We start from the raw sequence: 57,671 nt of genomic DNA, 5'->3' as shown, positions 1-57,671 counted from the left end.
AATGCTGCAGCAGACGCATTCTTCAAATCATGACGGGCGATGAATTCCAGCACATTTCCATTGTTATCAGTAAAGTAAATGGCATGTGCATTCCATGACTGGTAATCTGCTATCTTGCTATTTTCAGTGACCGATAGCAACTCCACTTTGCCATGAGCCCAATTAATGGCATCCTGGATCTGGTTCTCCGGGATATTAAAAGCAAAATGATAAGTAGGATTTACACCTGAGTTACTCTGCTGAAAAGTCAGGATAGAGTTGCCTGCCGGAAAACTAACCGATTGATCCGTCTCTTTCAGAAGGTTCATCCTGATCACCTGGTTATAAAACACCCTGGTTGTGCAAAGGCTATTCGTGTGAATGATGATTTCCTGAATGTCCATCAGCTGATGATTAAAGGATGTTTATTTAAGAAGGTAAGCAAACAATTTGATAAAACAAGATTGCATTTTTTTTAACCATCTCCAAGGCTTTTTAATCAACTCCCAAGACTTATTAATCAACTCCGAAAACTAATAATTTAAGATTTCATCTTTACATTTGGAATAGGTGGTGGAAAATGTATATAATCTTTATCATCAGCAGGAATCAATGGAAAGGCTTCATGATCCTGGTTTATCCAATCATTTTTAGCCTTTTCTAAAAGCGCTTTTTCTGAGGAAACAAAATTCCACATGATAAATCTTTCTTCAAGAAAAGGCTCCCCACCAAAAATATACACAATGGAGTTTTCCGCTATTTCAAACTGACAAAGTGTGCTGTCCTTCGCAATGAGTATTTGTTTTGGTCCGAAAGTATTGCCCTCACTACTTATACTTCCCTCTAAAATGTAGAGTCCACTTTCTCCATAAAGATGCTCACCGATATTAACAGTTTCGGCTTTAGTACTCTTTATTTCCAGGAAATATAATGGACTATAAACCGGCACTCCGGATTTTCGTCCAAAAGCTTCACCTGCAACAAGTTTTATGTTTAGGTTGCCTTGTTTCCATTGTGGTATTTCATCAGCACCGATATGTACAAAGTTAGGCTCCATTTCTTCCAAATCTTTTGGCAGCGCTACCCATATCTGAAGTCCGTGCAAAATAGTATCCGGATTGGTTTCACGGATGTGTTCCGGCATTCTTTCCGAATGTACAACCCCTTTACCAGCGGTCATCCAATTAACAGCGCCCGGCGTAATCTCCGCAACAGAGCCGATGCTATCCCGGTGTACGATAGCCCCCTCAAACAAATAGGTCAGGGTAGCAAGGCCGATATGCGGATGGGGCTCGATATCCAGATCTTCATGTTCCCTTAAAGAAATTGGGCCCATGTGATCAATAAAAACAAACGGACCTACGGCTCTTTTTTGCCGGAAAGGCAACAATCTGCCCACCATAAACGCGCCTATACTGGCAGCGCGCTCCTCTATTATCATATTGATATTTGACATAGCCTATTTTTTAAGGAATATTATAAATGTCCGAATTTCCCCTGATTAAATTCATCAAAAGCTTCGATGAGTTCTTCCTTCGTATTCATCACAAAAGGTCCATGATGTGCAATCGGTTCATTGATAGGTTCACCTGATAGAATTAACACAATGGCGTCTGTTTTAGTTTCTATGGTAAAATCTTCACCTTCATTTTGCATCAATGCCAAATGATCAGCGGGAACAAGCTCATTCTCGTTGACCGTAATTTCTCCTTCGATCACCAATGCGATGGTATTATAGGCTGCCGGGAACGAAAAAGCTGTTTTAGCGCCTGCCTTTGCTTTCAAATTGTACATATGAACAGGTGTAAAAGTGGAGGCCGAACCTTTTATACCTTGATAGTCACCTGCGATCACCTCAATTTCTCCCTGATTATTTTCCAGGTAAAAACGATGAATAGCCGTGTTTTTAATGGCCTGATACTTAGGTGAAGATTTTTTGTCTTTAGCAGGAAGGTTTACCCAGAGTTGTACCATCTGGAATTCACCACCTGTTTTACTCCATTCCGTTTCATGAAACTCTTTATGCAGAATTCCTGAAGCAGCGGTCATCCATTGCACATCTCCTTCGCCGATGATGCCTCCGCCCCCACTGCTATCTCCGTGCTCCACTAATCCTTTATAGGCGATGGTAACTGTTTCAAAACCTTTATGCGGGTGTACACCTACTCCTTTAGGAATTTGTGATGGCGGGAATGTATATTTAGAGTTATAATCCAGCATGATGAATGGATCCATGCTTTTCATGTCCATTCTATATCCACTTGGAATGAAGTTATGTACCCGAAAACCATCACCTACAAAGTGAGGTGTTCTTGGGCTTGCTACGTAAGCTACTTTTTTTGTACTCATCATTAATTGATTTAACGGTGATGAAACAATCAGATTTACAATGGTTTCATCTTCCTATAACTTAATGATGTAAAGTTATTGCATTACAACCACAGGAAGATTGATGTAGGTTAAGAAAGGGAACTGTACCTTAATTTACTTCAGACGATAAGTTACACCAACACGCCACATGCGGGAATAGGCTTCCACAGTCATTCCATCCAGACCAGCGCGATAGTTTCTTACGCCATGCGCATAACCAGCATACACACCCATTTTACCAAAGTCTGTAGACAATTGGATACGTGCCCTTAAGTCCCGGTTAAGGGATTTACGGTCCCTTGAAGTTTCGATGTGAAATGCAGCATTGTCAGTTGACTTGGCATCACCGTTTTCTCTTGCCTTGAGTACATGGCCGATATCCAGGCCAGCTACCAAATCAAAAGCCTGCTGGCTCATATTAAAACGTCTGCCCAGAAATGGGAAAAGGTTGATAAAAGAGGTATTGAGATAAGTTCTGCCTTCAAAATCAGAAGCAATATCACCGATAACATCCGAGTAATCCAATTTGACTTTACTCCGAAGCATTTCATATCCTAAATCAGCCCCAAAAATGAAATTACTTTTGGTGACCTTTCTGATATTTAACGACAATCCATAACTAAGGCCGCCTCTTGAGCCATATGGATTATTCGTGTGACTGGTACCATTGATGCGGGAAACCGATACAGCGCCATTCCCGCTGTATGAATAAAAACCAGAATTCAGACTACCACGAACTTCTAATTGTTGGGCCTTCAATGCTATGGGAGTCGACAATATGAATAGGATTAAGGCTGAAAAAATTGCACTTCCAGTTTTGTCAAAACACCAATAAAAAGCAGGTTGCTGTAGGGAGAATGTATTCGTCATAGTTGGTCTGAATTAATACGGATGTTTAATGCGCTATTAAACACAATTCTAAGTTAGAATATTTTCTAGTGACTACAAATATGATTGTACAGTGTAAATTTATCTTTTACTGAAAAAATAAGTAACGAAACAAATTGGGGATCAATGCCAAAGTTGACAAGAAAAATGGCTCCTCAGTAAAACAAAGAAGGGCAAACAAGAATCTCTTCTGTTTGCCCTTAATGGCTCCCGAGACTGGGCTCGAACCAGTGACCCTCTGATTAACAGTCAGATGCTCTAACCAGCTGAGCTACTCGGGAAACTGGCTATGCCAAATTAAACTTTGCTTTTGGAAAAAGCTCGCTTCGTTTTGGGATTGCAATATTAGGACTTTAATTCTATTAATGCAATAGCGCTCTGAAATTATTTTAAAAAATTTTAGACAAGACCGTGTGACGTTTGGGTGAGTCCACAGTGAGTGCACCATGAGTCCACGTTTTGCCGAACAAACCGTGGACTCACCCTGCACTTACTGCGCACGGAGTGCGGACACAATATAAGGTGATAGTAACCACGCTATCAACCTACATAAGGAGATGAATTCAAATTATCCTGCCTTTTTAAACAACCCTATTTCTGCCAGTGCCGGGTTTAACCTCGAACCAGTAATCCTTAACCGCACTTCCGAAGCCGTCACCGCCGGAAAGCGCAGCAAACGCTTATAGCCTATCGTGGTACCCTCAGCAGCTACCTTCCATTCGTTACCTTGCTTATACTCAAATACAAATTGCTCGACTCTCTGGCCAATTTTGATATTTTCCTGAAGTGAAAGCACATCAAAATTCTGGGCCTTGTTCATCTTGAATTCAATGGTCAGTGTGGTATCCTTAGCCTTTGTGGGGAAGTAGGTATCCAGCTTACTATCGAGCATATGTGTCAACACTTTTGATTTATGCCCTTTAATCGCTGCATTTTTCAACAGATTATCTTTGAAAGTCTGGTCCAGCAGTGCTTTAAAACCCTTTAACGAAGCTTCGTCATGAGCGTTGATTAAGCCGCTTTTATCCGGCGGGATGTTTAACAGCAACACCCCGTTTCTGCCGACAGAGCTATAATAGATGTCCATTAATTTTTCAGGCGTTTTCACTTTGTTATCTTCCTCAGGATGGTAAAACCATCCCGGTCTGATCGACACATCAGTTTCTGCGGGATACCAAACCAGGTTTTTCGCTTTTGAAATAATCGCCCTGCCGCCTAAATCTTTAGCCCTTAAATCTTTTGGTGCAAATTCTACTACCTTTTGGGAGTTAGCCGCAATAGTTTCTGTTTTAAGTTGATCGCCGGGAACAACACTCCACTCCATTTCTCTGCCATAGCCTGTTTCTGTTCCAACCCACCTCACATCTGGCCCCGAAACGGCGATGGTGGCTTTAGGTTGCAGTTTACGGATCAGCTGGTACCAGCGGTTGTATTCATAAACCTGTTTTTTACCCGTTGGGCCCTCACCGTTCGCGCCATCAAACCATACTTCGTCAACCTGGCCGTAATTGGTCAACAATTCGGTAAGCTGATTGATAAAGTAATCGTTATAGGCTGCACTGCCAAAATATTCAGAGTTGCGATCCCATGGCGAAAGATAAATACCGAAACCGATGCCGAATTCCTTACAGGCCTCAGCGGTTTCTTTCACGATATCCCCTGTTCCATTTTTATAAGGACTATTTTTCAGGGTGTATTCCGTAAATTTACTTGGCCATAAACAAAAGCCATCATGGTGTTTCGCCGTAAGGATCACTTGTTTAAAACCAGCTTCCTTCAGCACTTTTACCCATTGCCGGGCATCCAGTTTATCCGGGTTAAAAATTTTCGGATCTTCTGTTCCATCGCCCCATTCTTTATTGGTAAAGGTATTGACTCCAAAGTGGATAAAAGCCGTTAATTCCAGCTGCTGCCAATTCAGCTGCCTGGCTGACGGCACTACGTTGGCCGCTTTCCTGATGATGTCCTGCTGTGAGTCATTTGCATCGATGGTAACAAAGTTTTTGTCAGTAAAAATCTGCGCTGATGCCGGGGTAGTAAGCAATGGTAATCCTGCGATACCGAGGGACCAGGCTAAAAATTTAAAGTGTTTAGTCATTATATCATTATTTTAGTTAATAAATTTCAGTTGATCATCACCAACCCGGATTTTGAGTGAGTTTAGTATTCAGGGTAAGCTGATCAAGTGGCATTGGATATAAATACATCCGGTCGTTCCATGTCCAGTTATTGATATTAGGGTACACCCTGATATAGCCATGAGCATCCAAAGGCAAGTTGGCTACCTGCGATGCGGGATATAAAGCTTTATAAGCTGGTGTCAATTTCATCCCCGTAATAGTAGCCGGATTTTCCAATAACTTTCCTGCTTTCCAACGCAGCAAGTCATTGAAACGAAAGCCATCACCTGCTAATTCTACTCTTCGTTCCCTTCTGATCTCCTGTAACGGAAGGCTTAAGGTAGGAAAAATAGCATTCGGATCTGCCACAAGATTAGCGAGGACCAGGTTTGGCATCCCTACCCTGGCTCGTATTTTATTGATTGTCTGGTCAATAACAGCCTGATCTAATTGTCCAAGTTCTGCTTTGGCCTCCGCTAAGTTCAATAAAACTTCTGCATAACGAAAAATAAACCGGTCTATATTGTCCTGGTTGGCATTAAATAAGGCAGGATCTGATGAGCGGCCTTTGATGGGCTGATAGCCTGTGGAAGTGGATGATGTACCAATATTCGGCTGTTCAATAATCAGTTTGCTTCCATCTGGATTTTGTGTATAAACATATCCCGGTGTAGCAATAGTTTGGGCGTACCTTGGATCGCGGTTTTCTACTTCAGCAGCTGGTGTATCTTCACCTTTATACAAAGGCGATAAAGCATAGGGCAAACCGTCTTTACAGAGGTAAGAACGTACAAAATCTTTGGTAAAACCTGATCCCGACCCACTTACAGTCCTGGTGAACCCCGTAGTAGCAATATTGGTAATATAAATACTGGCTAAAATTGCTTCTTTATTCTTGGTCAGATCATCCTGGATAAACAGATTTCTGTAATCCTCATTTGGCTTGCCTGTAGAATAGATATCATACAAACCAGATTTAATAACTGCTTCTGAAGCCGTTGCCGCAGCGGCCAAATAAACTTCTGCGTCCCCTAACCCGTGGTATTTTCTAAAAGTACCCTCCCACAAGGCAATCCTTGACTTTAGTGCATGAGCCGCATATTTATGAACACGGTTCTCACTGCTTGGCTCTCCTAAATTCATTATGGCGTAATCCAGGTCCTTCAATACGAAATCCATTACTTCTTTATGGGGATTTTTGGCTGCATACAGTTCTGGCGACACCTCGTCTAAATCTGTTTCCAGGATGGGCACATCGCCGAATCTCACCACCTTTTGCCAGTAAAAAAAGGCCCTGAAAAATCTGATTTCTGCATTGTATTTTTGCTTAACTGCCTCAGGAACCTCAGCCGTAGCCGTTCTTTTTAGAAAAAAGTTACAAGCGCGGATATTTTCCCAATCCCAGCCGCCGCCATTTGCCGGCACCACATAGGTACCCGCTAAAAATGCGTTTCTGTTATTTGGGGCCATATTATCTGAAGCATTATCATTGGTAGAAAATTCTACAGGTAAGGCACCATAAAACTGATTTGCATATAGTTTTAAATCAGTTTCGCTTTTAAAATAAGTCTGGTCATTAAATTTGTCTTTCGGAAAGCGGTCCAGAAAATCTTCCCGCTTACAGGATGTAAATCCGATAGCAATGGTTAATGCCGCAATGATGGTATATTTGATGTGAATTGATTTCATGTTTAAAAAATTTGATTGTTGATTAAAGCCCTAACTGTACACCAAAAGAAACTGACTTATTTATTGGATACGCAAAACGGTCAAATTGCTCAGGATCAAAGTTTTCATGCATTTTCGTAAACTCAAATAAGTTTTGTCCTGTTACATAAACCCTTAGCCTGTTAATTTTTACCCTGCTCAATAAGTTTTGAGGCACTGCAAACCCTAAAGTCAATTGCTTAACTCTCAAATAGGAAGCATCCTGCAAAAATTTAGATTGTGTCTGAAAGTTACCACCTCCACCAAATCTTGCTCTTGGAAAATAGGCATCAGGCGTTTCCGGCGTCCAGTAATTGCCCACATGTGCTTCGGTTGGCACACTCCATTGGTTTGTATAACCCCAGAAATAGTTACCCCCCAGCGCTGCATTTCTGTCACCCACTCCCTGTAAAAAAGCAGTAAAGTCAAACCCTTTAAACTGTACACTTGCATTGATGCTATACTGATACCTTGGTGTGCTGTTCCCGATCACCTTTAAGTCGCCTGAATCTTCTAATGTCTGGTTACCGCGCGTAATTTTCCCATCACCGTTGAGATCTTTATATTTAACATCACCTGCTAACCAAGTACCTCCCCAGATGGCAGAATTATCCACTAATGCTGCTTCTTCATCTGTCTGATAAAAACCATCGGTTTCAAAGCCCCAAATTTCCCCAAAATTCTGGCCTACATAATAGTTATTGAGCAAACCATTGGGGTTATTATATTTTGTAATGGTAGCCTTATTATCAGAAAGGGCAAGTACAATATTATAAGACCAGTTTTCACCGATCTTATCCTGCCAGCCCATGCTTAACTCAAAACCTTTGGTTCTTAAATCAGCAGCGTTCTGGTTCGGCACCGCAGCACCCAATACCGAAGGCACAGGTGAACCGGCAACGACCATATCTTTGGTATCCCTGATGTAGTAATCGAAACTACCGCTCAAACGATTATTCAGGAGCGCAAAGTCAACACCAATGTTCCTGGAGTCTACCTTTTCCCAGGTAAAGTAGGCACTCACTAACCCAGGTGCAAAAACAGCCGTTTGCTGCTGGTTGCCGAAGATATAACCGCCTATTGCTGAATTCATATTGGCGATATAAGGATAGCTGCTGGCTAACTGCTGATTGCCTAGGGAACCATAAGAACCACGGATTTTAAACTCATTGATCATCGTTTTTAAAGGTTGAAAAAATCCCTCCTGCGAGATCCTCCATCCTGCAGAAACTGAAGGCTGGAAAGAATAGCGTTGTCCGCGTGCAAAACGGGAGGTGCCATCATACCTGCCGTTTGCCTCAATCAGGTATTTATTGTCGAAAGCATAATTTAACCTGAAGAAAGTGCCAGATACAGCCCAATCATCGATTACGCCGCCAACATTAGGCTTGGCATCACTATTTAAGTTGATCGCCGGAATGTCCTGATTGATCAGGTTTTTCACATTGGCATTGAAGGCCTTCACTTCTTTTACCTCTTGGTTATAACCTACCATCGCCTTCAGGTAATGCTTGTTGAAGAAAGTATTTTCGTATTGGGCATAAGTGTTTAAAGCCACATAGCGGTCATTGGTATTACTTTCAAACACCCTTGGTGTTGCCGTCCAGGGATATAAACCCAGCAACGTTCCATTTGCACCATACTCATAAAATGATTTGTTATTGGCCGTAATATTGGAGGCGTAGGAATTCCAGGTATAGTCACCTATCACTTTAACATTTTTAAGCGGGTTGATCTCCCATCCACCTGTTAACCATAAATCGTTTGATTTGGTAATGGACCGACCATTGTTTTCCAGCACGGCAAATGGATTGGTAAAATTGCCCTGTCCGGAGTAATTTCCATTCGGGTGTTTAACCGGCATCATCGGTCTCAGATCCTGAGAAAGTCTTTCCAAACTCCCGATATCTGTGGAAGCAGGACTATCGTCGTCGACGCGGTTTAACAACATCCTGAAGTTGAGGGAAAGCCACGAATTAATCTCCGTATTCACTCTCATATTGGCATTGTACCGGTTGTAATCCTGTTCTGCTGCTTTCAGCAAACCTTTTTGATTGAAATAACCAAAAGAACCGATGTAGGTAGTTTTAGCATCTCCGCCACTTAAGGAAATGTTATGCTGCTGCTGCGGTACGCTACCCGGATACAGCATCTCTGCCCAATCAGTATTGCCTACATAGCGGTACATCCTTGGGTTTCCAGGATCAACATATACCGCATTTTCCGGCGTCGGATTACTTAAATATGCCTGTGCTTTTTGTAAATCCAGGTCTGTAAACGGGTTTGCAGCTGTTTCTCCTCCAGATATGGAACCGGTCTTGTTGGCTTCTAAAAATGAATTAATATAATCTACAGAATTCATGGTTTTAGGCAGTTTGGTCGGTCGAGTCAAAGTATAATCGTATGCATAGTTCACCTGCATCGGACTATTCTTTTTACCTTTTTTGGTCGTGATCAATACCACGCCAAAGGCGGCTCTAACACCATAAATCGCAGCGGCGGAAGCATCTTTCAATACTGTCACGTTCTCTACATCATTCGGATTAATTAAATTGGGATCCATTTGTACCCCATCCACCAATACCAACGGACTGCCGCCATTAATAGAGGTAATTCCACGGATATTGAATCCGGCACCACTACCGGGTTTACCACTGCCCACAGTAATATTTAAGTTGGGTACCAAACCTTGCAAACCCTGCCCTAAATTAGTAAGGGGCCTGCTTTCTAAGGTTTTACTATCTACACTGGCAATTGCCCCGGTTAGATTGACCTTTTTTTGAACACCATAGCCTACTACAACTAATTCGTCCAACTGTGCATTGGCCGAATTTAGGGTGATGACCATCGATTGACCTGTGGTTACTTTCGCTTCAGTAACTTGATAGCCGATGTAAGAAACCACCAAAACCGACGCCTCATTGGGTGCATTGATGGTGAATTTTCCATCGGAGTTCGTAATTGTGCTTTCAGTTGAGCCTTTTACTTTAACAGATGCGCCAGGTAATGGCAATCCGCCCTGATCCACCACTTTGCCCTGGATTATTATCTTTTGGGCGTTAGTGAAGCTTTTTAAGCTGGCTGCAGGGGCTTGAAGCAAGCCGAAGATTACCTGAAAAATGATAAACAGGATTATTATTAATTTTTTTTGATTTGGCCACGCCAAATGAATAGCTTTAGGGAAAGCATTTAATTGCATACTTTTGTAAGGTTTGGGTTAATAGTTAAATTGTTGCCAACATTTTATTTATCCCATATCGGGAAGGGTTAACTCAGCTTATTGCCATATCCCGATTGCCGTCGGGGTATGGTTTTTCTTAGTCACCACGCTTTGCTCATTCCTGCTGTAATTTTTTCTTCATGTGGTTAAGTTTTAGGTTGTAGTTGATTGATAATGGGTATACTATTAAATGGTATTATTTTAATTTAACTTGTAAAGGCGATTTCAAGGCTGTTTTAAAATCCGACAGGTAATTGATCCATTCCTGGGCTGAGGTAATTTTCCCTGCCCTGTTCCAGGCAGCACCTGTATAATAGATATAGGGTTGTGAAGTTTTTGCATGGGCTTGGGATAATAAATGTCCTTTATCAACAGTCATCTGGCTCGTTTCACCGATAAAGACACTGCCTAATCCGGCAACACCATTTTTAGCAGTTTCAGGCTCCCAATAAGCCATGATGCCATCTTTTTCATTAAGCATTACCGCTGCACCCGGTGCATCTCTTTTCACGATACCAACCACTAACGGCAGCTGTGTGTCACCCTTATAATCAAATATTGCTTCAATTTTGTTCAGCTGTGAGCCTGCATCCAGGGAGATAATTTTAGTTACGGTAACCGGAAGATCCGCGGCATTCCGTGTAGGGTAACTCAGTTGAAAAGTACTTCGCAGTGGTCCGTTATCCAATACTTTCCAGGTTTTATAGTTATGGGTAAAATAGATCGAATCATTCACAAAAGGGGCAATATCTCCGCCACCCAAAGTACGCCCGACACTGTAATAATCCATGCCTTCCCCATGGTCGGTATGGTAATCGCCGCTTTTATACCATTTGTCGATCACTAGTCCCGCGGTACGTTTTGCCCAGACATCCATGCCGAAAGCATTATCCTTACGTCCATCCAGTGCAGCACCATATAACCTGAATGCCACCTTATCATTTTCCCATGCAAAGTCATCATACCTTTCCGGCACAAAGCGTGCAAAGGTCTTTGTGGCAACAAGGCCTGGTTTTCCTGCTTTAACATTAATCTTCAAGGTTGATTTTGGCGCTATGGTAACCGCAATTAATAAAGCAACCGGCTCCTTATTTCCTTTATAAACCAATTGGTAGGTAAGCTCAGCTTTCGTTGCAGCGTCAGTCAGCTGGAAAGTTTTGCCTTTTGTCCAGGGAAATTCTTTCTGAAAATCAGCATAAGGTATCTCAACAAGCTCGCTTCTTTTTTGAGGCAATGCATTGGTGACTTCAATATACGTAGCAGCAGAAACAGTCATACCGCAGCAGAGAAAAATCAAGACCAGGAAAGTTTTATAGCCTGTAAGATTAAGTTTAAATAGTTTCATTAATTGATGGTTTTGAAAGGTTTAGCGCCAACGGATGTTAGCCGTATCCAAAATATAAAAAAAAAGCAATTGACAGGCAGGCATTAGGATGTTATAAATTCTTTCTGGTAATTCAAGGGGCTCTTTCCGGTGATGTCTTTAAAACATTTATAAAAACTCGCAAAGTTATTGAAGCCACTTTCGCAACAAACCTGCTTAATATTGAGCCTGTTATCAATCAAAAGCTTACAAGCCTGGCCTACTTTCACCTCAGTTAGGAATTGAGAATAGGTTTTCTTGGTAAAAGCCTTAAAATAACGACAAAAGGAATTGGGACTAATGCCGGCTATTTCGGCTATTTCATCTAAATTGATCTTCTTCCGGTAATTAGCAAAGGTATAGTCATAAATGGCCTTGATCCTGTTTTCGTGATTGTCTTCATTAACATGCGTAAAACCCACTGACGATAAGATCTCTAAATCTTCACTTTTTATAATTTCAACCAAGGCTAACATGAGGTAAATGATGCGGTCAGGCCCTTGTGCTTCCTGCAGCTGATTTAGCTGTTCGGCGATCCTTTCCTTGTTTTTTCCATTTACCTTAATTCCACGTTTTGCCTTTTCCAATAAGTCTTTGATGGCCCGGTTTTCCGGAAGGTTCAGGAAATGTTCTCCCAAAAAACTTTCAGAAAAATGTGCTACCTGAACTTCGCCGTATTGACCATTGTCTATATTACTGCTGTTTTTTTCAAATCTCCAATAGTGAGGCAAGTTTGAACCCAGTAATATTAAATCACCTGATTTAAATTCTGTAATGCTGTCACCAATAAACTGTGCCCCCCCTCCTTTTATAAAATGAATGAGTTCTACCTCCGGGTGGTAATGGAATTTATTGTCCATAGTTGGTTTCAAGTCATGACGCACACTAAATGATTGAACCGGACTTTGGGAAATTTTCAGCAGTTGTGGTTTCATACGCAAGACTAGGTTTATAATGGTTATTTAAAGTTGTTAAATAGTTTCAGTAAAGAGTTGTATATTCTGCCCAATAATATGTACAAAACAAACATCAGGATGAGCTTAAGAATCAGTGAACAGAAAAAAATAGATCCGGCAGATGTACAACAAAACTTTACTGACCTGAGTATCAAATTGTTTTGTTGTCGTTATTGGATCCTAGAGGAATGGGAGTTTATAGACCTTAAAGTGCCTTTTTGGAGAATATACCATAACTCGGTACCGGGCTCCAGTATTCATTATAAAGATAAAATCATCCATTTAAATCAGGATAGCATCATCATTATTCCCCCTAACACTTCTTTTTCATCCCAACTTAAAATCCATCATCCAAGAGGAAATGAATCTATCAAAGGAAGAAGCTTTCAGAAATCTGATGACGTTGATACCTTCAGCCGTACAGGGAAGGTAGATCATCTGTTTATGCATTTTTCATTAGGGTATCCGCTTGACTTTGTGAACAACGATATTTATGAGATCAAATTTCATGCTGGTAAACAGCAGCTCCTGGATGCAATTAAGAAAGCGTGTATCCAGCAAACGATCACAGGCATTCGGGAGAGCTTGTTAGCAAAACAGTTAATCCTAGATTGTTTGTTTCAGCTTCCGGAGGAAATCTGGACCTCGGAGAATGTGGATTTTAGGATATTGCAGTCTATAAAATTTATTGAATCAAATTATAGGCTCAAAATTACCAACCAGCAACTTGCTGACTCGGCAAACATGGCTACTAATTCTTTTGCCCGCTTGTTCAAATTAAGTACCGGAGTAACCACGCAACAATACATTCTTAAATTAAAAGTACAGGCTGCCAGCAACCTGATGCACCATAGCCATAAATCCCTTGATGAAATTGCTTTTGAATGCGGATTTTCAGACCGTCATCATTTCTCCAAGATTTTCAAGAAAATACTGCGGGTTAATCCTTCGGCTTACAAGAAACGTTTAAAAACGAATGGTTATCTTTTATCCTGATCCGGCACCTGCAGAAACAAGGTTAAACTCCTGGGGCCATGTGCGCCAATGACTAAACTTTGCTCTATATCGGCGGTTTTGGAGGGGCCTGCGATAAAGGCACCGAAACCTGTGGTGGCAACATCGATCTGCTGGTAGGCATGATGCATGGTAGCAATAATCTGATCTGCACGCAATACAAGTACCAGGTGCTGACAAATAAAAGGCAGTACCCTGTTGATCATCGCTTTTTCATCTACCCAGACTGCCCCATTTTCTGCTACACCCAGGGCGCCCCTTACATAAGCGGTATGTACATTTTCAAGTTCAAAAGACCGCAGTGCAGCCAGCTGCATGCGTTGCTCCCCACTGGCATCGAGCGTATTGATCACCACCTCATCGGGAGCATGCAATTGTATGTGTGCCTGTAGGGTTTCAATAGCACTGAACCTGATCACGTTTCCGCCAATTTTCGTTAACATGGCCTCAAACTGTGCAACCACATCTTCATAAGTCAGCAAAGCCGCCCAATCAACAGTAGGCAAGGCAACCAGTGCCGGCTGATTTTCAAGGGTTGCTTTTAATATTTTTTCTCTTGGCGTCATTTTTTCCTGTTCTTTTTATACCATTCACTAAAGCTTTGTGCAGGTACTTCCGGCATTTCACGTTGTTTATACCAGGCGTTTAAACGGTTATTGACCATAAAAGGCATGGTTTTCATCGCCCATCGCCCCATTTTACCCGATAAAGCATAAATAGAGGGCTTTGAAAGCACAAAAGTCATCCCCTTCATCCCCATTGCTTTGCTTTTGGTTACATAGCCTTCAGCTACAATGACCTGTCGCCATTTCCACAACTGCTCATGAATATCAATTTTAACCGGACAAACATTGCTGCAGGAGCCACAAAGTGTGGATGCAAAAGGAAGGTCGGCATGGGCTTTCATATCCAGGTTAGGACTTAAAATAGAGCCTATCGGCCCTGCTACAGCGGTATGGTAACTGTGGCCGCCACTTCTTCTGTAAACCGGACAGGTGTTAAAGCAAGCTGCACAACGGATGCATTTCAATGAATTTCTGAAATCTGCCCTGCCCAGCTGTCGGGTCCTGCCGTTGTCTACAATAACGATGTGCATTTGTTGTCCTGCTCTTGGCCGATGGTAATGACTGGAATAGGTGGTAATCGGTTGCCCGGTTGCGCTCCTGGTCAGCAGTCGTAAAAATACCCCAAGATGCTCCGCTTTAGGGATTATTTTTTCTATGCCCATACAGGCGATGTGGATGTTTGCCGTATGGGCGCCCATATCTGCATTGCCTTCATTGGTGCAGACCACAAAGCCGCCAGTTTCTGCAATAGCGAAATTCACCCCGGTAATGGCCAGATCCGAAGCAATGAAGTTAGCCCTCAGGTGCTGACGGGCAGCTTCCGTTAAATATTGAGGATCGTAATTGCCTTTTTCTGTATGCAGAAATTCATGGAAAGTATCACTCACATCCTGCTTCTTTAAGTGGATAGCAGGTAGTACAATATGACTGGGTGGTTCTTTACGTAACTGCACAATCCGCTCGCCAAGATCGGTATCCACCGTTTCTATCCCTTGTTGAATAAGGTATTCGTTGAGGTGGCATTCTTCGGTGAGCATGCTTTTGCTCTTAACAATTTTAGATACTTGGTTATCTTTTATAATCTGGTGGACAATCTGGTTATGTGCTGCTGCATCTGCTGCCCAATGCACCTTAATGCCATTAGCCATGGCATTTTCTTCAAATTCAATGAGGTAATTACTTAAATTAGAAAGGGTGTGGTTTTTTATCTGGGAGCCCCATTCCCTAAGCTTTTCCCATTCAGGGATGCCGTGGGCGGCCAGATCTCTCTTTTCGCGCACATACCATAAGGTTTCATCATGCCAGTCTGTTCTGGCTTCATCTTTTATAAATGCCTCCGCAGCATCAGCATGGGTTTTCATGAATTGTGGTTTAAAATTTCTGCGATGTGAATCACCTTTACCGTACTCCCCTGGCGCTTTAAAATGCCTTCCATATGCATCAGACAGGAAAGATCTGCCGCGGTGATGTATTCCGCACCATTTCTCAGGTGATCGGCAACCCTGTCTTTGCCCATCTTTACAGATACAGCTTCTTCCGTTACACAGAAAGTGCCCCCAAATCCACAGCACTCATCCTTCCTGTCAAGCGGTACAATCTCTATCCCTTCAACCATGGATAACAGCTGTAAAGGTTTTGAGAATTCCGGCTCCATGAGTTCCGACATTTGAGCGATTTTCAAGCCTCTTTGCCCATGACAACTTTGGTGTAAACCTACCCTATAAGGGAATTTAGCGTTTAACTTGTCAACTTTTAAGATGTCTGTTAAAAATTCTGTGAGCTCATAGATTTTATTGCGGATGGCATTTGCCGCTACAGTGTCTTTAGTGGAGCTTAAATGCTCTTTAATATGCAAAACGCAGCTTCCCGATGGACACACAATATAATCGTATGCTGCAAAATTATCCACAAATAACTCATTGCAACCTCCGGTTAAACTGGCGAAACCAGAATTTGCCATCGGCTGTCCGCAGCAGGTTTGTTTACTGGGATAATGAACATCCACACCGAACTTTTCCAGCAGCTCCAGGGTGGCGATCCCTGCCTGGGGAAAAAACTGATCTATATAACAGGGGATAAAAAGGCCAACTTTCATTAGTTTGCTCATCATGGTTTGGTTAATCCATTCGGGTTAATGTTATAAAATCGGCAGGCATTTCCACCCCAGAAAAGTGCACGTTCATGTTTAGAGAAAGCAGCCGTATAGCCATCCAGGATCCCCGTTACCTCGCCAAATGTGGCTGCCAAACGGCAAACCGGCCAGTCGGAACCATACATGACCCTATTGGTATCGAAACTTTCGAAGATCACATCAAGATAAGGTTTAAAATCTTCAAATTTCCAGTTACGGTAATCAGCTTCGGTGACCATCCCCGATACTTTGCAATAAACGTTTTCTTGCGCAGCCAAAGCTTTAATGTCCTTTTCCCAGTCGACAATAGCCCTGTGCCTGATATTTGGTTTACCAATATGGTCGAGCACAAAAGGCTGATCAGGAAATTCAGTAACCAGCTCAAGCGCATATTTAAGCTGATCTGGTAAGACCAGCAGGTCAAAAGTATAACCAAAGCTTTGCAATTGACTGATGCCTCTTTTGAAGTCTGGCCTAAGCATATAGGAGCGATCGTTTTCCGACTGCAGTATAGACCTGAAGCCTTTAAGCTTGGGGTGGTGACCGTATTGCTGCAGCTGTTCCGTCAAGTCAGCGGCCTCCAGGTCTACCCAGCCTACTACCGCTTTGATAAATGGATACTGTGCAGCATTTTCAATTTGAAAAAGGTTTTCTGCAGGAGATTGATCAGATTGCACGACCACGCTACCCTGGAAACCATAATGCTCCAGGATAGGCTGTAAATGTTCAGGCAAAAAGTCATCCTGCAGGATGGTCATATCATGATCAATCCAGCTGTCCCTTATGGGATCATAGCGCCAGAAATGTTGGTGGGCATCAATTTTTAACATAAGCGATCAGGTTCTGTTTGGCAACACCCAGCCCCTCAATCCCAAGCTCTACCACATCACCCTCTTTTAAATATACAGGAGGTTTAAAGCCTAAGCCTACACCGGCAGGTGTTCCGGTAGAAATCACATCACCCGGCAATAAGGTCATAAACTGACTCACATAGGAGATCACAAAAGGCACATCAAAAATGAAGTTTGAAGTGTTCCCGTCCTGCATCAGCTGGCCGTTAACGCTTAACCATAAACGCAGGTTATTTACATCAGCAATTTCATCTTTAGTGGCCAGAAATGGACCTAAAGGCGCAAAAGTATCACAGCCTTTACCTTTGTCCCATGTACCGTTTCTTTCCAGCTGGAAAGCACGTTCAGACACATCATTGTGCAAAACATAACCTGCAACATAGTCCAGGGCATCTTCCACTTCCACATAGGAAGCCTTTTTGCCAATAACCACAGCCAGTTCGACTTCCCAGTCCGTTTTCTCAGAATTCTTCGGGATAACGATATCATCAAAAGGCCCCACCATGGAAGTGGTAGACTTCATGAAAATAATGGGTTCAGGAGGCAAAGGGGCATTGGTTTCCTTCGCATGGTCTGCATAGTTTAATCCGATACAAACAATTTTTGAAGGACGGGCGATAGGCGAACCTAAACGCTCTTCACTGCTGATCTCGACAAGGTTGCCCTCATTCGCTTTCACAAATTGCGACAGTCGTTCCAAACCATTATTTTCAAAGAAAGCCTCATCATAATCACCTCCAAAGGCAGAGGTATCGTACCATATATCATTGATAACTACACCGGTTTTCTCCTGTCCGGCTGCGCCCCATCTAATTAATTTCATCTGTATAATTTGGTTTTGTATATGTATTGATTTTTAATTATTTAACTTAACGAATCCGCCATCTATCGGATAATCATTACCTGTGATAAATCCGGCTTCATCAGAACATAAATATAAAGCAAGGGAAGCCACCTCAGCAGGTGTACCCATGCGGCCTATCGGCTGACTTTTAGATAGTTTATCAAATATTTCAGCTTCCTGACCTGCATAATTTTTAGCAATAAAGCCATCTACAAAGGGCGTATGCACCCTTGCAGGTGATATACTATTGCAACGGATATTTGCGGAGAGGTAATCCCTGGCGATGGAAAGCGTCATGGCATATACCGCACCCTTGCTCATGGAATAGGCGAAGCGGTCAGCAATTCCGACCAATGCACCGATGGAGGCCATATTCAGGATAACCCCAGCACCCTGCTCTTTCATTTTCGGAATGACAGCATACAAACAATTATAGGCACCACGTACATTTACATCAAATATCTTTAAGAAATCAGCTTCTGTGGTGTTCTCCACATTACCCACATGGGCAATGCCAGCATTGTTAACTAAAATATCAATTTTACCAATTGTGTTGAATGTATCTGCCACCAACTGCTGGTTACTCACATCGCAACTATAAGCATAAGCAGTACCGTCCTGTCCGATTTCACCGATGGTTTGTGCTGCAGCATCAGCATTCAGTTCGATGATGTGTACGGCAGCCCCTTGTTTTGCAAACAGGATGGCTATCGCTTTTCCTATACCACTACCGCCACCGGTAATAACTGCTGATTTACCTTTTAAACTAAACATATATTTTGTTAAATGATTATATTTTTAAGCTATAAAGCAACCTGAATCTATAAAGATACTCCTCTTTTCCAGGGGATAAAATCATCCTGGTTTAAAAGAACTGCTTTTGGTGTAATTTCTCCGCTTGCCGCTTTAATGCAATATTCCAGGATCTCCGTACCCATCTCCTGAATTGTTTTTTCTCCGCGAATGATGGCACCGGTATCAATGTCAATAATATCACCCATTTTTGTTGCTAAAGCCGTATTGGTCGCTATTTTTATGACCGGACAAACAGGATTTCCTGTTGGCGTACCTAAACCGGTCGTAAACAAAATCAGGGTAGCACCACTCGCAGCTTTACCTGTAGTGGCCTCCACATCATTTCCGGGGGTACAAACCAGGCTCAAACCTGGTAAGGTTGCAGGCTCGGTATAATCAAGCACATCTACCACAGGGGAAGTACCTGCTTTTTTTGCTGCTCCCGTGCTTTTAATGGCATCGGTAATCAGGCCATCTTTGATATTTCCCGGTGAGGGGTTCATATAAAAACCCGATCCCACGGCATGTGCCTGTGCATCATATTCCTGCATCAGCCGGATAAACTTTTCTGCGGTTTGCTGATCCACGCAACGGTCAATGATATTTTGCTCGGCACCACATAATTCAGGGAACTCGGCTAAAAGGACTTTCGCACCCAAGGCTACAAGCAAATCGGAGGTGTAACCAACAGCGGGATTTGCTGAGATACCACTGAAGCCATCGCTACCCCCACATTTTACCCCTACACAAAGTTTACTCAATGGCGCCGGACTTCTTTCGATCTTATCGATCTCCGTCAAGCCTATAAAAGTTTTCAAGATCGCTTCCTTAATTAAATCTTCCTCACTCTTACTTTGCTGCTGCTCAAATATAAATACCGGTTTATCAAAAGAAGGATTCCGTTTTTTGATATCTGCCAGCAGGTTATCTGTTTGCAAATTCTGACAGCCAAGGCTCAACACTGTGATGCCGGCCACATTAGGGTGATCTGCATAGGAAGCCAGTAGTTTACTCAGCAATTCTGCATCCTGACGGGTACCGCCACAGCCCCCCTGGTGATTAAGAAATTTAATGCCGTCGACATTTTTAAATACCCTGCTTTTTGTGGAGGGAAGATTGGCTAACTGGTCTACCTGGAAGGTTTCAATGGCTTCACCCGCTGCATAAGCATGAAGCAGCTGACCGGTAAATTCTTTGTACTTTTGGGTAACTTCATAACCCAGGGAATTATTCAATGCTTCTTTAATGACATCCAGGTTTCTGTTTTCGCAAAACACCGTCGGCACAAACAACCAGTAATTAGCTGTACCTACGCTGCCATCCTTGCGATGATAACCATTGAAGGTGCGGTGCTCAAAAGCAGAAACATCAGGTGCCTGCCATTGAAGATTTACGCCCCTGTAACTGTAATCCTGGGAGGCATGTTTAATGTTTTCTGTTGTCATTAAGCCGCCTTTTACGATGGAGGTGATGGCTTTCCCCACGAGGACACCATACATCAGTACCTCATCGCCAATATTCATGTCGTTGATAAAGAACTTGTGTTTTGCCTTCACATCATTTTGTAAAATGATAGGCAGTTCATCAAAATAGATAACCGTTCCCTTGGAAAGGTCCTGTAGAGCAACCAGCACATTATCTGCCGGATGAATTTGTATATATTCCATATTCGTTACAATTCAAAAATTTTATCCATCATCACCCACTTTTCGCCGGGCTGGGCACCCGGTAAAGCCTGTTGATATTTCCACATCAACTGCTCCCATTCCTGGACTCTTTCATTGCCAAGGTCCATCGCTGCCTTTTTTTCTGCATTATAGGATGAATTTACTTCCATCATCATGATCAAACGATTATGATACCTGTAAATTTCCATATGTTCTATTCCCGCATCCTTGATACTTGAGATGACTTCCGGCCACACCTCACGATGCCATCGATCATACTCATTAATCAGCTCTTGGTTGTCAACCAAATCAAGCGTCAAGCAGTACTTCTTCATAATTTGTTGATTTTTTTACTTTATAACCTTTTAAACCATACATAAAGACGATTAAAAAACATACTAAGGGAATACTGTAAGCTGTGGCGGTATTATAAACATCCGCAAGGGTTCCCATTACGAAAGGCACAATAGCGCCACCCACAATAGCCATAATCAGGAAGGAGGATGCTTTTTTGGTATGCTTACCAACATCTTTTAAGCTTAATGCAAAAATGGTGGGGAACATAATAGACATGAAGAAAAATAAGCCCAACATGGCATAAACTGACATCCAGTCTTGATTAATGATGACCAATACACTTAACAGTACATTTACAAAAGCATAAACAGCCAATAAATGATTAGGCTGGATAAAGCGCATTAAACTTGTACCGACAAACCTGCCCACCGTGAATAAGATTAAGCCTACCGACAACAGCTTCGCGGCATCGGAATTGTCGATACCTACACTGCTTTCTGTACAATAGTTGATAAATAAAGCCGCAATGCCTACCTGGGCAGCAATGTAAAAAAACTGCGCTATCAGGCCAAAAGTAAAATTGCTGTGTTGAAATAGAGGTTTCTGATTAAGCGATGCCTCACTCACGATTTCACTTTCCTTGATTTCCGGTAAAGTTGTGCGCATAAATATCCACGCAACCACCAAAACCAATGAACCAACGATGACATAAATGAGTTTAACCGCATCTAAATTACCGCCTGTAGCTCCAGGTGCTTCATTGAAAAATAAATAGGAAGCGATAATAGGCCCTAAAAAAGAACCCACTCCATTGAAACATTGGGAAAGGTTGAGCCTGGTTGTTGCGGTTTCGGGCGCACCCAATACGGTAACATAGGGATTGGCTGCTGTCTCCAAGCAGGTAAGTCCGGATGCCAATACAAATAAGGCCAATAAAAACAGGTTAAAGCTTGAATTTTCTGCTGCCGGATAAAACATGAATGCACCAATGGCATAGAACAGTAAGCCGATGATGATCCCTCGTTTGTAACCGTATTTACTCATCATATAACCGGCAGGCAAAGCCACCAGGAAATAGGCACCAAAATAAGCTGCCTGAAGTAAGGTCGACCTGCTTTTAGTGATGTTCAGTGTTTCCTGGAAATGTTTATTTAAAACATCCAGCAATCCATAAGCAAAACCCCACAAGAAAAACAGGGAAGTGATCATGATAAAGGGCAGTAAATATTTGTTTTTCGCCATCTGCTTTATTTGTAGTGTTCAAAGTAAGAGAAAATCAGGCACCTAATATTTAACTAAATTATCATAATATTCAAGTATATTGTCTTTTAATTGCAGGTTGGCTTAAATAAAAATTCATAGTCAGGAGCAATATTCCGTATATCAATTAATTGAATGTGCCTGTCTAGCTTCAAAGATGATCAGATCGAAGTTGTTCATCCTTTTGTGTCATTTGTCGATAAAGTCCATTTTGTTTTTCCGTATGTAGTCTATTTGAAGTTGATATAAATCCTCGTTCTGATAAAGATGCTGGAAAGCTGTATCAAATTCATTTAAAGGATTGTCGTCATAAGACTTGCTAAATCCTTCAATCGTCCCATTTTGGTGTTTTGTTATCTTTTTATTTTCATGTTCAAACACGTCATTGGCTTTTTGTGTCAATGATGCAAATTTATTCGCCCCAATAAGTCTTAACATTTGAGGTAAGTGCTTATAAAACTGTCCGCTCGAATTGAAGTAAAATTGATTATAGCCACCATTATTCACTTCAGTTTCCAATGCCCAAATCATATAAATTGCTTGTCTGGATTTGTTCCAGGCCATAACAGTCTCATATTCCCTTTGATAGTCTTCTGGATGCTTCTGTTCTAAATTGTCGTGAACAGTATGTAAAAGACGCTGGTCAGAAGCAGTGTCAATGTCTTGTTCAGTAAGGTTTTTATGAATTGATCTATTTCCGAAGGCTCGATCGTTGTTTTTCATCCGCTCGGTACAGCTGAATAGGCTCAAGCTGGTTGTAATTAATCCAATAAGGATTATTTTCATCATTTTAGGTTGTCGTGTCATTACCATGGCTGTGAACATGAAGGCCTTCCGCGTTGAAGCTTACAATGGTTTAACCTGGAGTTCTGAAAAGAGTTCAATCAAATTGTTTTCAGGGTCCCTGAAATGCGCAACTCTGATTCCCCAAGCCGGCATATCTTTTGGTTCAGTTAAAAAAACTAACCCCTTGCCTTTAAGGTTTTCAAACGTTTCATTTACATCTTCAACTTCAATGATTATTGCTGATTTGTCTTGCAGAATTTCGTTTTTCGTTGCGTCTGAATTGTCGGTGGCCTGGCTCATTAATTCCGCTTTGAATATGGCGAGTCCTGATGGGATTCCAATGTCAAAGCTAGCAAAGTTCTCCCCAGGTTTGCCCCAAGAGCACGCTAAGCCGAGAATATCGTTATAAAAAGTGAAGCACCTGTCAAAGTCAGTCACTAAAAGTCTGATGTTACTAAATTTCATTTTGCTATTTAAGTTTATCAATGATGCAAAATTATTTTCATGTTATCGTAACCGATTAAATTTTTCTCTATGAAACGCACAGTCTTTGTACAAGCTCGCCAAAAGTTGAATATGAATTGACTGCTATCGGATACAAACTCAACCTAAGTTTGAATTGGGGAGTAGAACAGGTTAACTGATCCTTTAAAAGATTTTTAGCCTTTAGTAGCCAAAAACAATAAAAGCGGATGATCTTTCGATTATCCGCTTTTCCATTGATGCTCCCGAAGCTGGGCTCGAACCAGCGACCCTCTGATTAACAGTCAGATGCTCTAACCAGCTGAGCTATTCGGGATCCTTTTTCCCTTCAACGATCTCGACTCTGATATTTGAAGCAAGTCTCGATCGTTTTGGGAATGCAATATTAGGGCTTTTAAATTATTTATGCAATCTTTGCAGTGAAAATATTTTAAAAAAAATTAACCTTTTATATATGAGCCTGATAATCATAGGATCTGTAGCTTTCGATGCCATCGAGACACCTTTTGGAAAAACCGATAAAATTGTTGGTGGGGCCGCAACGTACGCTGGTTTAGCTGCATCTTACTTTAGCAAAGACGTAAAAATTGTAGGTGTTGTGGGTGATGACTTCCGCCAGGAAGACATTGATACTTTAAACAACCATGGTATAGACACTGAAGGCTTACAAATTAAACAAGGTGAAAAATCTTTCTTTTGGTCTGGAAGATACCACAATGATATGAACAGCAGAGATACTTTAACTACAGAACTGAATGTTCTTGCAGATTTTGATCCTGTAATCCCTGAGAGCTACCAGGACTGCGAGTTCCTGATGTTAGCTAACCTTGCACCGAAAACACAACAAACGGTTATACAGCGCCTAAAAAAGAGGCCAAAACTGATTGTAATGGACACCATGAATTTTTGGATGGACATCGCGATGGATGATTTATTGGAAACCATTAAATTGGTAGATGTTTTAACCATTAATGATGCCGAAGCACGTCAGTTATCTGGGGAGTATTCTCTGGTTAAAGCGGCTAAGAAAATCCAGGAAATGGGACCTAAATATGTGATCATTAAAAAAGGTGAACATGGTGCGCTATTATTCCATAAAGACCAGGTTTTCTCTGCTCCTGCCCTTCCGCTTGCTGAAGTTTTTGATCCGACAGGTGCTGGCGATACTTTTGCTGGCGGATTTATTGGTTATTTATCGAAAGTGGGGACCATCAATTTCAACAACATGAGAAATGCGATCATTTTCGGCTCAGCATTGGCTTCCTTTTGCGTGGAAAAATTCGGAACAGAAAGAATTATGGATTTAACCCAGGAAGAAATTCAAGCCCGTATCAGGGGATTCGTTAATCTGAGTTCATTTACAATATAAGAATCGCTGGCTTCGAAGCTATAAGCGAAACATACAATAAAAAACAGGCTGAGCGCCTGTTTTTTATTGTATGTTATTTCAATCGGCCAACAGGCTGGAATTTCTCAAAAACAGATTCACTATGCGGTGCATCAGCAAGCTCTTCTGTTAAATCCTGCCCGGCCCAATGTTCATAATGCTTGCCATTGCGCCACAACCTGCTTTCGGTAACTTCATAAATCAAACCTTTAAAAGCCACCCAAATTTGCGGTTTATCTTGTCCGTTGCGCAAAGCCAGTTGCTGCTTGGTATAATCAGGCAAATCCATGTTTTGGGCGTTTAAAGAATTCAAATAAGTAAATAGCAGCCAAAAGGAAGAGGCCTAAAAGGAAATAGTTTTCAAAGGGAACATAGGCCACATTAAACTTAATGGTATGCGCTACATGGTAAGCGATGGTACTTCCATTGTTAAACAGTAACTGGGATAATGCGTATAACAAAATAAATAAACCATAGACTCTATAAAATCTATACATAAATCTGTAAGTATTGATATACTCTATATAAAGCAGCAATAGCAGAAATAGAGAGAAAGTAAGTACGGTGTATGCTTTTGTATAAGCAAAGAAAATAATAGCAATGGATAAACCCAGGAATATATTACTTAAGGCCAGGCTGTATTTTTCAAGCTCGTTCTTTGGAAAGCGGCTATTTAAATAATTGTAGATACAGATTCCTGCAAAAGGCACCGTAAAGCAAAACAAGGCAGACTCGCCAGGGACCTCAAAAAAAGAAACGCCGGATGTTTGACTGTAATCATAAAGAACGAGCTTATACCGGGCAAATATGATTTTGATAATCACTGCAACAATCCCCATGATAGCTACTGAAGGAAAGATAGCCTTCCAGCCGTTGAAAACTACCGCCTTTTTATCAAAGGCTAACAGAAAGGGAACCAGGATAAGGATCAGATTAAATAAAATGCTGTTATTCATTTAAAATCATTAAGACCCGTCAAAAATAGGATTTCCAAGTCGTTTAGCAATTTTCTTTTTGTTGGCTGATCAGATGCTTGTGGCAACCCATTGCAAATATCGCTGCAACGGAATGAGATAACCCCGCTGTTTAAGCTGATTAGCTATCTAAAGGGCAGACCTCAAAGCAAATACTGTAAGGTAACGCAGGGCAGAAAAATGCAAAAAAAAACGCTTGCAAATGGAATTGCAAGCGCCTTCTACTTTAAAAAAACCGGAATTTTAAACTATATCGGCACCTAATATTTCTTTAGAATATGTTTTTAAATATTTTTTCAGAATTTGACGGGCAACATGTATCCTGGTTTTAACTGTACCGATTGGAATATCCAACATTTCGGCAATTTCATGGTATTTATATCCTTCAAAATATTTGATGAAGGGAACGTAGTATTCAGGTTGAAGGGTAGCCAGGGCCTTGTTGATATCTCCCATTACAAACTTGCTGTCGCTGGAGTTTTTACTGGCACTGTAATGTAAATTTGCAGAGGAAATATCTTCCGATTGGGTAATCAACGCATTGGTTTTTACAAGGCGTCTGTAGTTGTTGATAAAGGTGTTTTTCATGATGGTAAATAACCAGCCTTTTAAATTGGTCCCATCTTTGAATTTGCTGTAATAAGTAACCGCTTTGAGCATAGTATCCTGTACGAGGTCGTTTGCATCTTCAAGGTCTTTAGTAAAATTTAAAGCGAATGACTGTAAAGAAACTGAATGGTCGTGGAGTTGGAGGTTAAATTCGTTTTTCGTCATAATGTTTTAATTTATAAGGTGTTAAAAAGGCAAACAAACACAATCTTAAATGTGGCACTATTAAGTTTGTTTAATTTACGTTATTAAACCTTATACAACATATGTACCAAAAAAACGGAACACGAGTTTTGTTTAGTAAAATATGGGCTATTATCCAAATAATTCAGGAATCATAAAATATTTACTTCGCGTTCCAGTTTGATGCCAAATTTTTGGCACACTACATTGATAATCTGTTCTGAAAAACTATACACCTCTTGTCCTGTAGCATGACCATGGTTTACCAATACCAACGCCTGGTTCTTCCAGGTTCCGGTTTGTCCAACTACCCTCCCCTTGAATCCACAGCTTTCAATTAACCAGCCTGCTGCAATTTTATAATAATCATGACCAACAGGGTAATTCACTATTTCAGGATATGACTTTTGAATCTTTTCGAGTGTGCTTTTTTCAACAACCGGATTTTTAAAAAAACTTCCGGCATTGCCAATGGTGGATGGGTCAGGAAGTTTACTCACCCTGATTTCTGATACTATTGCAGAAATATCAGCAATAGTCGGTGATACAATATTTCTAACCGCTAATTCACTTTGAATGGCACCATATTGCGTATTCAGATTTGCCTGGGTACTGAGTTTAAAACTTACAGATGTAATAATATACAGACCTTTTAATTCATTTTTAAACACACTGTCACGGTAACCAAACTTACAATCCTCATAACTGAATATCCTTTTTATACCCGTTGCAACTTCATAACCGGTACAATTATAGAATACATCTTTCAGTTCTACACCGTAAGCACCAATATTCTGAATGGGCGACGCACCTACCGTACCGGGTATTAAACTTAGGTTTTCGACCCCGGCAAGGTTATTCTTTACACAATACTGTACAAAGTCGTTCCATACCACACCAGCGCCCGCTTCAACAATTATACTTGCACCGTCGCTTTGTTGTTGTTGAATTCCAGGAATACCGATTTTTACCACAAGACCGGGATAGTCCTGTGTAAATAAAACATTACTGCCGCCACCAAGGACAAGCATTTCGCCCAATTGATCACCAGCAGAAGCTAAAAACGCTATCAGTTCTGCTTCACTGAATATTTCAACAAAATACCTTGCTTGTGCAGCAATTGAAAATGTATTATAAGGTTTTAAAGAAATGTTTTCCTGAATTAATGGCATGTATCGATGTATTTTTTCCTGCTGCAAATGTAAATGTTATGCCTATAATTAGCAGTTAATTCAATATTTAAAAAAAAATACATAATTTAACATCCCTATTACACCGAAAACAAATACTAACACCTAAAAAGCATGAAGAATTAAGTTAAATGGAAAATCAGGATAAAAAAAGAGTTTTAATTATAAATGCAGCTTTAAATAGATTTGCTCATTATGGACTGGCAAAAACCACAATGACCGAAATAGCTAAAGATATTTCTTTCTCAAAAGCACTCTTATATTATTATTTTCCTGATAAACTGAGTTTGTACGTCAGCGTGATTGAGTACCTCATGCGTGCGATCAGTAAAGAATTAACTAAATCACTGGAGAAAACCAAAACTTCTACCGACGGTATCATGATGCTTTTGCAAAAACGCCAGGGTTATATACAGAAGTACTATAACTTAATGGAATACTCTAAACATTCCTGTACAGAACTTTCCGGGGGCCTGTATGAAAAGTTCACTAAGGCAAAGGACTTCGAATTGAAAATTCTCACGACCTTATTCAATAAAGGAATAGAAAACGGAGAGTTTATCCATACAGATATGGCATTAATTACCGAAATATTCGTTGATGCCCTCTCTGGTATCCACTATAATATCCTGAATAAGGATAAAAACATCTTCCCTGATAAAGAGCAGTTTAAGCAAATCTTTATTAAGGAGAAGCGATTTGCGGAAGTCTTTCTTACAGGCTTGAGACCGAATATTTTGTCATAACTTTGTAACCTTTGCCATTATTTAAATAAGCCATACTTATACAGAAAAATAATGGCAGTACTTTTGACCCAATCTATAAAAAAGTCAAAAGGTAAAAAGGTTAAAAAGTAGAATGGATAAAAAGAAAGAACAGATTATTGAAGGCGCCATCAAACGCTTTATACATTATGGGATCAGCAAGACCACGATGAATGAAATAGCGGATGATTTATCCGTTTCAAAACCCTCCTTATACTATTACTTCCCAGACAAAGGCAGTTTGGTATATGGTGTAATCAGCAAGATTTTTAGCGATTATTTTGATTTACTGACAAAGGAAAAGTCATTCCCTTCACTGGAAACTGCTTTTTCCAGCCTCCTGGAAATCAGACACCGCTTTTTTCAAAAATACTATATGTTGCATTTATCTTTCGGCACTGTAGAGGCTACTTACAACACTGCTGAACTGAAAGATTTGATTCTTGCCTGCAAAAATAAGGACCTGGAATTTCATGCCGCACATTTGCAAAGAGCCATGGATTTAGGTGAGATTGATGCTGCCGACAGTCATGATCTGGCTGAATTGTATTTGCAATGCCTAACAGGCATCACTTCTTTATGTGTGATGAGTGGCAACAAGGAATTACTGCCTAATAAAAAGTCTTTGAAATTATTACACGAAAAACAGCAACAATTATCTAAAATTTTCATCAAAGGATTGAAGAACTAAAATAGACGATAGGATAAAACCAAACAAACTTGAATGAACCCAATTAATAGAACATTGAAATTAGTCCCGCTTTTATTGCTGGGTTTGTTTCTTACAAAAGGGGCACATGCCCAAGAGCAGCAGCTCACCTTAAAACAAGCCTTGAACTATGCCGTTAAAAACAGCGAGAATGTTCGTAAAGCCCGGCTGGATATCGATGGCGGTAGGTTTAAAACCCAGGAAATAAGGTCTCAGGCCCTACCACAGCTTAGCGCTAATGGCTCCTTAACTTATAACCCCATCGTTGGCCAGTTGGTGATTGGCGACCAGTCCTTTCAAATTGGACGAAATTGGAATGCCAATGCTGGTGTTCAATTGAGCCAGCAGCTTTTTAACCAACAAGTATTTACGGGGTTACAGGCTGCCAAAAGAAGTGAAAGCTATTATAACCTCAGTGCGGAATTAACAGAAGAACAGATCATTGAACAAGTAGCCAACACCTATTACCAGGTATTGGTGAACCGCGAAAGGTTGAAGGTGATCAATACCAATATCAAGAACATCAAAGTAGTAGAGGATATTCTTGGCAACCAATATAAGAATGGTCTTGCTCGAAAAATTGATGTAGACCGTATTAAGGTCAACCTGACCAATATGGAAAGCCAGCAGGAACAAACTACCAACGCGGTGACGCAATTGGAGAACCAGCTTAAATACTTTATGGGGATGCCTGTGAATACACCCATCGACTTGCCTTCTACTGAATTAAGTGAAATAACTACTTTGCCGGCACTTTCTGATAGCGTAAGCGTTTCTGAAAGGACTGAAATTAGGTTACTTGATGTGCAACGCGACCTGCTTTCTTTGCAGAGAAAAGCCTATGTATCTGAGTATTACCCTACACTTTCTTTAACAGGCAACATTTCTTATACAGGACAAAGTGATAAATTTGACTTGTTTAAAAAGAACAGTTCTGCATTTTGGTATGATGCCTCAGCTATAGGGCTGAGTTTGAATATTCCGATTTTTAACGGCTTCGCCACACGTTCAAGAATCAGACAGGCAGATGTCGACATCAAAAAGGCAGATGAAGACAGAAGACAAACCACCAACGCCCTTAACCTTGATTATGAAAACGCAAAAATCCAATTGAGGAACAGTATAGCCACCATCAATGCACAAAGGGAAAACGTAACCCTTGCAGAAGAAATTTATAGAAGCACTCAAAACAATTACAATAACGGCTTAGCCGCACTTACCGATCTTTTAGATACTGAAAATGCATTGACAGAAGCACAAAACAGCTTTACACAAGCATTGTTAAGTTATAAAATTGCAGAAATCCAACTCATCAAATCAAACGGAAATATAAAATCACTATTACAATGAAAAGAGGAATTATTATAGCTATTATAATTATTGTTGCCCTTGGCGGAATAGCATTCGTATTGGACAATAATAAAAAGAAAAATGATGCAATAACAGCTATTGTTGCTCAGGGAAGTGGTGCCGTTACAGTGAGGATTGCACCGGTTAAAATGGAACCTGTAAACCTGGATTACAGTGTGAATGGCCTATTTACACCTTATAAGGAATTGAATTTCTTATCAGAGAATGCAGGACGGGTAAGTAAAATATACGTAGAAGAAGGGGATTATGTGAAGAGAGGACAAGTTTTAGCCCGCGTAGATGCTGAAATTTTAAATACTGACCGCGAAACTGCAGAAGCGACCCTTCAAAACGCCTTAAGAGATGAAGCACGTTACACGAGTTCTTTTGCTACAGGCGGGGTTACCCAACAACAACTGGATCAGGCAAAACTTTCGGTTAAAAATGCGAGATTAAGGCTGCAGGCTTCTCAACGCCGGGTAAGTGACGCCAATATCAAATCACCGATCAACGGTATTGTGAATAAAAAATACATTGAAGTGGGTGCTTTTGTTAATTCACAGGGCACACAATTATTTGAATTGGTAGATGTGAGCAGACTTAAATTAAAAGTGAATGTAAATGAAAGCCAGGTAGCCAATCTAAAATTAGGTGATGCTGTTCAAATTAAATCCAACGTTTTCCCGACAGTGGATTTCAATGGAAAAGTGACCTTTATTGCACCTAAAGCAGATAACTCTTTAAACTTCCCTATTGAAATTCAGGTAGAGAACAATAAGCCCAACACCATTAAAGCGGGTATGTATGGAACTGCTATCTTCAAATTCCCTAAACAAGCTCCGGCTATTACTATTCCAAGGGGTTCTTTTGTGGGTAGTGTGAGCAGCAACGAAGTTTTCGTATTGGAAAATGGTAAAACCGCCAGGCTTCGCAAAGTGGTTGCCGGAAGAATTCTGGGTGAGAAGGTGGAAATTCTTGATGGCCTGAAAGAAGGTGACACAGTTATTACCAGTGGACAAATCAATTTAACCGATGGATCATTAGTTGATCCATTAAAATAATATAGACCGATGAAGATTGCAGAAATATCCATCAAACGTCCATCACTGGTCATCGTCGTTTTTACGGCGCTTACCTTACTTGGATTATTAAGTTACTTTTCGTTGAGTTACGAATTGCTTCCAAAGTTTTCCAATAATGTAGTATCCATATCGACTATATACCCGGGAGCCTCGCCAAGTGAGGTGGAAAATACCATAACCAAGAAACTGGAAGACGCGGTTTCCTCCATGGAAAACATCAAGAAACTTAATGCAGTTTCTTATGAAAGTTTATCCGTAGTAATCATCACCTTAAATGATAAAGCCAATGTCGATTTATCATTAAATGAAGCGCAAAGAAAGGTAAATGCCATACTTGCAGATTTACCTGAAGAAGTGAAACCTCCTTCGCTCAGCAAGTTCTCGCTGGATGACCTTCCAGTCATCACCATGACGGCTTCAGGAAATTTGGATGATGCAGCGTTTTATGACTTAATGGATAACCGCATTGCGCCTGTTGTATCCCGTGTAAGCGGTGTTGCCCAGGTTACATTAGTTGGTGGCCAGGAACGTGAAATCGCGGTAGATCTTAATGCCGACAAACTGGAAGGCTATGGTCTGACTATTTTACAGGTACAGCAAGCCATATTAACCTCTAACCTTGATTTCCCGACCGGTAGCGTTAAAACCCAAAATCAGGATATCCTGATCCGTCTATCGGGTAAATACAAGGATGTGGAAGAATTGCGGAACCTGGTTGTTGCCACCAGCAATACTGGCGCACAAGTGCGTTTGGCTGATGTAGCCGATATTCAGGATACCCAAAAAGAGGCTGAAAAATTAGCACGTGTTGACCGCAAGGGTGCTATTGCTATACAGATCATTAAACAATCTGATGCCAATGCGGTGGAAGTAAGTAAGGGTGTCCATAAAATTGTGGAAACTTTAGAAAATGATTACAAGGGCATCGGCCTGAAGGTTGACATTGTGAGTGACAGCTCCATTTTTACCCTGGAATCTGCAGATGCGGTCATCCACGATTTGATCCTGGCGATTATCTTAGTGGCTTTTGTGATGCTCTTCTTCTTGCACAGCATCCGTAACGCCTTAATTGTAATGGTGGCTATTCCTGCTTCTTTGATTGCAACTTTTATTGGAATTGAGTTGTTGGGTTATACCTTGAACCTGATGTCCTTACTGGGCTTATCGCTGGTGATCGGAATATTAGTGGATGATGCCATCGTGGTACTTGAAAACATTTACAGGCACATGGAAATGGGTAAAAACCGGGTTCGAGCCTCCATGGATGCTACTGCTGAAATCGGCTTTACTGTGGTATCTATTACCCTGGTAATCGTGGTGGTGTTTTTCCCTATTGCCCTTAGCTCTGGCTTAGTTTCTAACATCCTGCGTCAGTTTTGTGTGGTGGTGATCATGGCCACACTCCTCTCCCTGGTTGCTTCCTTTACCATTGTACCCCTTTTATCTTCCCGTTTCGGAAAGCTGGAGAAAATAGAAGGTAAAAATGCCTTCGGACGCTTTATATTATGGTTCGAGAAACAACTCAGTACTTTTACCAAATGGGTTACCGGCCTGTTGACCTGGTCGCTTGACCATAAATTCATCACACTGGCCGTCACATTCCTACTGCTTGTTGCCTCTATGGGATTGCTGGTTATGGGATATATTGGTTTTGAGTTTTTCCCAAAAAGTGATAAAGGCGAATTCTTAGTACAGATTGAACTCCCAAAAGATGCTTCTGTAGAGCAGACGAATTTTGTGACCCAAAAAGCCGAGGCTTTTCTGGATAAGGAACCGGAAATTGTGCAGATGATCACAACCGTAGGACAGTCCAGTGGTGATTTTGGTGGTACACAGGCTACGGCTTATAAAGCGGAGATCAATGTGAGATTAGTTGCTCGCGATAAACGCGAGGATATATCCAGTGTTTATGCGACCAAAGTGGGCCGTGAACTGGCAAGACAGCTGCCGGGCGTAAAGGTTAAAACCGTTCCGATCAGTATCCTGGGTTTTGCAGAAAATGCGCCTATTGATATGGTGGTGATGGGTTCTGACCTCGACAGCGTGTTGCGATATGCTGAAGCTGCAAAAGCTGTACTCGCTACGATCCCAGGATCGGCAGAAATTAAATTATCTGTTGAAAAAGGTAGTCCGGAGATCAATGTACAGGTGGACAGGGATAAAATGGCTGCCCTCGGCTTATCGCTACAAACGGTGGGTGCAACCATGCAGACTGCTTTTAGCGGCAATACGGACAGTAAATTCAGGAAAGGTGAATATGAATATGACATCAATATCCGTTACGGCGCTTTTAACCGCAAAAGCATTGAAGATGTGCAAAACCTGAACTTTATCAACAATGCAGGCGAGAAAGTAAAACTTTCCCAATTTGCTGCCATCAAAGAAGGCTCAGGCCCTAGTCAGCTGGAAAGACGCGATAAAAGCACTTCAGTTTCCGTAAAAGCACAGTCTATCGGCCGGCCGACGGGTACTATCGTTACCGAATTTGAGACTAAACTGCTGGACCTTGAAAAAGAGGGAAAAATACAGCGACCTGTAGGCGTAAGTTATGTTTGGGGTGGTGATCAGGAGAATCAAAGTGAAGGTTTTGGTACTTTGGGTATAGCGCTCCTGGCTTCTATTATTTTGGTTTACCTGATTATGGTGGCACTTTATGATAGCTTTATCCACCCTTTTGTGGTGATGTTCTCTATCCCGCTGTCTATTATCGGGGCCTTGCTGGCGCTTGCCTTAACCAATAATGCCATGGGTATCTTTACCATCCTCGGATTGATCATGCTGATTGGTCTGGTGGCGAAAAACGCAATTATCCTTGTCGATTTTACTAACCAGATGAAAGCGGAAGGCCGCAGCACCAGGGAAGCTTTAATTTTAGCCAACCATGCTCGTTTACGCCCGATTTTAATGACTACCATCGCCATGGTGATCGGGATGATGCCTATTGCCCTGGCCAGTGGTGCCGGTGCTGAATGGAAAAATGGTCTGGCATGGGTAATTATTGGTGGCTTATCCAGTTCCCTGTTTTTAACCTTGATCATTGTACCAGTCATGTACCAGGTTTTCGACAGCCTTGTTGTACGTCTCGGTGGAAATAAACACGGCAAAACCATAGATCAAATGATGGTTGAGCCGTATGCACATAAAGAAGTGAAAGAATATGATATGGATGCCGTGCAGATGTAATTTTTGTTGTAAAGGCTAAATAGAATTGTAAGTTTATTGTGAATCCCTGGCTGTGAAAATAGTCAGGGATTTTTTTTTAAATATCGCCTCTAATGAGGACATCAAATGGAACTCACCAGATTTACTTAACGGTGAAATTCGCCGATTCGACCGAAAAAAACAGAGTTAAACCTTTGAGACAAATTCGATCTGGCACCAAAGCTTCATTTCTATATCAAACCAACTTTGCTGATACACACAGACGATATAATGCCTTGACTGAGTATTATAAAAATATAGATTATTGAACTTGTGGAGGCTTCTCCGATTATTTAAGATGATGAACTAGGCTGCCCCTTGTGCATTTAGAAATTACACCGATTCAATTGATTATGAATACTGAGATTTAGGTAAGCTTACTGCTCGCTTTTGGCGGACAATAAGCTCCCTGCAAATCGAAAAGCCTCTTATTGTACATTTACATCTAATAATTTTAACCAGCCTGCGGTGGTAATATCACCATTAACAGCCAATTTTATTTCCGGCTGATTTTCTTTCGAGGTATCAACGATGGCTACTGCCCATGTATACATACCAGCTGGCACACCTAATGTAGTTTTGAATTCATATCTTACTGGAGCATTCTTTAACCAAGTGGAAGGCTCACTGTTTTCATCTACGAAAACTTTCTTCACAGCCCCACTCGCATCCAACAGCGCAAAGGCCACTTTATATTTAAAGTTCCATTGGGGAATATTATTTGGGAAATAACCCCATCCCATATTTCTCCAGCGGTGTGTAATGGTAGCTTCTTCACTACTGATAAGTTTTTCTGGTAAGTATACCTGATCTGGATAAAGTCGATAACCTCCTTCAGAAACAAACCGTTGTACCAATGAAAAAGATTTCGTGAACCAGCTTTCTGTATCTCCTATACGAAAGTCCATCATGTTTACAGCTGCCTCTAGTGAAGCATCAAATTCTCCTTTTCTTACATCTTCCGGATGTCCTTCTCTGTACTTACCACTTGGATCGGTCCAGTAACGATGGGTACCACTGGTGATCCACCCTCCCTCCATCAGAATTGGACGTTTGAAATTCCAAGTTTTAGCGAAAGCTTTTTCCCAACTTTGATAGTAATCAGTCATCCCAAAAGCATCTTGCCGAAGGCTATATCCTTTATTAATCATTTTAGTTAACAATTTATCTGAATTGGGGTTAGCCGAACCCCAGCTTACTGGATCCCCAATTACACGATGATAGTTGATCACCAAGGGCACCTTAGTGAAAGTTTTTACATAAAGATCTGAAACCCAATCCATCACCTCTTCCTTCATTGTCTCCGCACTTCGGCCAGAAGGTGCGTACGGATCTTCGTAAATTACGTTATGTGCCTCACCCCATTTACCCAAGCCGTACGCATCAATAAACGAGGTTTTCTTTGGATCATTAAAATCTTTTGCCAGCTCTTCAATAAATTTAGCATAATGCTGTCTGAAAACTGCATCTTGAGGATAGGGAGTTCTTCGATTTGGGAAGGATGGATTCTCTACATAGTATTTAGCCCCAGCATCGAACACAAATTGCGGCGTATTCAAACCTTGGTCACGTCCATCTACTACAATTCGAAAAGCAATAGGCAGACCTCGGCTTTCTGCTCCCTTAATCATTTTATAAAGCGCAGTACTTGGATCTCTCCAGGCATATACACCAGTAGTAGGGTTAAATGTCGCCCAATTGGTGCGAATGTAACAAGCTGATGCATAATCTATAGCTTTCACTTTCTTCCCTAAATCAGGCACATAATATTCACTGTCCCAATAAGAATCGACACCAGTGCCAGAGCCATACATTACCCAGCCATTTAATGGATTACGAAATGTAGAACTTCTATTGTAATTAGGTTTAACCAAAGTTCCCTGAGCTTGTTTTTCATCATCTTCCGAGTTCTTCTTGCAGGCAAAAAACAGAAGGCATAAAACTGCGGCCAATATTTTTAGGCCAGCTATTTTATAGTTAATTTTTTTCATTTTAAATAACCTTAAAAGTTAATCTATACTTCAATATCATCAACTAGTTTTGATCTAGCGTTTTTCAGCGAGGATGGTATTATTTCGCAAATCAAAAACCAAGACATTTGTAGTTGCCGGAATGGTGTAATAAGAATCACGTTGTGCACTTGTAGTCCCTCCCGATAAAGTGGCTACTGTACCTAGTACAAGGGAAAGCTCCTGTTTTGTTCCGGCTGCAGTGAGCGGACAGCTAAACGCATAAGCCAGATTCTTGTTGTTATCGTTCCTGCCATAAACAATGAACTTAGCCTTTCCTACTCTCCCTCCTGTGTACACCAATATTTGCGGATCGGCCAAACTTACTTTACAATCCAATTTAATTGGTGTGCCCCAACCGTTAACTGCACCATGCATCCACAATTCTTCAACGATAGTGGTCATTGCTGTGCTACCTGCCCAAGTAACAGATTTCGGTGTAAGTGCTTGCGCCGGCGAATAAATTGTAGCTGTTGCTTTCTGCATGTTCACCACGACACGATACTCGCCGGCGGTTTCTATTTTCCACGAAAAAGCAGTTTCTCTCATCTTTATAGCAAATGCAGCACCATCTTGTAACGTTGTGCTGGCATCAGCTGATGAGATATAATTAGTTGTTCCGTTATACTCTACAGGAATTTCCAAATTACCAGGCTGGAGGTTTAACACATACGCATACTGGTTCAAATTTTCGAGTGTTTTAGGCATTTCAATCTTATTAATTCCAAGCACCGCACTTCCTCCAAGAAACACTTTGTCGGCATCAAAAACTACAGTTTTAATTGGTGTCACCACAACTTTTATAGTTCGAACTTCTGGCACCTCAAAGGTTACACCACCTTCCCACTCGGCAACCACCCTAAACTCAAGCGTAAAAGCTTTATTAGCGGGTATACCCCACTTTTCATTTGCCCAATTCTGTAACTGCTCTGATGTGAAAGTTTTGCTATACACACCGTCATCTTCATAAGTCATAATCGCCGTTGACGAACCGAAATTATTGCCCACCACATCTAATCTTGTAGTATAGGTAACCATATGGTCATCTGATTGCGACCTGGCTGGTTCCCAGGTAAATGTGACAATATCTTTATCAAGATTACTTTCGTCTAATGTTATCTCTGCTGACGAAACCTTTAGCTCCATTTTTTCTTGAACTTTTTCTATGTCTTTAATTTCCTTTTTGCAGGCCAAGACACAAAGCACAAAGCATAATGACATTAGGATTTTATATATATAGTTTACGCTTTTCATGATATTCTTTTTAGTTAAAATAATATTCTTTAGTTCAACATTATTAACGATATCGTTGTCATCATTTTTATTAGTTATATCCCGGATTCTGAGGGAATGGCGCATCTCGGTTGGCATCTCTAATTGCCTGAGGAATTGGCCATAACATATGATTATCTTTAATCTTATCCTTGATCGCCGGATTATATAATTTTACCCTATCTACCAATTTTTTGGTACGCACTAGCGTGAATCGTCTGCTTTCTTCGCCCACCAATTCTCTAATGCGTTCATCCAAAAGGAAATCCATGTCCATTTCAGCTGCTACAATATCTCCGGCACCTGCTCTCCTACGCACTTCATTTACAGCATCAGTTGCTTTACCGGGATTATTCTGTCCTAGGTAAGCCTCTGCCAAAAGCAAATATGTCTCCGCCAAACGGAATTTCATACGGTCTTTGTAACTACCAGTTAAACTTAAGTTCTCTGCACGTCCATAAAAGAATTTGGTGATGGCAGGGAACAAGGTTTTAGTAGTGAACCACGTCTGTTCTGTTATTGGAGCCTTTTTTCCAAACAGGGTGGCATCACCTGCATTGTTATAATACCAATTGCGTTTAATGTTATAGTTTGAATTACGGAGATCAGTTGCATCAAAAATACCAGCAACATTTCCAGTGGCGTTCGTGCCATTCGTTCCAGTCCACCATTTCATAGGCACTAGCTGAGCAATACCGCGACCGCCCAAAGTATCGGCTAAGACAAATCCGTTTATCGAAGAGTAATTAGGAACCCAGGCCCTACGTGTCCAATCGTCTGAATTGGTACCTCCACCAACCACATTAAATTGAAATTGTAACACCCATATGCTTTCTTTGTTACCACTAGTTAACCTATTCTGGTTATTCTCCAAAAATAAATCATTAAAAACATCGCCAGCTTTATCCTTATTTACACCAAATCTGGTTTTCATTAAGCTATAATAACCACTATTAATTACAGCCAAAGCAGCTTGTTCTGCGGCAGGATAATCACCTTGTAATAAATGAATCTCGCTTAATAAATGACTCGCAACCCATTTTGTTACTTTTCCATCTTTTACTTGATCAGGATTTGTTGGCAAGTGCTGCACGGCAAATTTCAAATCCTCTACAATATGAGCTATTACTTCGGCTTTGGGCGTACGAGTGAAATTTAGTTTAAAATCATACATAATCGTCTCTACGTAAGGTACATCTCCATAAAGATAAACTAATGTACGATAGGCATACGCTCTGAAAAAACGTGCTACTGCCTGAAAATGCTCCTTATCTGTGGGAGAATCCCAATTGGTGTTCTGTTCTGAATATACTAGCATTAAATTGGCTGAAGAAATTAAGCTGTAAGCCCAATTCCAATAGGTGCCTACAAATCTTTCTGCTGGTGTAAGGGTTAAATTGGCAAACGCCATTAAAGATGCATCACTATTAATTACGTCGGCAATATCCGTAGCAGCCTGTAAAGCTTCATAAGGAGCTGCACCATTGTGGATATAAGCTCCCCCCTCGCCATAAGTATTGTACTCTGAACGGGTAAGTGCGTAAAATCCGGCACTACCTACTTCAAATCCGTAGGTACTGGTATAAGTATTGGTTGGTGCTAATTCAGTTTTCAAATCTTCTTCCAAAAACTTTTTACAGCCAGCTAACGACATCAATATGATAAGTGCAATACTTTTTGTTATAATATTTTTCATCTTCGTATTGTATTAATTAGAAGTTTACATTTAAACCAAACATATAAGAACGTGCAGTTGGATAAGAAGCCATCCAAGTGTTGTCGTAATTGAGCACTTGCCTGATGTTAGAGAAGGTATGTAGGTTGTTCACACTAGCATTAAGGTCTATCCCACTCACACCTACTTTCTTAGCTATGCTTTGTGGAACCCTATACCCGAAAGTTATATTTCTAACTTGTAGGTAATTAACTTTTTTGTAGTAGCCATGCCCCTGGGTGTTGAGATAGCCAGGAGAAACTATCGTTGCATTTGGATTTTCCGGTGTCCAATAATTAGCGTCATGTACGTAATTAGTGATCCCGAAAGTCCATGCACCCATGTTAGCCATGTGATCGTCACGCCATACGCCGAAGACTCCGGTTACCAGTGCAGATGCGTAAAAATTCTTATAACTTAATCTATTGGAAAACGATGCTGTATAGCCTGGGTTTTTGGAGCCAATAATTTTTCTATCGGCAGCATTGATGGTTCCGTTACCATCTATATCCTCTAATTTTGCGGCACCTGCAGCGGCTCCTGGTTGCGATCCGTACTGCTCTCCATTTTGCCATATACCAACCATGTTATAGTCGTAAAAGACCCTTAATGGTTTACCGATAAACCAATTATTGTTGATATCATCGAGCCCATCTCCTCTCAGTTCTACAATCTTATCGCGGTTTAGAGAGAATACCGCTGTAGAGCTCCATTTAAAATTTCCTACATCTATATTGACTGTATTTAAAGTTACTTCAATACCTCTATTTTGAGTTTCACCGATATTATCCCAAATTCTGTTATAACCATTCATGATGGGAACGGTACGGGTCATCAACAAATCTTTTGTTCTAGAGCTGTAGGCATCAATTGTACCGCTTAGTCTATTTTTAAAAAGCTGAAAATCTACGCCCAAGTTTGTGGAATAGGTTGTCTCCCATTTCAAATTAGGATTACCCACTCCGTCACCAGCTAGATAAGCGGTGTTTACTGCTGTACCATTATCTCCCCAAATGTATTTTACATTTGAATAGAGACGATCTAATGTTCTATATGGTGTGATAGCTTGGTTACCGTTGGCACCATAAGAAACACGTAACTTTAACATATCTACCCACCCAACATTATCTTTTAAAAAGCTTTCTTCGCCAATATGCCAAGCACCAGCCGCCACGGGGAAAAACGCATATTTATTATTTACACCAAACACTGAAGCACCGTCACTACGTCCTGTTAAGGTAAGCAGATACTTTCCTTTATAACTATAGTTTAACCGACCCATGTAAGAAAGCAATGCAGTTTCTGATAATCCAGAGTCATTAATTATATTACGTGCAGCTGTATTCATCATGAAGTATTCTGTATCATCAGTTACAAAACCTTCTCCGCTTTGTGAAGAATTTACACTTTTAGTTTGCTGCATACTGAACAAACCGGTAGCGTCAAAACGGTGATCTCCAACCTCACGTTCATACTTTAACAAGTTCTCCCACGTGTAATCGTTATAATGCGAATTGTTAATAGAGGCTCTACCTCCTACTAAACCCGCTTGCTCTCTACCATCGAAAGTATCGCGGCCGAAGTAGGTTCCAGTAAAACCACTTCTATAATTGTATCCAAAATTTGACCTTACAGAAAGTCCTTTAACTGGCAATAATATATTGGCATAGCCAGAAAGGAAAAAGTTGCGATTAATTCTATCTTGAACAGCATTTACGTTACGCATCGGATTGGCGATAAGGGAATACTCCATCGGTTCTGGAACGTATCCGCCAGCTGCGTTTTTATAACTACCATAAGGGCTCTGCTTAATAGCATGTTCTATATTTGGTGTAACGCCTCCATCGCTTCTTTGTGTATACTGCATACCAACTCCAATGGTTAACCATTTATTGAAGGTTTGATCAAGGTTTGTAGTCATATTTAAACGGGACAAACGCGAGTTATACACTACACCATCTTGATCTAGCGCAGCAAGGGAAGCCATATATTTGGTGTTTTCCGTACCTCCAGAAATACTCAATTGGTGGTCCATTGTAACTGCTCTTCTAAAGATATAATCTTGCCAACTGTGTGTAATTCCATTTACATAGTTGCCACGTTCTGTAACACTGATGATATCTCCGGCAACAGGGTCTAATAAGTAGCCACTATACCCCTGCCTTAACCTACCAATATCCTGCTGAAATCTGATATATTCATTAGGTCCCATTACCTCAATTCGTTGCATTGGTTCGGCCATGCCTAGCTGTCCGCGGTAAGCGACTTGTGCTTTACCGAATGTGCCTCGTTTGGTTTGTATTAAGATAACGCCGTTAGAACCACGAGATCCATAAATTGCAACTGCTGAAGCATCTTTCAAAACACTTAAATTTTCAACGTTGTTAGGATCAATATCAGCAAGGGCACCACTGTACGGAATTCCATCTAGAATAATAAGCGGTGAATTATTAGCAGATATAGAGTTTTCGCCACGGATCAACAAGGTTTGCCCTGCACCAGGTGCCGCATTCCCAGAAGTGATGCTAAATCCCGCAACCTGGCCGACTAAGCGGTCCATTAAATTTGGTGTGGAAACCATATCCAACTGTTCTTTACCTACTACTGCTAATCCTCCAGTTAGATCTTTTTTCTTAGCAGTACCGTAACCCACTACCACCACTTGGTCTAGCATTTTATCTCCAGCCATCTTAACGTTGATGACGCCAGATGAGTTAACTTTTACTTCTTGATGGTCAAAACCTATGTAAGAGAAAGCCAAAGTAGCTGTTGATAACACCTGAATGGTATAGTTTCCATTTATATCAGTTGATGTTCCTTTACCAGTCCCTTTGATGAATACGGATACCCCCGTTAATACTTCTCCCTTTTCATCAGTGACTTTTCCTTTAACATTGACAAGGTCTTGTTGGGAATAGCTGTAGTTTATCGACAGCAAAAGCATGGCAACAATTATTAACCCGCTTTTGAGCTTGATGTGTAATTTTTTAATCATTTAAATTTATATATGGTTAGCATTAAATCTATAATTCACATCTTCTCTTCCAGGAAGTGAAGAATATATTGTTCATCTGAATTTTTCTCTAGACATCACTTTGAATTGGTTAAACTTCTACTTCTTTTAACCGATAGTAAAGATGATGTTGAATATGGGTAGCGCTTTAGGGAACTGAACAAATTTGATATATTATCGCGGAAACTGGCCGAAGACACCATTCTGAAAAATATGCCATATTACAAATAGTCTTGATACTGGCATTCCGAGTTCTGGGTAAGTTTAGAACAAAAAGTTTGGGTTTGCTATTAAACGCTTTGGTTATCGTTGAAATTGAGTTTTGCCATTCACTAGCAATTACTAAAATCACTGCTTTATTTCTCATACTTGGTTAGGTTTTTTATTTGGTTAAAACAAATCTATAGTACACATGCCCTACGGAGGGTTCGTTTTTGTACGAAAATGGTTTGGTTTTGTACATCTTCGAAAATAAATGCATTTTTTTCCAAATAAAGGAAGATTAACCTGGCAAGATTTATTTACCAAAGGTTTTTACGTTATCAACTGTGACAGTATAGCTATGCTGGACATCTATGGCTGCTCCCTCACCTGTATAGAAAATATCCCTAAAACTAGCTTCCGATATTCCTTTTGCTACGACCGGCTGTTGACTGACGATATTCCTAACAAATAGCCCTTTAATATTTCCCGTATACTCAACAACCAAGCCTTGCTTAGATAAAGCGTTGATTACCATATTTTCGATAAAAACATTTTTTATTCTAAGCTTCCCGATAGGCATGATACGAATGGCACGGTGTGAAATGGAATAGAAGTCTTGCCAATTCTGAAGATAAATGTTCGAAATATTATCTCTTTCTCCGGCATAGATTGAGCCACTTACCACATTCACATTTTCTTCTCCTGCCCCTACACCAGTATCAGTTAAACCAATATTAATAAAGTCGTCTCCGCTTTTGCCTTTACAATTGGAAATGATGATATTTTTGCAACCAAACCTAACGCCCAACCCATCTTGGTTCAGTAACTGTTTGTCTGCTCCAGCAATATTAACGACCTGTCTTACATCAAAAGTAATGTCGTTAACTTTGCCATTTGTACAACGTTCTAACACCAAGCCATGGGCGTGATAATCTTTCAACACAATGCCGCTTATCTCAAATACATCTACATGAGCGAGTATAATCGCATGATTACGCCACCCTCCTTTTTGGTTTTCGTTTGGTTTGCCGGCATCACTTCCGTAAGATTGGCCGTAGCCTTTGGGATTTATGGATAAGCTCTTGTTATGGTCTCCCGTAGACCGCGGATTGCTGGCACCTTCTAAGAGTACGTTACCTTTTCCAATTATCTTGATGTTTTTTATCGGTGTAATATCTACTTTACCCAAACCTGCATTTGCCGATCGAATAAAATTGTCCCTACACTTGTCAGATAATTTAATCTTACAGTTGTTTAGCTCGAGTTCGAAATCTCCAGGCAATAAAATGGCCTTATCTATCAGCCAGATATTTGTTTTTTCTACTGCATCATATTTCGGAATAACTACTTTTCCACTAATGTTTTTTGCATCATTTATCGCTCTTTGAATACGTTCTGACTGGGTGCCAGTCTTGTACATATTTGGACTGAGATAAATTTCATTCGGTTTACTGCTGTCTGCTATTAGAGATGTAAAACTATGCAATAACAAGTAGAGTGCTAATAATGCTTTTCGTGGAATTGTCATGATTATAATTTAATTTTGTTAGAATTATATAATTTAGAGTAAGAATATCGTTTTATTTAACGGTTGTCTACAACCTAATTTTTAATCTAGCTAGCGTCTCTAGGTAATAGTAATCCGCATAAGTAAGAGGGGCATCTACCTCAGACTTGAATGGATGCGCTCCTGTACTGTGTTTCAGTATAAAGGCTCCATTTTCGCCAATTTTTGCTGTATACGCTTCAGAAGCGAGTGTCCTTATCTGCGTATCAACAACCTGCATATATCTCTTTTTTAATTTGGCATCTACAAAATCGCCCAATTCTGTTAATGCCGAGGCCATGATGCAAGCTGCCGAAGCATCACGCGGAGTGTTTGGGATTTGCGGAGCATTGTAGTCCCAATATGGGATAAAGTCTTTAGGCATATTCGGATGGTTGATTAGAAAATCGGCAATATTTTTTGCTTGGTCTAGATAGCGTTTATCTTTCGTTTCACGATAGAGATAAGTATAGCCGTACAATCCCCAAGCTTGTCCGCGGCTCCAGGCCGACTCATCAAAAGCACCTTGATGTGTTTGCTTTAAATGAGGAATTCCAGTTTTTCGATCGTAAGATACAACGTGGTAGGAGCTAAAATCAGAGCGAAAATGATATTGCAGTGTATTATCAGCGTGTGAAATTGCAATTTTCTTAAAGCCATCATCTTTAGCATAATCAGCTGCCCAAAGCATCAGTTCCAAGTTCATTAGGTTATCAATAATTACGGGGTATTGCCAAACTGCAGTGTTGTGGTCCCAGGAACGAATCAACCCAACCGTCGGATGAAAACGAGTGGCCAGAGACTTAGCACCAGTTAGTAATACTTCTTTATAGCGCTCTTCGCCTGTAATACGCAAGCCATTTCCGAAACTGCAGTATAACATAAATCCAACATCATGATTGTCTGTGGTATATTTCTCCCTCTCTATTCTATCGGTATACATTTTAGCATATTTAAGCACTTCTTGATTTTTGCTTTGCTCAAAAAGGTACCATAGCGAGCCCGGGAAAAAACCGCTACACCACCATCTAGAATCAGATGAAATGTCTTTTCCATTTTCAAAGGACTTGGGAAGTCTACCTGGCTGACCTTCATACTTTTTCGCCATGATTAGACTTTGTTGTTCTGCTGTTTCGAAAGCTTGATCTACAACTTTCTTTAAGGATTGAGCATTGACTTGTAAAGCTGTGATTAGTGCTGTAAAAAGTAACAGAGAGAAGCATTTCCTCATATTGTTCATTTATTTTGATGTAAAACATTAATTATGATGTATTTAAAACAGTCTTTCGTTAAGATTTAACATCAGTACTAGTTTTCTACCTAATATTCTCAAAAATAGCATAAACACGATAGAAGAGGGTTCGTTTTCGTACAGAAATGGTTCGCTTTTGTACATTAGCAAAAAACTTGCTCTGCCGAAAAATCGTTAGGCTATTTTTTACCAGTAAGAGCCACTGATTTTTTCTTAAAGTCAGAAGGACTTAATTCGAATTGCTTTTTAAAGCACACGCTGAAATACTTGGCATTGTTAAATCCGGTTTTATAGGCGACTTCTGCAATGGTCAGATCTGATTTCTCCAATAAATAAGCACTTCTTTTTAATCGGATATTTAAAATAAACTCCTTGATGGACATACCCACGATATCATGAATTTTTTGATAGAGAATTGTCCGTCCAACATTCATATCAGATACAAAATCTTCTACCGAATAATTTGCATTTGCTATATTTTCTTCAATAACTTTCATTGCTTTAATCAGTAGTTCTTCATCCATGGAAGTTACTGTAACCTTGGCCGGATCAACCTGTATTCTCTTACTATACTTCTCTTTAAGTTCCTGCTGGTTTCTCAATATGGTTTCGGTCTGTTGCAATAGATAGTCAACATCAAAGGGCTTATCTATAAACACACTTGCCCCATATTCTAGTGCCTTGATTTTGTTCTGATTATCATCTCCGTTGCCAGAAATCATGATAATGGGGATATGACTGGTTTTAAAATTCTGTCTCAAGCTACGGCAAACCTCTAAACCATTACGGTTTGGCATTACCAAATCAGTAATGATCAATTGAGGATAGATCTTTTCTGCTTTAATCTGCCCTTCCATTCCATCACTTGCCGTATACACATTGTATCTTTCAGATAATCGCTGCTCCAGGTAGGCCCGCATTGCTGGATCATCCTCAATCAGCAGCAAACTATTTGCTTTTCTAGTGCTGCTTACTGCATTTTGCTGTTCAGTTGTATCTAATATAACATCATCAATTTCCGAAATCGTATAATCGTAAACGTTCGATTGCATATCACCCGATCCCGCCTGTATTTTTAGCGGCAGCATAATTGTGAATGAAACTTTGTCTGCCTTATTCACTATCCAGATTTTCCCTTCCAGCACATCAACCAGCTCTTTTACAATGGCTAGCCCCAGTCCAGAACTTTCCTCAAACGTAGGCCTATGTGACGATAGGCGATTAAAAGATGTAAAGAGTGTAGCTATTTGCTGTTCAGAAAATCCGTCGCCACTATTTAAAACTTCAATAGAAATATATTCATTACCCTGCCCGTCCAATTTTTGGAATAGTCTCTCCTTTTCCTCATTTGTTGAACCATAGATTCGCACCCCTACATAACCTTTATTTGGGGTATATTTTAATGCATTTGAGAAAAGATTAGTCAAGATCTTCTCGATAATATCATAATCAAAAGCTACATAGAGATTATCTTTATGTGCAGTAATATTGGTCTCAATTTCTTTTTTATTGGCATATAGTTCAAAAAGCCCAAAAACTTCTCTTACGAAATTGATAAAATCTCCAATTTGTGGATTAAGGGTGATTTTTTGACTCTCAATTTCGCGAAAGCGCAACAATTGACTAATCATTCTTTGTATTCGGGATACGTTTTTCTCTATCAAATCCATATATCCGACAGCATGATCATTAGCGGCCAAAGTTTCCTTTAGTTGTTTAAGAGGTTGAATCACCAGCGTTAGAGGTGTCTTCAAATCATGGGAGATATTGGTAAAAAAATGGGTCCGCGCTTCATTTAGCTCACGCATGTTCTTTTCCTTTAACGCTTCCAAAGCCAGTCTTTCCTTAAACACCTTTTTATTGGTGTAATATCGGGTGATGAAAAATAACAACGAAAACGCCACAGCACCATAAAAGCAATAAGCCCACCAAGACAGGAAAAATGGTGGATCCACGTGTATATAAAGCCGTGATATTTGATCTCCCCACAAACCGTCGTTATTAGATGCCTTTATTTCAAATGTGTAGTCGCCATTTGGAAGATTTAGAAACTGAACTGACCTTTGATTATTATGAATAATCTGCCATTCTTCTCCAAGACCTTTCATGCGGTATGCGAATTGGTTCTTATCTGCAGATAAATAGCTATCTGCCGAGAACATTATTTCTACATTGGATTGCTTACTAGAAAGCCGTATTCTATCACGTTTTTGGTTAGATAAACTTGACACGTCTTTTGAAAGTGCCGAAGGTTGAGAGTCAAATGTAACTTCCTTATTGTTCAATAAAAATTTTGTAAAAAAAACTCTAGGCTTTTGTGGATTTTTATTTAAATAGGCAGGATCAAAAAGCAAGAAACCGTTGGTACCACCAAATAACATTTCGCCTTTACTGGTTTTGTAAGCAGCACGTATATAGAAGGAACCGCAGCTATTTTCCTGATAAAATCTCGCCTTTTCAAATATCTTCAGTTTCCAATCATAGTAATAAAGTCCGTCACCAGTGCTTAACCAAACGTTATTAGAGGAAGTATCTTCCAATATACCAAATACCATTTTTGCAGGAAAACCATTACTACTATTGTAATTTAAATAAGTACCATCAGCTTTCAAAACATTCACTCCTTTCCCTAAAGTGCCTACCCACAAATCGCCATTTGCAGTTTTATAATAACTACCCAGATAGTTAGCAGAATAGGATAAATCTTTTACCAGATAATGTTTAAGTACTTTTAGCGTACTGCGATCAACAATAAATAAACCTTGATGGGTTATTAATCGGAGATTGTTTTGCTTATCAAGGTCTATCGCCTCTACTTCCAAATTCAATTTTTTATTGTCCGTCCCAACAACGTTAATCATTTCTACAGCACCTTGGCCAGATCTCTTGTAAAGGAATGGTCTATCGGGATCGGTCATCCACCATGTGTCTTCAACATCATTTACAAAGTCGTAAACGGTAAGCAACTGTTTACTTTCTGGAGAAATGAAATTAAGATCTTTGAATTTTTTCTGGCTTAGATCATAAGAGGTAATGCCACCATTAAAGCCAGAAATAAGCAAATGTTTATTTTCTTGATCGAACTTTAAGCGCTTGATCATATTCGAATTTATGGAGTTACCCTGTGATTTCATAAAATGAGTGAAGGTATCGCTTTTTCTGTTCCAGTAATTGAGACCACCACCTTCTGTACCAATCCAAATATCGCCGTGATGATCTTCTTGAAAGCTACTTATAATAGGATGATTTAAACCTCCAAGACTGGGATTAAAATAGCGCACCCGAGAATCATATAAGGAACAATAGGCTATCTTTCCCCCATAAGTTCCTATCCATGCTCCTTGGTCCGGATCTGCATAAATGGTCCAGATTGAGTTATTAGGCAGTGAGAAAGCATCATTTAAATTCATCCGCAAAAAGTCGCCACTTTTTTTAGCGGGATCGTAAAGAAAAAGTCCAGCCTGGGTAGCTACCCATATCACCTCCGTTTGATCCATGAATAGTTTCTTGGACAGTACAGACTGTTTTCCAAAAGTTATTGGAATATGATCCTTTACCAACCCCGTTGCATCTGTGACATAAATCCCTCCGCGTTGAGTTAGGAAATAATATAACCCTCTATATTCTAAAGCATCAGCTACTTGATTTACCGATTCTTGAAAATTTGCGAACGGGACTAAACGACGTTTTGCCATCTCGACTTTGTGCAAAAGTGCATCTTGACTGATGTAAACGTTACCCTTTAAGCTAATTAGATTGTTGAAGAATTTGTTTTTGGGTAAGGGGAAACCAATTAATTTATTATTTACCTGATCGTAACACACTAAGCTATCACCAGAAAGCATATAAAGTTTGCCATCGTCGTTTAAACATATAGAACGTATTTTTCCTGGCACAACTAATTTGAAGGAAAATTTCTCGTAATCGAATTTCAACAGACCATGCCCCGTTCCTAAAAATAGGTTACCCTTTTTATCTCTAATTAATGAGCCGTATCCCCATTTTAGTTTTGGTTGTATAGCAAATACGATATCGTTTAGTTGATAAAAACTATTACCATCGTACATAAAAAGCGCATCCGGTCCAGTGTACCACATTCTGCCTAAGCTATCTTTTGCGATACTTTGTATCCCGCCGTAATACGAAGTTTCAGGCATCACATGAAACCTATACTTTGAAATATCAATAGCAAAAACGCCTTGTAAAAAGATAACTACAAAAATAGCAATTAGGCTGAATTTTTTCATCTGACCAGAAATCGGTTTGTCATAAATTCCATAAATCTTAAATCCTCAATCTACAATTTATATTTTAACTTTCTTGTTTTAAACACTGATATTGTAATCACCAGCTTCGAGAAAGCGTTTTCCATTTCCATCAACACAAGCTAAGATCGTAAGTCCCATAACCTTCTTCATAATTGGTTCTTCTATTATGAAATAGGCTTTTACGCCAATTTAATTGTCTTTTGTTGGTTTTTTTTCAGCTTAAAAACGATGATTTCAATTTCACCCGGCACCAGATCATTTACCGGAATTTATATGGAGCGTTGTATCTCTTCTTCCCATAGCAACCTAGATATTTTGATTGATCCATACTTATCCCATTCCAACCAGATCTATTTACACAGATATTTTTCAAGTATTGAACTTAAATTCGCTTTTAAAAAACCCGGAATTAGTGTGTTTTCAATCCTAAACCCCTTGTCTAGCAGGTTCTAGATAACTTAGATTCTCCAACCAGGCAGGTTATTTAATGCTATCATAATATTCCTTCATCAGGTACCAAGCTTTTTTCCTATATCCCTGATCAGATACCAATCCCTTACGGTTCCAACCTTGTTGATTGGTTGGATGGAAGCGGAAAGGTGAACGAAAATCAAATAATACCCAAGGTGAAGTTCCCCTGAGGTTGGGGATGTGCCTAAACATTTCCAAATTTTCCCTGTACAGCGTAGCTTGGTAATCCTCACTCCATGAACTTACTAAATCTGCGTCTCCGTTTCTGCCATACATTGCCTCTCCACCAAATTCTGAAATGATTAACGGCTGCCCCTTTGCCACATCCCAAATGGCTTTATCCGGCGATATTGGCCATTGGTGGTACCATCCCATATATTTGTTAACGGCTACCACATCGAGTTCTTTGATGAAAGGATCATTCATCACAAACACTTGTCTTTCACGATCAAAACGGACCAGGTCGAATGCCGCGGTAATCAGTCTAGTGGTGTCAATAGTTTTACATTTTTCTATCAGGTATTTCAGAAATGCATTCCTAAGTTCGGAAGGCTGTGTTTCGTTAGCTACACCCCAGAAAGCTAAAGCACAGCGGTTTTTATCACGCATCACCATTTCGGTCATCATTTTGCCAGCCTTTTCCCTAGTTGCATCATTTTTAAAATCGATACCTTGCCAAATTGGAATTTCCTCCCAAAGTAAAAAGCCCATTTTTTCCGCCATTCTTACGATATATTCATTTTGCGGATAGTGCGCCAATCGGATCATGTTACATCCCAAAGCTTTAGCTTCCGATAACAACATTACTGCATCTGCTGGTGAAAAAGCCCGCCCTTCACGTTGTGGGATTTCTTCATGGAATGATATTGACTTTAAGAATATTGGTTTGTCATTCAGATAAACATTTTCTCCTTTTACCCAGATATTACGGAAACCTATCTCCTCTTCCACCTTATCCTTTCCTGTCGAAACTTTGACATTATACAGTTTAGGGATAGTAGGTGACCAACGCTGCATCTTTTTAGCAATAAACGAAGTTTTTATTTCGCCATTCGCATCGGTTTTAAGCGTTTGCTTAATTCTCAATTCTGGCATTTCTATAGTCACAGATGTATTGGCTACTTTTTCGGAAAGTTTCACTGTGGCATCTATCTTATCTGCCTTAAATTTATCTAACTGGATAAAATAATCTTCTATAAAGACATTTGGTGTACTAACTAAAAATACATCACGTGTAATACCGCCATAATTCCACCAATCGAATGCCATTGCCGGAATGGCATCAACCGTACGTGTGTTGTTTACTTCTACCGTCAGAAAATTGTCTTTTTCTTTTACCGCATCGGTTACTTCTATTTGAAACGGCGTAAAACCACCTTCATGCTTCCCAATTGCCTTTCCGTTAAGATAGATGATACAACGATAGCTAACCCCTCCAAAGTATAGGAAAAGGCGTTTATCAATTTGTTTTTCTACATCAAACCTACGAGCATACCAAATAGTGCCTTCGTAGTATTTAAGCTCGGCCATTTGGCTGTTCCAATCTGAAGGTACGTTCAAACGGTAGCCATTTTCAAAAGAATACTCATAGAAATCTGTTTTGCTCTCTGGTTTTTTATTGAGATAGATTTTGTTTTTTTTACCCTGATCATACAAGTCAATAATCGCATCCCATTTACCATTTAGCGACTGCACATTGCGTCCATAAACATTTATCATGGTCTGCTGTGCGGCCAGTTTAGAAAAAGTTAATGTAAAAAAAACAACAAGTACGATGTTAAATGTTTTCATCTTCATAATCAGTAAGGCATTTATTTCTTGAATATTTTCATCACAAGACCACCACCTGCTGCCATAGACAGTGTCATTTTACGATGCCTCGGAAAGCTCCTATTGTACATGTAGGTCATTAAGTTTTATCCATCCATAAGCTGTCTCATCGCCATCAACAGCTAGCTTTATGCCCGGTTGATTTTGTTTCCTGGTATTCACAATTGCTACTGCCCAAGAATAATTACCTTTCGGAAGATCGACCTTAGTTTTGAAATCGTAAGTTGTTGGATTATTTTTTAACCACTTAGAAGGTTCGCTATCTTTGTCAACAAACAGTTGTTTGACTTTATTGTCGGTATCTAATATTGCAAAGGCAACTTTATATTTGTAGTTCCATTGCGGAATATTATTAGGGCAATATCCCCAACCCGTATTTTGCCAACGATGCGTAATTGTTGTCAAGGTGCCCGATTTAATGTTTTTTGGAAGACTGATTTGATCTGGATATAAGCGATAACCACCCTCAGAAATAAAACCTTGCACCAAAGAAAAGGCCTTTTCAAACCATGAATCAGTATCTCCCGAACGGAAATCCATCATATTTACACGTGCCTCTGCCGAAGCCTCAAACTCGCCCTTTCTCACATCTTCTGCATGAGCTTCTCGATATTTTCCACTAGGATCTATCCAATAACGATGCGTGCGAGTAGTGATCCATCCACCTTCCATTATAATTGGCCGTTTAAAGTTCCATTTCTTGGCAAAATTCTTTTCCCAGTCTTGATAATAACCTGTCATACCGAAAGCATCATGGCGTAAACTATAACCTTTATTAATTGCTTTAACTAAAAGTCTTTCGCTATTTGGATTAGCTGGTGCCCAACTCTCTGGGTGACCTACCAAGCGGTGATAATTGATCACTAAGGGAACTTTAGTAAAGGTTCGAGCATATAAATCAGTTACCCAATCCAACACTTCTTCTTTCAATTTCTCTGTATCTTCGGCCACAGCCGTCTCTGGATCTTGATAAACTACATGATGTGCCTCGCCCCACTTTCCCAAACCATAAGCATCAATAAACGATGTCCGGTCAGGACGGTTGAATTCTTTAGCGAAGGCTTCTATGAATTTGGTATAGTATTTTCTGAATACCGGATCTTGAGGGTAGGGTGTCTGCCTATCGGGATGCTCTTTGTTTTCAAGATAATATTTTGCTCCAGCATTGAATACGAATTGAGGCGTATTTTGGCCTTGGTCGCGTCCATCAACAACAATTCGAAAAGCTATAGGCAAGCCTCTCTTTTGCGCACCCTTTATCAGTTTTCCAACCTTAGATTTTGGATCATTCCATGCGTAAACTCCATCACTAGGGTTTAACGAAGACCAACTTGTACGTATATAACATGCAGACGCATAATCTATCGCCTTTACCTTCTTCCCTAGGTCAGGCACAAAAAATTCAGTGTCCCAATAAGATTCATCTGCATTACGCGAGGCATACATTACCCAACCATTTAACGGATTGCGCAATACCGAAATGCTATCATATTTTGGCTTTAACAACAGGTAATCATTAATGCCATCATCCTTTCCCTTATCATATTTTTGGGAGTAAGCCAATGCTGGAACACATAATAATAAAGTCAGCGCAATTCGGGTTATTCTTTTAAGTCTTAACTTATCGCTCATTTTCGTACTGGAGTTTGTTTTAAATTATATTATAAGTCAATTGCCAAATCGTTTAAAGAATTGACCCAATCCGTCGGATTTAAATTGAAAAAAAATGCCTATTAAATATGGCTACCCCATTTGGCGTCAAGGTTCCGAAATAAGAGAAAAACAAGGCTTTTATCCAGCGGTGTTTATTTTTCATACATTTATTTGGTTAGTGGTTACAAGTAAGCCTTAATTAAGATTAAGATGTTTAGCAGTGAACAGGTTAACAAAACATTCACTCCTTTGCAGTACAAAAGTAGCTTTTCAGACCTGTGAAGATGGTATTGATTTGTTCAGAAATGGTTCGTTTTTGTACAGAAAGGTTTTGTTTATGATAATTAATATAAACTTCTCTGTAGTGAGTGTACAATTAAAACTAGTATTGTGAATATTAAATCGGAAACTAAAAATCAATAACAGGTTCTTTTATGGAATCTTGGTCAAAACCCTGCTCGTATTTATTATCTATACTTCCCTTAAATCTTATGCATTCATTATTCAACGGTCGTATTTAACTGTTAGCATTAAATAAGGCTCGCTATAGATCTAACGAAGTTTTCGCCAAGTGGACTTGTTTCGAGTATCTTATCAATCTCTTAGAAAGAAGGCATGGTATAAACTATGACCAAATAGAAATAATGAGCGTGAGCGTCATTGACAGAATAAGCCGACCTGAAGAGTAGCACCTCGGTTAGTAAATAAAAAGGGCCGAATCGCAATGATTCGGCCCTTTTTATTGAATCGATAACTATTAACAACGAATGTCGTTCCAATATGTTCCAAGATCTGATTCATCAATTAAGATGACACAGAACATTCTATAGCTAATTCTTAAATATGTATCGCCCTGTTTTCAGTTGCAGCCATTGCCGCTTCTTTCAACGCTTCCGTATAAGTAGGGTGTGCATGACAAATTCTGGCAATATCCTCTGCTGATGCACGGAACTCCATAGCCACTACAGCTTCTGCAATCATATCTGCAGCACGCGGCCCAATCATGTGTACACCTAATATTTCATCTGTTGTTGCATCTGCAAGAACTTTTACAAAACCATCTGTATCCATACTGGCTTTAGCACGTCCGCTTGCTTTGAAAGGGAAAGAACCTGCTTTGTATTTGGTTCCTTTTTCTTTCAACTGCTCTTCGGTATAACCTACTGAAGCTACTTCTGGCCAGGTATAAACTACACCCGGAATCAGGTTGTAATTGATATGTGGTTTTTGACCAACAATACGTTCCGCTACATAAACACCTTCATCTTCTGCTTTATGTGCAAGCATGGCACCTTTAATCACATCGCCGATTGCATAAACACCAGGAACCGAAGTTTCTAAATGTTCATTTACCGGGATCTTATTGCCACGGTCTTCCGTTTTGATGCCAATATTTTCTAAACCTAATCCTTCTGTATAAGCCGTACGCCCAACAGCAACAATACAGTAATCAGCTTCCAGTTTCACTTGTTCGCCTTTAGCGTTGTCGGCTGTAACAAAAACTTTATCACCTTCTACACTAGCACCAGTTACTTTATGGTTCATAAAAAACTCCATGCCCAAAGATTTCTTCAGCACCCGTTGCAATTCTTTTCCTAAGCCAGCATCCATGGTCCCGATCAGAGACGGTAAATACTCAACCACTGAAACTTTAGTACCCAGACGGGCATATACAGAACCTAACTCTAAACCAATTACCCCACCACCAATAACAATCATTTGTTTTGGCACTTCGGTAATGTTTAAAGCTTCAGTTGAAGTAATGATGCGTTTTTTATCGATAGGTAAAAAAGGAAGTGTAGTAGGTTTTGATCCTGATGCGATAATCACATTTTTTGCGGTGATAGTTTCCGAGCTACCGTCATCTTTAGTGATTTTGATCGTGTTTTTATCAACAAAAGAACCCAGGCCCTGAAAGCTGTCGATTTTATTCTTTTTAAACAGGTATTGAATACCAGCTGTATTTTGCGAAACAACATCATCCTTGCGGGCAATCATTTGTGGCATGTCCACTGACAAATCTTTCAGTGCAATACCATGGGTAGCGAAGGAATGTGCTGCATTATGAAAATGCTCTGACGAATCTAACAATGCCTTTGAAGGAATACAACCTACATTTAAACAGGTACCACCAAAAGTTTTATATTTCTCTATTACTGCTGTTTTCAAGCCTAGTTGAGCACATCTAATGGCGCCAACATAACCACCAGGACCGGAACCAATAACAACTACATCATATTGCATATCTCAAAAGTTTTTTTTTGTAAAACAAAGTTAATAATCCAAATAGAAATACAGCATCAGGCTGGACATATTCTCATTTTATGAGTATAAGCTGACTTGTACGCAGAACACCCGCCCTGGTTTCCCGGTTCAGAAACTTCCCTTTAATACGGGTAATGGGATAAAACCGGAATGTTTTTAGGGTTTGTCCCTGGAGGCCAGCATCATTGAGTTGTGACAATATTTCGGTATCCCCATAAACCAAATAGGGTTTTTGAGGCAGCTGCTGCTGTTCATTTGTCCGGTAATAATAAAGTGGCTGGTCTATATAAAAGTCGATAGCATAGGAATAACCATTGACTACTTTTACAACCGGCAGCTGAGGCATGTTATGTTTATTGATATAAAAAGCCGCCTCACTATCTGCCTGATAAGTAGTCAGCACAGGATAATAACACCAATTAAAATAAAAGTTGATCAGGAAAGCCACAGCGGCCGACTGGAAATATATTTTATAGCGCCCCAGATTGCTATACCTGGCAGTGATAAAAATAAGCACAAGGCAAAAAACCATTGAAATTACAAAAGGGATGCTGTATTGTTCAGGTTCGAAATAGTAATCCAGCACCATGATCACCAACACCATTAGAGAAATGATGATACCCTGTATAATTCTGGTCGCTTTGAGTGCAGCTGGTGATTCCAGATTATAAATGTATTGCGCAGTTATGATGGCAAAGAAGGGAAACAGAATGTTCAGGTAATGAGGTAACTGAAATTCTGTGAGGGAGAAGATGAGGAAAGTGAAACCGGCACCACAGAGGGTATACCACTCGGCTCTTTGAGGTTGCTTAACGTATTTCCGTAGGTATCGGACCACCGCGATATAAAATAAAATTGCCCAGGGAAGGAAGGCCCAAAGCGTAGTGTGCAGAAAAAAGAAAGGATCACCACCTGTTTTCTTAATGGGCCCGGTGTTAAAGAACCTCCCAAACTGACTATCCCAAAAGAAGAATTTTAAGCCGGACACATTCGTTTTACCAAATACAACTTTCTCGGGGTGCAGGTCAAATTGCTGGTATAAACACCATAATTCCGGAACTATAAAAAGGAGGATGAATACCGCAGCTAAAAGCCAGCGCAGGTTAAAAAGCAGCTTCCATTGTTTGGTGATAATTAAATGTCCGGCAATTGCTGCTGCAATAGGTATTAAAGCAAAGATGCCCTTCGTCATGACTGCACAAGCGGCAAAAATACTGCCCAGTAACAAATGCCAAAACCAATTGCCGTGAGCTGAATCACTGCTACTTTTATTAATAGCACCTGCCGCTTTTGATATCAGCCCTGTTGACCTGTAAAAATGAAAGACCGCAGCAATAATTAATCCTGTTAGGTAGGGTTCTGCCCTTACATCGTTATTTGAAATGATGATGTGCTGGGCGGTTAATAAAATTAGAACTGCCCATAAAC

42 protein-coding genes and 2 tRNA genes (2 of these 44 cut by a window edge) are annotated in these 57,671 nt (G+C 40.2%); 7 read left to right on the top strand and 37 right to left on the bottom strand.

Features of this window, described 5'->3' with window-relative positions; translation table 11 throughout:
- The 10 genes from WG905_RS04950 to WG905_RS04905 all read right to left on the bottom strand — a co-directional run.
- Positions 1–383 carry the 5' portion of a hypothetical protein gene (locus tag WG905_RS04950; RefSeq protein ID WP_339590596.1) on the bottom strand. Its footprint begins 274 nt before the window's first position, so the window shows 383 of its 657 coding nt (coding positions 1–383); the start codon lies at positions 381–383; its stop codon lies beyond the left edge, outside the window.
- Positions 384–520: 137 nt separating this feature from the next.
- The gene (locus tag WG905_RS04945) at positions 521–1,435 is read right to left on the bottom strand and encodes a pirin family protein (RefSeq protein WP_339590595.1); all 915 of its coding nucleotides are present in this window, start codon (positions 1,433–1,435) and stop codon (positions 521–523) included.
- A gap of 20 nt (positions 1,436–1,455) precedes the next feature.
- Positions 1,456–2,331: a pirin family protein gene (locus tag WG905_RS04940; protein WP_339590594.1), complete on the bottom strand. Its 876-nt coding sequence runs from the start codon at positions 2,329–2,331 to the stop codon at positions 1,456–1,458.
- 132 nt (positions 2,332–2,463) lie between these two features.
- Positions 2,464–3,219: a hypothetical protein gene (locus tag WG905_RS04935; protein ID WP_339590593.1), complete on the bottom strand. Its 756-nt coding sequence runs from the start codon at positions 3,217–3,219 to the stop codon at positions 2,464–2,466.
- Between the two features lie 222 nt (positions 3,220–3,441).
- Positions 3,442–3,518: transfer RNA gene (locus WG905_RS04930), tRNA-Asn, on the bottom strand.
- 287 nt (positions 3,519–3,805) lie between these two features.
- Positions 3,806–5,335, bottom strand: coding sequence for an alpha-L-fucosidase (locus WG905_RS04925; RefSeq protein ID WP_339590592.1), 1,530 nt, complete (start codon positions 5,333–5,335; stop codon positions 3,806–3,808).
- A 37-nt stretch (positions 5,336–5,372) separates the two neighbouring features.
- Positions 5,373–7,046, bottom strand: a complete 1,674-nt coding sequence (locus WG905_RS04920; protein WP_339590591.1) for a RagB/SusD family nutrient uptake outer membrane protein — start codon at positions 7,044–7,046, stop codon at positions 5,373–5,375.
- Between the two features lie 22 nt (positions 7,047–7,068).
- Positions 7,069–10,263, bottom strand: coding sequence for a SusC/RagA family TonB-linked outer membrane protein (locus tag WG905_RS04915; RefSeq protein ID WP_339590590.1), 3,195 nt, complete (start codon positions 10,261–10,263; stop codon positions 7,069–7,071).
- Positions 10,264–10,480: 217 nt separating this feature from the next.
- Positions 10,481–11,629 (bottom strand): BT3233 family polysaccharide utilization protein, encoded by a 1,149-nt coding sequence (locus tag WG905_RS04910; protein WP_339590589.1) that lies wholly within the window; start codon positions 11,627–11,629, stop codon positions 10,481–10,483.
- 83 nt (positions 11,630–11,712) lie between these two features.
- Positions 11,713–12,582 carry an AraC family transcriptional regulator gene (locus tag WG905_RS04905; protein WP_339590588.1) on the bottom strand — a complete coding sequence of 290 codons (870 nt, stop codon included), beginning with the start codon at positions 12,580–12,582 and terminating at the stop codon, positions 11,713–11,715.
- A gap of 99 nt (positions 12,583–12,681) precedes the next feature.
- On the opposite strand from WG905_RS04905, the gene WG905_RS04900 reads away from it, so the two are divergent.
- Positions 12,682–13,599, top strand: coding sequence for an AraC family transcriptional regulator (locus tag WG905_RS04900; protein ID WP_339590587.1), 918 nt, complete (start codon positions 12,682–12,684; stop codon positions 13,597–13,599).
- Here WG905_RS04900 and WG905_RS04895 read toward each other — a convergent pair.
- The 12 genes from WG905_RS04895 to WG905_RS04840 form a co-directional block, all read right to left on the bottom strand.
- Positions 13,584–14,183, bottom strand: a complete 600-nt coding sequence (locus WG905_RS04895) for a LutC/YkgG family protein (RefSeq protein ID WP_339590586.1) — start codon at positions 14,181–14,183, stop codon at positions 13,584–13,586. The genes WG905_RS04900 and WG905_RS04895 overlap by 16 nt on opposite strands.
- The gene (locus tag WG905_RS04890) at positions 14,180–15,544 is read right to left on the bottom strand and encodes a lactate utilization protein B (protein WP_339590585.1); all 1,365 of its coding nucleotides are present in this window, start codon (positions 15,542–15,544) and stop codon (positions 14,180–14,182) included. Before WG905_RS04890 ends, WG905_RS04895 begins: the two co-directional genes overlap by 4 nt.
- Positions 15,541–16,278, bottom strand: coding sequence for a (Fe-S)-binding protein (locus WG905_RS04885; RefSeq protein WP_339590606.1), 738 nt, complete (start codon positions 16,276–16,278; stop codon positions 15,541–15,543). The genes WG905_RS04890 and WG905_RS04885 overlap by 4 nt, the downstream gene beginning before the upstream one ends.
- A gap of 11 nt (positions 16,279–16,289) precedes the next feature.
- On the bottom strand, positions 16,290–17,144 hold the full coding sequence (locus WG905_RS04880; protein WP_339590584.1) for an amidohydrolase family protein: 855 nt from the start codon (positions 17,142–17,144) through the stop codon (positions 16,290–16,292).
- Entirely contained in the window at positions 17,131–17,988 is an 858-nt protein-coding gene (locus WG905_RS04875; RefSeq protein WP_339590583.1) for a fumarylacetoacetate hydrolase family protein, read from the bottom strand. The genes WG905_RS04880 and WG905_RS04875 overlap by 14 nt, the downstream gene beginning before the upstream one ends.
- Positions 17,989–18,021: 33 nt before the next feature.
- Complete coding sequence (locus WG905_RS04870) at positions 18,022–18,783, bottom strand: SDR family NAD(P)-dependent oxidoreductase (RefSeq protein WP_339590582.1); 762 nt, start codon at positions 18,781–18,783, stop codon at positions 18,022–18,024.
- 47 nt (positions 18,784–18,830) lie between these two features.
- Complete coding sequence (locus WG905_RS04865) at positions 18,831–20,471, bottom strand: UxaA family hydrolase (protein ID WP_339590581.1); 1,641 nt, start codon at positions 20,469–20,471, stop codon at positions 18,831–18,833.
- A gap of 5 nt (positions 20,472–20,476) precedes the next feature.
- Positions 20,477–20,806, bottom strand: coding sequence for an L-rhamnose mutarotase (locus WG905_RS04860; protein ID WP_339590580.1), 330 nt, complete (start codon positions 20,804–20,806; stop codon positions 20,477–20,479).
- Positions 20,781–22,010: an L-fucose:H+ symporter permease gene (gene fucP / locus WG905_RS04855; RefSeq protein WP_339590579.1), complete on the bottom strand. Its 1,230-nt coding sequence runs from the start codon at positions 22,008–22,010 to the stop codon at positions 20,781–20,783. Before fucP ends, WG905_RS04860 begins: the two co-directional genes overlap by 26 nt.
- Positions 22,011–22,217: 207 nt before the next feature.
- Positions 22,218–22,817 (bottom strand): DMP19 family protein, encoded by a 600-nt coding sequence (locus WG905_RS04850; protein WP_339590578.1) that lies wholly within the window; start codon positions 22,815–22,817, stop codon positions 22,218–22,220.
- Between the two features lie 57 nt (positions 22,818–22,874).
- On the bottom strand, positions 22,875–23,279 hold the full coding sequence (locus tag WG905_RS04845; protein ID WP_339590577.1) for a VOC family protein: 405 nt from the start codon (positions 23,277–23,279) through the stop codon (positions 22,875–22,877).
- 260 nt (positions 23,280–23,539) lie between these two features.
- A tRNA-Asn gene (locus WG905_RS04840) sits at positions 23,540–23,613 on the bottom strand.
- Between the two features lie 138 nt (positions 23,614–23,751).
- Between WG905_RS04840 and WG905_RS04835 the strand changes: the two genes are divergently transcribed.
- Positions 23,752–24,666: a PfkB family carbohydrate kinase gene (locus WG905_RS04835; protein WP_339590576.1), complete on the top strand. Its 915-nt coding sequence runs from the start codon at positions 23,752–23,754 to the stop codon at positions 24,664–24,666.
- 73 nt (positions 24,667–24,739) lie between these two features.
- Here WG905_RS04835 and WG905_RS04830 read toward each other — a convergent pair whose 3' ends face one another.
- The 4 genes from WG905_RS04830 to murB all read right to left on the bottom strand — a co-directional run bounded on the left by WG905_RS04830 (position 24,740) and on the right by murB (position 27,622).
- Positions 24,740–24,973 (bottom strand): cytochrome b5 domain-containing protein, encoded by a 234-nt coding sequence (locus tag WG905_RS04830; RefSeq protein ID WP_339590575.1) that lies wholly within the window; start codon positions 24,971–24,973, stop codon positions 24,740–24,742.
- Complete coding sequence (locus WG905_RS04825; RefSeq protein WP_339590574.1) at positions 24,960–25,640, bottom strand: lycopene cyclase domain-containing protein; 681 nt, start codon at positions 25,638–25,640, stop codon at positions 24,960–24,962. Before WG905_RS04825 ends, WG905_RS04830 begins: the two co-directional genes overlap by 14 nt.
- Before the next feature lie 261 nt (positions 25,641–25,901).
- Positions 25,902–26,432: an RNA polymerase sigma factor gene (locus tag WG905_RS04820; RefSeq protein WP_339590573.1), complete on the bottom strand. Its 531-nt coding sequence runs from the start codon at positions 26,430–26,432 to the stop codon at positions 25,902–25,904.
- Between the two features lie 170 nt (positions 26,433–26,602).
- Complete coding sequence (murB, locus tag WG905_RS04815; RefSeq protein WP_339590572.1) at positions 26,603–27,622, bottom strand: UDP-N-acetylmuramate dehydrogenase; 1,020 nt, start codon at positions 27,620–27,622, stop codon at positions 26,603–26,605.
- A gap of 149 nt (positions 27,623–27,771) precedes the next feature.
- On the opposite strand from murB, the gene WG905_RS04810 reads away from it, so the two are divergent.
- The 5 genes from WG905_RS04810 (at position 27,772) to WG905_RS04790 (ending at position 34,728) form a co-directional block, all read left to right on the top strand.
- Positions 27,772–28,386, top strand: coding sequence for a TetR/AcrR family transcriptional regulator (locus WG905_RS04810; RefSeq protein WP_339590571.1), 615 nt, complete (start codon positions 27,772–27,774; stop codon positions 28,384–28,386).
- 112 nt (positions 28,387–28,498) lie between these two features.
- Positions 28,499–29,095 carry a TetR/AcrR family transcriptional regulator gene (locus WG905_RS04805; protein ID WP_339590570.1) on the top strand — a complete coding sequence of 199 codons (597 nt, stop codon included), beginning with the start codon at positions 28,499–28,501 and terminating at the stop codon, positions 29,093–29,095.
- Between the two features lie 33 nt (positions 29,096–29,128).
- Positions 29,129–30,463, top strand: a complete 1,335-nt coding sequence (locus tag WG905_RS04800) for a TolC family protein (RefSeq protein ID WP_339590569.1) — start codon at positions 29,129–29,131, stop codon at positions 30,461–30,463.
- On the top strand, positions 30,460–31,524 hold the full coding sequence (locus WG905_RS04795; RefSeq protein WP_339590568.1) for an efflux RND transporter periplasmic adaptor subunit: 1,065 nt from the start codon (positions 30,460–30,462) through the stop codon (positions 31,522–31,524). Before WG905_RS04800 ends, WG905_RS04795 begins: the two co-directional genes overlap by 4 nt.
- Before the next feature lie 9 nt (positions 31,525–31,533).
- Positions 31,534–34,728 (top strand): efflux RND transporter permease subunit, encoded by a 3,195-nt coding sequence (locus WG905_RS04790; RefSeq protein ID WP_339590567.1) that lies wholly within the window; start codon positions 31,534–31,536, stop codon positions 34,726–34,728.
- A 446-nt stretch (positions 34,729–35,174) separates the two neighbouring features.
- Here the strand turns inward: WG905_RS04790 and WG905_RS04785 are convergent, their stop codons facing one another.
- From WG905_RS04785 to WG905_RS04735, 11 genes are all read right to left on the bottom strand, one after another.
- Positions 35,175–36,737, bottom strand: a complete 1,563-nt coding sequence (locus WG905_RS04785) for a DUF4832 domain-containing protein (RefSeq protein WP_339590566.1) — start codon at positions 36,735–36,737, stop codon at positions 35,175–35,177.
- Between the two features lie 54 nt (positions 36,738–36,791).
- A complete protein-coding gene (locus WG905_RS04780) occupies positions 36,792–37,976 on the bottom strand; it encodes a SusE domain-containing protein (RefSeq protein ID WP_339590565.1) in 1,185 nt (394 codons plus the stop codon).
- Between the two features lie 103 nt (positions 37,977–38,079).
- Positions 38,080–39,723 (bottom strand): RagB/SusD family nutrient uptake outer membrane protein, encoded by a 1,644-nt coding sequence (locus tag WG905_RS04775; RefSeq protein WP_339590564.1) that lies wholly within the window; start codon positions 39,721–39,723, stop codon positions 38,080–38,082.
- Between the two features lie 16 nt (positions 39,724–39,739).
- On the bottom strand, positions 39,740–42,736 hold the full coding sequence (locus WG905_RS04770; protein ID WP_339590563.1) for a SusC/RagA family TonB-linked outer membrane protein: 2,997 nt from the start codon (positions 42,734–42,736) through the stop codon (positions 39,740–39,742).
- A 535-nt stretch (positions 42,737–43,271) separates the two neighbouring features.
- Positions 43,272–44,486: a glycosyl hydrolase family 28 protein gene (locus tag WG905_RS04765; RefSeq protein ID WP_339590562.1), complete on the bottom strand. Its 1,215-nt coding sequence runs from the start codon at positions 44,484–44,486 to the stop codon at positions 43,272–43,274.
- Between the two features lie 67 nt (positions 44,487–44,553).
- The gene (locus WG905_RS04760; protein WP_339590561.1) at positions 44,554–45,735 is read right to left on the bottom strand and encodes a glycoside hydrolase family 88 protein; all 1,182 of its coding nucleotides are present in this window, start codon (positions 45,733–45,735) and stop codon (positions 44,554–44,556) included.
- Positions 45,736–45,935: 200 nt separating this feature from the next.
- A complete protein-coding gene (locus WG905_RS04755) occupies positions 45,936–50,003 on the bottom strand; it encodes a hybrid sensor histidine kinase/response regulator transcription factor (protein ID WP_339590560.1) in 4,068 nt (1,355 codons plus the stop codon).
- A gap of 501 nt (positions 50,004–50,504) precedes the next feature.
- The gene (locus tag WG905_RS04750; RefSeq protein WP_339590559.1) at positions 50,505–52,292 is read right to left on the bottom strand and encodes a glycoside hydrolase family 2 protein; all 1,788 of its coding nucleotides are present in this window, start codon (positions 52,290–52,292) and stop codon (positions 50,505–50,507) included.
- A gap of 93 nt (positions 52,293–52,385) precedes the next feature.
- Positions 52,386–53,957, bottom strand: a complete 1,572-nt coding sequence (locus WG905_RS04745; RefSeq protein WP_339590558.1) for a DUF4832 domain-containing protein — start codon at positions 53,955–53,957, stop codon at positions 52,386–52,388.
- A gap of 858 nt (positions 53,958–54,815) precedes the next feature.
- Positions 54,816–56,222, bottom strand: a complete 1,407-nt coding sequence (lpdA, locus tag WG905_RS04740) for a dihydrolipoyl dehydrogenase (RefSeq protein WP_339590557.1) — start codon at positions 56,220–56,222, stop codon at positions 54,816–54,818.
- Positions 56,223–56,295: 73 nt separating this feature from the next.
- A protein-coding gene (locus tag WG905_RS04735; protein WP_339590556.1) for an ArnT family glycosyltransferase crosses the window boundary here: on the bottom strand, positions 56,296–57,671 show its 3' portion. 346 nt of this gene lie beyond the right edge of the window; 1,376 of the gene's 1,722 nt are visible here — the last part of the coding sequence; its start codon lies off the right edge, out of view; it ends in the stop codon at positions 56,296–56,298.

Source organism: Pedobacter immunditicola (genome assembly GCF_037482985.1).
Classification (GTDB): Bacteria; Bacteroidota; Bacteroidia; order Sphingobacteriales; family Sphingobacteriaceae; genus Pedobacter; species Pedobacter immunditicola.
The sequence above is the reverse complement of the archived record's forward strand: the minus strand, read 5'-3'. Positions and strand labels throughout refer to the sequence as shown.

Bases quoted from the DNA above. Each gene is read 5' to 3' on its own strand.
- WG905_RS04945 (WP_339590595.1), bottom strand. From the start codon at position 1,435: ATGTCAAATATCAATATGATAATAGAGGAGCGCGCTGCCAGTATAGGC.
- WG905_RS04940 (WP_339590594.1), bottom strand. From the start codon at position 2,331: ATGATGAGTACAAAAAAAGTAGCTTACGTAGCAAGCCCAAGAACACCT.
- WG905_RS04935 (WP_339590593.1), bottom strand. From the start codon at position 3,219: ATGACGAATACATTCTCCCTACAGCAACCTGCTTTTTATTGGTGTTTT.
- WG905_RS04925 (WP_339590592.1), bottom strand. From the start codon at position 5,335: ATGACTAAACACTTTAAATTTTTAGCCTGGTCCCTCGGTATCGCAGGA.
- WG905_RS04920 (WP_339590591.1), bottom strand. From the start codon at position 7,046: ATGAAATCAATTCACATCAAATATACCATCATTGCGGCATTAACCATT.
- WG905_RS04915 (WP_339590590.1), bottom strand. From the start codon at position 10,263: ATGCAATTAAATGCTTTCCCTAAAGCTATTCATTTGGCGTGGCCAAAT.
- WG905_RS04910 (WP_339590589.1), bottom strand. From the start codon at position 11,629: ATGAAACTATTTAAACTTAATCTTACAGGCTATAAAACTTTCCTGGTC.
- WG905_RS04905 (WP_339590588.1), bottom strand. From the start codon at position 12,582: ATGAAACCACAACTGCTGAAAATTTCCCAAAGTCCGGTTCAATCATTT.
- WG905_RS04900 (WP_339590587.1), top strand. From the start codon at position 12,682: ATGAGCTTAAGAATCAGTGAACAGAAAAAAATAGATCCGGCAGATGTA.
- WG905_RS04895 (WP_339590586.1), bottom strand. From the start codon at position 14,183: ATGACGCCAAGAGAAAAAATATTAAAAGCAACCCTTGAAAATCAGCCG.
- WG905_RS04890 (WP_339590585.1), bottom strand. From the start codon at position 15,544: ATGAAAACCCATGCTGATGCTGCGGAGGCATTTATAAAAGATGAAGCC.
- WG905_RS04885 (WP_339590606.1), bottom strand. From the start codon at position 16,278: ATGAAAGTTGGCCTTTTTATCCCCTGTTATATAGATCAGTTTTTTCCC.
- WG905_RS04880 (WP_339590584.1), bottom strand. From the start codon at position 17,144: ATGTTAAAAATTGATGCCCACCAACATTTCTGGCGCTATGATCCCATA.
- WG905_RS04875 (WP_339590583.1), bottom strand. From the start codon at position 17,988: ATGAAATTAATTAGATGGGGCGCAGCCGGACAGGAGAAAACCGGTGTA.
- WG905_RS04870 (WP_339590582.1), bottom strand. From the start codon at position 18,783: ATGTTTAGTTTAAAAGGTAAATCAGCAGTTATTACCGGTGGCGGTAGT.
- WG905_RS04865 (WP_339590581.1), bottom strand. From the start codon at position 20,471: ATGGAATATATACAAATTCATCCGGCAGATAATGTGCTGGTTGCTCTA.
- WG905_RS04860 (WP_339590580.1), bottom strand. From the start codon at position 20,806: ATGAAGAAGTACTGCTTGACGCTTGATTTGGTTGACAACCAAGAGCTG.
- fucP (WP_339590579.1), bottom strand. From the start codon at position 22,010: ATGGCGAAAAACAAATATTTACTGCCCTTTATCATGATCACTTCCCTG.
- WG905_RS04850 (WP_339590578.1), bottom strand. From the start codon at position 22,817: ATGATGAAAATAATCCTTATTGGATTAATTACAACCAGCTTGAGCCTA.
- WG905_RS04845 (WP_339590577.1), bottom strand. From the start codon at position 23,279: ATGAAATTTAGTAACATCAGACTTTTAGTGACTGACTTTGACAGGTGC.
- WG905_RS04835 (WP_339590576.1), top strand. From the start codon at position 23,752: ATGAGCCTGATAATCATAGGATCTGTAGCTTTCGATGCCATCGAGACA.
- WG905_RS04830 (WP_339590575.1), bottom strand. From the start codon at position 24,973: ATGGATTTGCCTGATTATACCAAGCAGCAACTGGCTTTGCGCAACGGA.
- WG905_RS04825 (WP_339590574.1), bottom strand. From the start codon at position 25,640: ATGAATAACAGCATTTTATTTAATCTGATCCTTATCCTGGTTCCCTTT.
- WG905_RS04820 (WP_339590573.1), bottom strand. From the start codon at position 26,432: ATGACGAAAAACGAATTTAACCTCCAACTCCACGACCATTCAGTTTCT.
- murB (WP_339590572.1), bottom strand. From the start codon at position 27,622: ATGCCATTAATTCAGGAAAACATTTCTTTAAAACCTTATAATACATTT.
- WG905_RS04810 (WP_339590571.1), top strand. From the start codon at position 27,772: ATGGAAAATCAGGATAAAAAAAGAGTTTTAATTATAAATGCAGCTTTA.
- WG905_RS04805 (WP_339590570.1), top strand. From the start codon at position 28,499: ATGGATAAAAAGAAAGAACAGATTATTGAAGGCGCCATCAAACGCTTT.
- WG905_RS04800 (WP_339590569.1), top strand. From the start codon at position 29,129: ATGAACCCAATTAATAGAACATTGAAATTAGTCCCGCTTTTATTGCTG.
- WG905_RS04795 (WP_339590568.1), top strand. From the start codon at position 30,460: ATGAAAAGAGGAATTATTATAGCTATTATAATTATTGTTGCCCTTGGC.
- WG905_RS04790 (WP_339590567.1), top strand. From the start codon at position 31,534: ATGAAGATTGCAGAAATATCCATCAAACGTCCATCACTGGTCATCGTC.
- WG905_RS04785 (WP_339590566.1), bottom strand. From the start codon at position 36,737: ATGAAAAAAATTAACTATAAAATAGCTGGCCTAAAAATATTGGCCGCA.
- WG905_RS04780 (WP_339590565.1), bottom strand. From the start codon at position 37,976: ATGTCATTATGCTTTGTGCTTTGTGTCTTGGCCTGCAAAAAGGAAATT.
- WG905_RS04775 (WP_339590564.1), bottom strand. From the start codon at position 39,723: ATGAAAAATATTATAACAAAAAGTATTGCACTTATCATATTGATGTCG.
- WG905_RS04770 (WP_339590563.1), bottom strand. From the start codon at position 42,736: ATGATTAAAAAATTACACATCAAGCTCAAAAGCGGGTTAATAATTGTT.
- WG905_RS04765 (WP_339590562.1), bottom strand. From the start codon at position 44,486: ATGACAATTCCACGAAAAGCATTATTAGCACTCTACTTGTTATTGCAT.
- WG905_RS04760 (WP_339590561.1), bottom strand. From the start codon at position 45,735: ATGAGGAAATGCTTCTCTCTGTTACTTTTTACAGCACTAATCACAGCT.
- WG905_RS04755 (WP_339590560.1), bottom strand. From the start codon at position 50,003: ATGAAAAAATTCAGCCTAATTGCTATTTTTGTAGTTATCTTTTTACAA.
- WG905_RS04750 (WP_339590559.1), bottom strand. From the start codon at position 52,292: ATGAAGATGAAAACATTTAACATCGTACTTGTTGTTTTTTTTACATTA.
- WG905_RS04745 (WP_339590558.1), bottom strand. From the start codon at position 53,957: ATGAGCGATAAGTTAAGACTTAAAAGAATAACCCGAATTGCGCTGACT.
- lpdA (WP_339590557.1), bottom strand. From the start codon at position 56,222: ATGCAATATGATGTAGTTGTTATTGGTTCCGGTCCTGGTGGTTATGTT.